Here is a 55,530-nt window from a genome sequence, read left to right on the forward strand (position 1 = left end):
CCATGATGGAGCGCACGGGCCTGTCTGCAGCCATGTGCAGGGCAACGCGCTGATACATGATCGCAGCCACCATGCCACCAAAGGTGGCTCTACCCTGGCCCCATTTTTCTGGGATTGTCACTGGCTCCAAGGTGTTTTCACTTATCGCCAGCATGGCATCATTGAAGTTCATAATTGCTCCTAGATTCTGGTTGGTTAGCTTCAGGCTAGAACGCTACTTTTGCCTGGCAGCTTGCTCGCTGTGCAGCAACTGTGTATCTAGAAAGGCCACCACTTTTTGCGCATAGTCCCGCGGCTGTGCAGCATAGGCATGGGTATGCTGTGCCCCTGGCACTTGCCAGAATTCTGCCTGGGTATGGCTGTTCAGGACGCGCCATAACAACTGGCCATCCGCGACTGGCGTGAACTCATCGGCATCGCCATAGATCATCAACATACTGGGGCGGCCGACCAGGCGTTGCGCGGCATCCAGGGGCCGCAAACTGCGCTCGCCGGCAGGGTATACAAGCCTGGAAAGCTGAATGCCCAGCCTGGGAATCGGATAGCGCGACCAGAAGTGCAACAGCGTAGGGAATGCTGACTCCAGCACCGCCGCCTTGAATGGATGCTCAGGCTGCGCCATGGCGCACACACTCATGGCTGCGCCCATCGACGCGCCCATTACCGCCACCGGTAGCTGCGGATACTGCGCTTGCAGGGCTTGGCCAGCGGCCAATACGTCCAGTGGGAAGTCCATAGTGGTCGAGGTGCTTTCGCCGAAACCATTCAGGTCGACAAGCAGAACGTGGTAACCGGCCTCACGTAGCATGTCGGCATGGCCGTATTTCATCCAGAAGCCTTTGGCGATGGCGCCCATTGGATGCACCATCAACACCGCACCCTTGGCTACCGCGCAGTGGGCTGGTGCTAAAAGCCCAGAGAGTTTCGCCCCGGACTGGCTGGCAATCGTCAGGCGTTGCCACTGCTGCTGATCGACTCCTTCTGGCCAATGCCAAGGCCTGACAAAGCGCCCAAAAAAGGGCTTCTTGAAAAGTCTGTATGCGCTGTTCTTCATTCCGGCAGGCCCTTTTTTACGTGGTAAAGCGTTGAGCACAAGTATTGGCGATTGACCCAGGCTGCAACCATGGGCAAAAATGACAAATAACATGCGATGTTTTACAGGGTGTATTGCTGGTGTGGGGAAGGAGGGCAACAGATGAAAATCACCCTGTTGATGGCAGACCAATGCTCAGCCACCAGCGTTGCTGCGACCCTGGATTTCTTTCAGACCGCCAATGTGCTGCACCACTACGCGGTCAAACAGAACGCACGTGAAGAGCGCAGCAACTCGGCGCTGTTTGATCTTGAAACCGCGTCGATTGATGGGCAGCCGATAACCTGCTCGGGCGGGTTGCGCCTGACCCCGGACAAGAAACTGGCAGACGTAAACAGCCCGAAACTGATTGTGGTGCCGGGCTTTATGTTCAATATCCTTGGGGTATTACCCAGCCTTGGTAAAATGGTTGAATGGCTGCAAGAGCAACACCAGCAAGGCTGCTACATTGCCAGCATGTGTACCGGCGCTTTTGTCACTGCGCAGGCCGGGTTGCTGGACGGTCGCTGTGCTACCACCCACTGGGTGTTCGGCGAACAGTTCGCGCGCAGTTTTCCCAAAGTGATATTGCAGATAGAGCGCACAGTCACGGATGATGGCCAGCTCCTATGCTCGGGTGGTTCCACCAGTGGCAGCGATCTGCTGCTGCATCTGGTGCGTAAATTCTCGTCGCCGCAATTGGCCGCCGAGTGCGCGAAAAAATTACTGGTCGACTTCTCTGAGCGCAGCCAAACGCCTTATTCGAGTACTACCTTCAAGAAGAATCACACTGACGCCGAGATCCTGAAAATCCAGATCTGGTTGGAGAATCGGATTGGCAGAACCATTGTGATGGAGCAGTTGGCCGAGGAGTTTGGCCTGAGCATGCGCAATTTCATTCGTCGCTTCAAGGAAGCTACTGACCAGAATCCCCTCGAGTACCTGCAGAACCTGCGCCTGGAAAAAGCCAAGTTCCTGTTAGAAAGTAGCCAGCAAGCTTTCGAGCAGATCACTCTGCAAGTGGGTTATGAAGACGGCAACTCATTCCGACGCTTGTTCAAGCAGAGAGTGGGGCTGACGCCCAGTGCTTACCGGAAGCGATTTGAAAACAGACGTAGCGTCCATTCCGGCTAGGGGGGGAATCTACACGTGTTGCCGCCACCCGAATCTCCCTTTCGGGTGGCGCGGTCTCAATCATTCAGTGTCGGCCATCAATCCCAGCTCAACGCCCCGCCAGTCTGATACTCGATCACGCGGGTTTCGAAGAAGTTCTTCTCTTTCTTCAGGTCCATGATCTCGCTCATCCACGGGAACGGGTTGCTGGTGCCTGGGTATTCTTCTTTCAGGCCGATCTGGGTCAGGCGGCGGTTGGCGATGAACTTGAGGTAGTCCTCCATCATCGCTGCGTTCATGCCCAGTACTCCGCGTGGCATGGTGTCGCGGGCGTATTCGATTTCCAGTTGGGTACCCTGCAGGATCATCTGGGTTGCCTCGTCCTTCATCTGGGCGTCCCACAGGTGCGGGTTTTCGATCTTGATCTGGTTGATCACGTCGATGCCGAAGTTCAGGTGCATGGACTCGTCGCGCAGGATGTACTGGAACTGCTCGGCGACGCCGGTCATCTTGTTGCGCCGGCCCATGGACAGGATCTGGGTAAAGCCGCAGTAGAAGAACACGCCTTCGAGTACGCAGTAGTAGGCGATCAGGTTGCGCAGCAGTTCCTTGTCGGTTTCCACGGTACCGGTGTTGAAGGTCGGGTCGGAGATGGCGCGGGTGTACTTGAGGCCCCAGGCGGCCTTTTTCGCGACGCTGGGGATCTCGTGGTACATGTTGAAGATTTCGCCTTCATCCATGCCCAGTGACTCGATGCAGTACTGGTAGGCGTGGGTGTGGATCGCTTCTTCGAAGGCCTGGCGCAGGATGTACTGGCGGCATTCGGGGTTGGTGATCAGGCGGTAGACGGCCAGTACCAGGTTGTTGGCGACCAGTGAGTCGGCGGTGGAGAAAAAGCCGAGGTTGCGCTTGACGATGCGGCGCTCGTCTTCGGTGAGGCCGTCGGCGCTTTTCCACAGGGCGATGTCGGCGGTCATGTTGACCTCTTGCGGCATCCAGTGGTTGGCGCAGCCGTCGAGGTATTTCTGCCAGGCCCAGTCGTATTTGAAGGGTACGAGCTGGTTGAGGTCGGCGCGGGCGTTGATCATTTGCTTGTCGCCAACCTGTACCCGTGCGGCAGCACCTTCAAGATCGTCGAGGCCTTCCTGGATGTCGAGCTGGTCAAGCGCGGCTTTGGCGCGCGCTACCGCGTCGGAGTCGTCGGCATTGACCTGGCGGGCATCTTCAACGGCGCTGCTGGCCTGGTCGTTGAGGGCGTTGTTGGCCTGGGCCGGTTGGGCGCTCTGGGCGGCCGCTGCCGGAGTGGCGGGTTGGTCTTCTTTGTCGAATTCGTCCCAGCTGAGCATGGTGGGGCTCCCTTTTTGAATTGGTTCGGTGTCTGCCTGGTTGTCGCTGAGCGAGTGAGCGCTAGGCGCCGTGGCTGCCGGACCCGGGAGCGTACTGGAGTACGTGACCGGGTTCGGCTGGCGCGGCAACAACGCGGGCGCCGCTCAGATACGTGCGTTTACTGACAAGCCTCGCAATCGGGGTCATCAATCGAACACGCCTGCGGCACCGGTGCCGGGCCGGCTGGTGCAGCGTTTGCCGCTGGCGCACTGCCGCTGGATACGGCGTTGAGCTTGCCCGTGTTGACTGTGGACTTCTCGGTGCTGGTGGCGGCCAGGGCGCGCAGGTAGTAGGTGGTTTTCAGACCACGGAACCAGGCCATGCGGTAGGTCACATCCAGCTTCTTGCCGCTGGCACCGGAGATGTACAGGTTCAGTGACTGGGCCTGGTCGATCCACTTCTGGCGGCGGCTGGCGGCTTCGACGATCCACTTGGTGTCGACTTCGAAGGCTGTCGCGTACAGGGCCTTGAGGTCATCGGGGATGCGGTCGATCTGCTGTACCGAGCCGTCGTAGAACTTGAGGTCGTTGACCATGACCGGATCCCACAGGTTGCGGGCCTTGAGGTCGCGTACCAGGTAGGGGTTGATCACGGTGAACTCACCGGACAGGTTCGATTTGACGTACAGGTTCTGGTAGGTCGGCTCGATCGACTGCGATACGCCGGTAATGTTGGCGATGGTCGCGGTCGGGGCGATGGCCATGATGTTGGAGTTGCGGATGCCTTTCTTGACCCGTTCGCGTACCGGTGCCCAGTCCAGAGTCTGGCTGCGGTCGACGTCGATGTACTGCTGGCCGCGCTGCTCGGTGAGGATGTCCAGCGAGTCGAGCGGCAGGACGCCCTGGCTCCACAACGAACCATCAAAGCTGGAGTAGGCGCCGCGCTCATCGGCCAGATCGCACGAGGCCTGGATGGCGAAGTAGCTGATCGCTTCCATCGACTGGTCAGCAAAGGCTACGGCAGCGTCCGAGCCATAGGCGATGTGTTGCAGGTACAGAGCGTCCTGGAAGCCCATCAGGCCGAGGCCGACCGGGCGGTGTTTGAGGTTGGAGTTCTTCGCCTGCGGCACGCTGTAATAGTTGATGTCGATGACGTTATCGAGCATGCGTACAGCGGTCTTGACGGTGCGCTCAAGCTTGGCAGTGTCCAGCTTGCCATCGACGATGTGCTGCGGCAGGTTGATTGAGCCCAGGTTACACACGGCGATTTCGTCGGCCGAGGTGTTCAGGGTGATCTCGGTGCACAGGTTGGAACTGTGGACTACACCGGCGTGCTGCTGCGGGCTGCGCAGGTTGCAGGCGTCCTTGAAGGTCAGCCAGGGATGACCGGTTTCGAACAGCATGCTGAGCATCTTGCGCCACAGGTCGCGGGCCTGGATGGTTTTGTACAGCTTGATCTTGCCGTACTCGATCAGGGCTTCGTAATACTCGTAACGCTCTTCGAAGGCCTTGCCGGTCAGGTCATGCAGGTCAGGCACGTCCGAGGGCGAGAACAGGGTCCACTGGCCGTCATCGAACACTCGCTTCATGAACAGGTCGGGAATCCAGTTGGCGGTGTTCATGTCGTGGGTACGGCGGCGGTCGTCACCGGTGTTCTTGCGCAGTTCGAGGAATTCCTCGATGTCCAGGTGCCAGGTTTCCAGGTAGGCACACACGGCGCCCTTGCGCTTGCCGCCCTGGTTGACGGCTACGGCGGTGTCGTTGACCACTTTCAGGAAGGGAACAACGCCCTGGGATTTGCCGTTGGTGCCCTTGATGTAGGAGCCCAGCGCGCGCACCGGGGTCCAGTCGTTACCCAGGCCGCCAGCGAATTTGGACAGCAGGGCGTTGTCGCGCAGGGCGTCGTAGATGCCGCCCAGGTCGTCGGGAACGGTGGTCAGGTAGCAGGACGACAGCTGTGAACGCAGGGTGCCGGCGTTGAACAGGGTCGGGGTCGAGGCCATGTAGTCGAAGCTCGACAGCAGTCGGTAGAACTCGATGGCGCGCTCGTTCTTCTGCGGCTCTTCGATGGCCAGGCCCATGGCCACGCGCATGAAGAAAATCTGCGGCAGTTCGAAGCGGGTGCCGTCCTTGTGAATGAAGTAGCGGTCGTACAGGGTCTGCAGGCCCAGGTAGGCGAACTGCTGGTCGCGCTCGTGGTCGATGGCGGCGCCCAGTTGCTCAAGATCGAACTCGGCCAGTTGCGGATCGAGCAGTTCGAACTCGACGCCTTTGGCAACGTAAGCTTTGAGTGCCGGGGCGTAGAGTTCGGCCATTTCATGGTGGGTGGCGCGTTCGGCTACGCCGAGGAAGCCCAGAGCTTCGGCACGCAGGGTATCGAGTAGCAGGCGGGCGGTGACCTGGCTGTAGTTCGGCTCGCGTTCGACCAGTGTGCGGGCGGTCATCACCAGTGCGGTGTTGACGTCCTTGAGGGTGACGCCGTCGTACAGGTTTTTCAGGGTGTCGCGTTCGATCAGGGCGGCATCGACTTCGGCCAGACCTTCGCAAGCTTCGCTGATCAGGGTGCGCAGGCGGCCCATGTCCAGTGGTGCCTGGCTACCGTCATCCAGGGTTACGCGGATGCTCGGGTGTGCCTCGACCGGCTGCTCGTGTTGACGGGCCTGACGCTGGCGGGCGTGCTCTTCACGGTACAGAACGTAGGCGCGAGCAACCTTTTGCTCGCCAGAGCGCATCAGCGCCAATTCAACCTGATCCTGAATTTCTTCGATGTGCAGGGTGCCGCCGGAAGGCATGCGGCGACGGAAAGTGGCACTGATAGCTTCGGAGAGTTCATCGACGGTAGCGCGGATGCGCGATGAAGCGGCGGCCTGGCCGCCCTCAACGGCGAGAAACGCCTTGGTCATGGCGATCTTGATCTTGTCGTCGGTATAGGCCACCAGGGTGCCGTTGCGCTTGATTACACGTAGTTGGCCGGGAGCCGTCAGAAGAACGTCTTCGCCGCTCTGCTGTTCGAGGCCTGGCTGACCGGGTGTCTGGCTGGTGGTCGAGGTCGAGGTGTGCATGGCGTCTCCTTGGCTTGGCCTGTAACACTATATCTGGTTTGGAGTAGCCCTACGGTTTTAGCCGGCGGGCTTGAAACGGGCGCGCTGAACGTATTGAAGAGATGTTGCTCCAGGCTATTGACAAGACCTGGTTTTTTAGGTTTTTGGTCAATATATGGGGCTGGTTGCGCGTTTCGACACAAGATAGTGTGTATTTTTACTCTGCGCAAGTCTGGGATTTGCGTCGGATTTATGGCATGTCCCGGGGGCTGTGGCAGGTTTGGTGGCGTGGCGGCAGTAAGTACGCGGGTTGTAGCCCTGGCCGGCTGTTCACTACATGTAGTGTTCCGGTTTTGGCAATGAACGTACCGCTTTCTGCCTGGTCGGGTTGTGGGTATTTGGCTACGGCGTTGCTACAATCGCCGCTCTTGTGGCGATGACGATGGCGTTGGATATGGGTATGGCGACTGATAGCGAACACATTCTGATTGTCGAAGATGACCACAAGCTGGCTGCGCTGATCGCCGAGTTTCTGCAGACCAATGGTTTGCAGGTGGCCATTGAGGCGGATGGGCGGCAGGCTGTGGGGCGTATTCAAACCAGCCCTCCGGCGCTGGTCGTACTGGATATCATGCTGCCAGGCATGGATGGCCTGGAGGTATGTCGGCAGGTTCGTGAAGGCGGCTATGCTGGTGCGATTCTGATGCTGACTGCGCGCAGTGAGGATGAGGACCACATCAAGGGGCTGGAGTTGGGGGCGGATGATTACGTCAACAAGCCCGTCCGCCCGCAGGTGTTGCTGGCTCGGATTCGGGCACTGCTGCGCCGCCGTCAGGACGCCGAACCTGCAGGGGCACCGAGTCGCCTGGAGTTTGGCAAGTTGGTGATCGATCATGTGCGCCGTGAGGCCTGGCTGGCTGGTGAACTGATCGACCTGACTGGTGCCGAGTTCGATCTGCTCTGGTTGCTGGCCAGCAACGCTGGTCGCATCCTCAGCCGCGAAGAAACCTTCATCGCCCTGCGTGGCATTGAGTATGACGGTCAGGACCGTTCCATCGATGTGCGCATTTCCCGCATCCGGCCAAAAATCGGTGATGACCCGGATATGCCGCGGATGATCAAGACTGTGCGCAGCAAGGGGTACCTGTTCGTCGTGCCCGAGTCCGGTCCCGCGTGAACTCGATCTTTCTGCGGATTTATGGCGGCATGCTGCTGGTACTGGTCGCCGTTTCGCTGCTGGCTTTGCTCAGTATTCGCATGATCAATGATGTGCGGGTTGAGGATTACCGTGAACGGATCGCCAGCGGTACCTTTCGGCTGATGGCGGACAACCTGGAGCCCATGGATACCGCCGAGCGGCTCAAGGCCCTGGCGGTCTGGACCCGGTTGATCGGGGTACCGCTTGAACTGAAGCCGTTGTCCGATCTGGGGTTGGAGTCGAGTGCCTGGGCCCGGTTGATCCGGGGGCAGGTGCTGGTAAGGCCAACCGGTCCCCAACAGGTGCGAGTCTATAGTCTGGTTGATTTGTCAGAAGAGGTGGTGTTGACCACCGATATTCAACGCATTTCCGAACAGTTGGGCCGGGCTACGTTATTTTTGATCGCCGATGAACTGGTCAGGCATCCGGAAGCCGATATGCCTGCGCGGCTGCAGCGGCTGCGCCGCGAGAAAGGGTTTGGTTACCCGCTACAGCTTACCCGGATGCACGAGGCGGATCTGGATCTGGATCAGATTCGCCGGCTCGATGAGAGTGATACCGTCATGGCCCTGGGGCCGGAAGGGGACTCGGTGCTGCTGTATCTGAAAATTCCTGATACCCAGTGGGTGCTTAGTCTGGGACCGCTGTACCAGATGCGTGACTACCCGCCAGAGATGCTGCTGATCACCGGGGTTCTGGTTCTAACCCTGAGCGGTCTGCTGATCTATCTGCTGGTGCGCCAACTTGAGCAGCGGCTGATGAGCCTGGAGGCGGCGGCTACCGATCTGGCTCGAGGCAAGCTTGAGGCGCGGGTGGAGCCGCGCGGCAACGATGCAGTGGGACAACTGGGTAAAACCTTTAATGATATGGCCAACCATCTACAGCGTCTGATGCGCATTCAGCGGGAAATGATCGGTGCCGTATCGCATGAGTTGCGGACCCCGGTGGCGCGTTTGCGCTTTGGTCTGGAAATGGTTGAAACCGCGGGTAGTGAAGCGGATTTGCAGCGTTATCTTGAGGGTATGGATGCTGATCTGACTGAACTGGACAAGCTGGTGGACGAGATTCTGACCTACGCCCGGCTGGAGCAGGGGGCTCCTGCGCTGGTGCTCGAGGCGACAGATCTGCCTGCCCTGGTTGACCGGGTGATAGCAGAGTTAGCGCCACTCAAGCCTGACATTCGACTTGAGCATCGGGATCTGACTCATGGGGCCGGATATGCAGTTGATGCCGAGCGACGCTACCTGCAGCGGGCGGTGATCAACCTGGCCAGCAATGCTCTCAGGCATGCGAGTACCCGGGTTCGAGTGACCACGCTGGTGCAGTCGGGACGCTGCCGGGTGATGGTCGAGGATGATGGCCCCGGGATTCCCGAAGCTTACCGCGAGCGTATTTTTACCCCGTTCCTGCGTCTGGATGACAGCCGTACACGCTCATCCGGTGGCTATGGGTTGGGGTTGTCGATTGTGCGGCGGGTCATCTACTGGCATCAGGGCCGAGCCCATGTGGAAAGCTCGGCTGATCTTGGGGGGGCCTGTTTCGTGCTGGACTGGCCGGCGACCAGGCCCGTGTAAGGTTCTGGCTTTAGTTGCTGTGGCCGTTTACCAGCAGACGAAAGGCCGTACTGGCTGGCCCTGGGTTGGGTTCGCGACCACAAACCAGGTCACAGTAGATCGCCCCTTCACCAATTTTGATGATGTAGAACGCCAGGCTTTCGGCATCCATTTCCGGTTTGATCAGGCCTGCGGCGATCTGCTGTTCGAACAGCTCAGTCCAGGTATCGATCAACCGTTGCTGCAGTCCGGAAATGTGCGAGGTGAGCAGTTGCAGCGCCCATTGCGGTTCGTTATGCAGGAAGTCGTGCAGCGGCTTGGCGTCGATCAGGGCGACATTGATGTCAGTATAGATCTGGGTCAGAAAATCGATGCCCTTGAGCTCGGGTGTGGCTTCGGCACGCTCAATGGCCTGATCGTAGATACCCTTATACAGAGACCAGAGGATTTCACCCATCAACAGATCCTTGTTGCCGACCCAGCGCATCAAGGTGGCACGTCCGATGCCCAGTTCTTCCGCCAGCAGCGACAGGTTCAGCCGCCGCCCCTCCAGCCACCAGCGCCGGGCCATGCGGAAGGCGGTAATGGGCGTTGCCCGTTCATCCGACTTTCGCTGGGACAGAGCAAGGGCTAGCGGGGTGGGGGAGGTGCTCATGATGTGGTGGCCTGTTCAAGTGTTCAGAGTGTATTGTCACTTTCTATGGTAGCAACAACGATACCATGAGTAAAAGTGTACCAGGTGTGATCCATGCCAGGTTTGATGCCTTCGGCATGATCTTGAGTCACACAATGAATGCACTTTTGGTCTTATTTGGTCGCTGAACGGAATTCGCTGTTGTCTCGGCAGGGTTCAACCGCGCCCGATAAAGGGCATTTTGGTAGCCATGATGGTCATGAACTGCACGTTGGTTGCCAGCGGCAGTTCGGCCATCTGCACTACTGCCTGGGCGACATGCTCGACATCCATCACCGGCTCGGCAGCAATTTCGCCATTGGCCTGCGGCACGCCGCGCTGCATCGGAATGGCCATGTCGGTAGCCGCGTTGCCGATATCGATCTGGCCGCAGGCGATGTTGTAGCGTCGGCCATCGAGTGAGGTCGATTTGGTCAGGCCGGTCATGGCGTGCTTGGTCGAGGTATAAGGGGCCGAGTTGGGTCGCGGTGCATGGGCGGAAATCGAGCCATTGTTGATGATCCGTCCACCCATGGGATCCTGGCTTTTCATCATTTTGAAGGCTTGCTGGGTACAGAGAAAGGCACCAGTCAGGTTGGTCTCGACGGTGGCCTGCCAGTGGGCGAATGACAGATCCTCCAAGGGCACGGGTGGGGCTCCGGTTCCGGCATTGTTGAATAGCAGGTCAAGCCGGCCGAAGCGCTCCCGAGTGGCGTTGAACAGGGCCTGGACTGACTCCGGGGCACGCACGTCGGTCACTTGGGCCAGGCCATTGGCGGCCAGTTCACCGGCGCTCTCGAGTACAGCGTCCAGTGTTTCCTGGCGGCGTCCTGCCAGGACAACACAATAACCGGCCCGCAGCAGGGCAAGGCTGGTGGCTTTGCCGATGCCGCTACCGGCTCCGGTGACAATGGCTACTTTGCTGGCTGAGTTCATGGCGGCTCCAATCGAGTGTCCGGGCAAATGGATAATGGTTCAAAAGGTAGCATGCCAGGTCAGGCAGGGGGCAGGGGACGGATTGTGGAAATGTCGCACTATAAGGGAAGTGCTGATTAAAGCTGATTAAATCAGTTTCGGACACTTTCAGGGGATTAGGGCGTTCCCACGCATAGCGTGGGAACGATCAAGCAACTCTCTTAGTTGATCCCTTTGCGCCGTACGGTCCAGCCACGGTCATTGCACAGACCGCAGTTGTTGCCGTAGAAGGTGCCCTCGGCGTTGTTGTCTTCCATCAGGTGATAGCGGAACCAGGCGGTTGATGGGCCACGATAGCCACCGGCGCTGCCAACCGGCTCGAAGTGCCCGGCCGAGTTCAGCTCACCCCAGAACACCGGAACATTGGCGCGGTTGTAGACCGGCAGGGCGTTGAGGGTGGGTGATGCAATGGTGTCGCGTCCACCGGTCATCAGGAACATCGGGCCGTTCTGGTTACTTTGCGATGAACTGCTATGGCCCAGACCCAGGGTGTAGGGCTGGAATGGCGCTGTGACGCTGATGCGGCTGTCCTGGCCGGCCATGATGGTACCGCCGCCACCCTGTGAGTGCCCGGCAGCGCCAACCCGGTTGATATCCAGGCGGCCGGCGTAGGTGCCGGTAGTGCGGTTATGTTGCTGGATGATGTAGCTCAGGCAGCTGAGCATGGCCTGGCCGGTGCCGGCATTGCTGGTGTTGGCGGCAACGACTACGAAGCCGTGGCTGGCCCAGTGATTGAGCAGGCTGCTGTAGGTGCTTGGCGAAGCACCGGTGCCATTGCCCCAGATGATGATCGGGTGTTGCACACCGTTTTGTCCCAGAGTGCGTGGCCGGTAGGCGGTACAACTGAGTCCGGCGCTTTCGCTGGTGGTGCTGAATGGGCCGCTGGCGGCGAAGTCGGAGACGCCGGGGAAGCCGGTGCCGGTATCGCCACCAGGGCCTGGGTCGGGGTTGGTAGCCCAGGCGCTGGAGGCCAGCGCCAGGCCCAGAGCGAGAGTGGAAAGCTTCAATGCAGGTGTTTTCATATCGGTTACCGTTCAACTGTTGTTATTCAAGGTTGTTGAGCGCTATGGCCGGGTCCGCACCAACTGCAGAGCTCGAGCGGCTGAACGGTAACACTGTCGGCGGCTGATGAAAGTCGCCTATTCGGGTTAATGGCAAGGTCGCGCCAGGCCGCGAACGGCCTGGCTTAGAGCTTGTTTGCGCGCTGTTCAATCCTGGCGCTGACGCCTTCCAGGGTGGCAAATGAGGTGTCTTTGGCGGTGAGCAGAAAGTCCTGCAGGTAGGACATCTCCAGCATATCTTCGCGTACAGCGGCGTAGAGCGTGCCGAACAGACCGTCTGGACCCAGCGGTCTGGCACTGACGTAACCGCGTTGCAGGTATTCGGCCAGGGCCCAGTTGGGCAGGCAACTGACACCGCGTCCAGAGGCCACCAGTTGCAGCATCATTACGGTCAGTTCGGCCGTGCGGATGGCCTGGGGGTCGATGCCGGCCGGGTCGAGAAATTGTTTGAAAATGTCTAGTCGATCACGGTCTACCGGGTAAGTGATCAGGGTCTCGTCCGCCAGGTCGGCGGGTTCAATATAGGCGCGGCTGGCCAGTGGATGCTGGTTGCTGACTGCCAGCAGGGCTTCATAGGTGAACAGCGGTACGTAACTCAGGCCCGGAATATCCTGAGGGTCGGAGGTCACCACCAGATCCAGGTCGCCGCGTGCCAGCGCTGGCAGCGGGGCGAAGAAGAAGCCCGAGGCGAAGTCGACTTCGACCTCCGGCCAGGCGTTGCGGAACTGGTCGATGGTTGGCATCAACCACTGGAAACAGCTGTGACATTCGATTGCCATGTGCAGGCGCCCGGCCTGGCCGCCAGCCAGTCGCTGCAGGTCGCGCTCGGCTTGGCGCAACTGCGGCAGCAGGCTGTCGGCCAGACGCAATAGTCGCAGACCGGCGCTGGTGAAACGCACCGGTTTGGTCTTGCGTACGAACAGTGGCAGGCCCAGGCGCTCTTCAAGATCCTTGAGTTGATGTGACAGCGCCGATTGGGTCAGGTGCAGGCGTTCGGCAGCTTCCACCAGGCTGTCGGCTTCGCGCAGGGTGGCCAGGGTACGCAGATGGCGGATTTCAAGCATGGTCGGGTTACTACTCATTATGAGGGAAATTTAAGTTTAGCATTGGTCTGATGAGTTTTATTCACGACTTGTTGCGACGAGCCATATCGACGAGGCGTGCTGGTCATCGCTGGCATCCAGCGGTAGAGTAGCCCCCCATTGATTTGACTGGGGTAACCCATGCAGGAATTGTTGTTGCACTGTCGTCCGGGGTTCGAGTCCGAGGCTGCAGCGGAAATGCAGGAGTTGGCCAATGCCTGTGGGTTGGCCGGTTATCCGGTCACCCGTGAGGGGGCGGCCATCGTGCGTTTTGTCTGCCCGGCTGAGGGCGATGCCGGACGGCTGATGCGCAAACTGGACTTCCAGAGTCTGATCTTTACCCGTCAATGGGCCCTGGGCGACTGGCTCGATGTCGACCCCGAGGACCGTATCACGCCAGTCATTCAGGCTTGCGCCAAGGGGCCGCTGGCCTCTTTGCTATGGTTGGAGACCGCCGATACCAACGATGGCAAGGCTTTGGCGGCACTGCTTAAGAAGCTGCGCAAGCCGCTCGAGAGTGCTTTAGGCAAAACCCGGTTCCTGCGTCCGAACAAGACAGAACTGCCGCGCCTGCATCTGGTATTCGAGAGTGGTGAGCGGCTGTTCGTCGGTTGGTCCTGGGCCAACAATGCCGCGCCCTGGCCGATGGGTATTCCGCGGTTGCGAGTGCCTCGTGAGGCGCCTAGCCGTTCGACGCTCAAGCTCGAAGAGGCCTGGCATCATTTTATTCCCCGCGAGCAATGGGATAGCCGTCTGGCCCCCGGTATGACAGCAGTGGATCTGGGTGCAGCGCCTGGTGGCTGGACCTGGCAACTGGTCAACCGGCACATGAAAGTGATTGCCGTAGACAATGGGCCGATGAATCGCAAGTTGATGGAGAGTGGACAGGTTGAGCATGTGCAGGCCGACGGCTATCTGTTTCGGCCCAAGCGCCCGGTCCATTGGATGGTCTGTGATATCGTCGACAAGCCTGCCCGCAGTAGTGCGCTGCTGGCAACCTGGCTGTCCCGGGGCTGGTGCCGGGAGGCGATCATCAACTTCAAACTGCCGATGAAACGGCGTTATCAGGAAGTCATGCAGTGCATGGCCCATGTCCAGGATGCTTTGGATGAGGCTGGGCTGGAAGCCACGCTGGCTTGCAAACAACTTTATACCGACCGCGAAGAGGTTACCTGCCACGCCCGGATTGTGCGTGGTCACAGGTAACCCGACGCAGACTAGCCTCCTACAGTGGCTCGAGCAGGGTGATTTTTTCCTGCTCCTGCAGCATGGCGGAGAACGGGCCGATGCTTTCCTGGCGCTCGGGCGAGTTTTCCCAGCGTTCCCAGGAATGGCGGTTCAGCCAGGTCACAACCACGACCCGGTGATTGGGGCGCTCCAGATCACGGTATGACTCACCGGAAATGAAGCCGGGGGATTGGATGGCTTTCTGCAGCACCTGGCGCGCCACTTCTTCGTAGGGTTGCTCGAGGCCTTCGGCAATGACACGTTCGATCATTACTTTGATCATGGAATTTCCTTAAAACAGGCAGATAAAACCGGAGCTTTTCAGACTCCTGTCTATAGTGTCGGTCGGCTTCGCTCGGCTGGCAAGTGGCGGGTATTTACCGGATAATCGGTCCGTACCCTGTGGATCAATGGCATGACTGATTTTGCGAACGAACACCGTCAACTCGATACCTGTGGTCTGACCTGCCCCGAGCCGGTCATGATGCTGCACAATGCCGTGCGCGACCTGGCTGCTGGCGAATTGCTGGAAGTGTTGGCGACTGACCCCTCGACCCAGCGTGATATCCCCAAGTTCTGCGGATTTCTTGGTCATGCCTTGCTTGAGCAGCGTGAAGAGGCGGGAATTTTCCATTACCTGATCCGCAAGGCGGGTTGACTCTCCGCATTACTCGTTGCGAGCAGCTTCCCAGCCAGGCTGGCCTGGCTGCAGCTGACAGCGTTCCAGTACCTGCAGCCAGGCCTGGTTATGGCGCTGGACGCTGGCCTGAAAACTTTCCCACAAAGCCTGTTCATGACCACTCAGGCGCTGCAGATAAGCCGCGGTTGCCGGTGGTATTTCGGGCACCTCGCGCAGGTGCGTCAACTGCTGCTGCCAGGGCTGGCCGAGCCGTTGGGCCTGGGCCAGCAGCGGCTGGATCTCGCCGGCATAATAGGTCACGAAGACGTTGAACAGAATTCGTGATTGCGGGGTAGGTTGGCCCAGCGGGCAGAGCCGGGCGGCTCTGGGGCTTTCCAGCATGGTGCTGGCTTGATTCAGCGTGTGGTTCAGACGGGCCAGGCTGTGGATCAGCTGGCCGCTGCGTGAGCTGCGCTGCAATGCTTGAAATAACGGGTCAAGCACCTCACGGCTGGGGGGTAATTGCTCGGGCAGCGCCTGGCCAATGCCGCTGAGCTCAGCCAGCGCCTGCAGAGCCAGGGTGTCAGAGATGCTCGGATCTGGCGGTAGTGGCTGGTCGGCAAAGCGCAGGTAGTATTCGAATTCGCTGCTGGCGTTCAGGGCATTCCAGAATACCGCTGGCAGGCTGGCCCGCTTGGCAGCACCGATGTCTTCGAGCTGGGTTTTCAATTCGCTGCGTCTGGGGTCGTCGGCAATCACCAGCAGGCACTCGTCGAGCGCCTGTAACAACTGCCCTTCATGCGCCAGTCGGTGGCTGGCCGGCATCAATCGGCCGAGGCTGCTGTTGCGTTCGCTGATGCGCTGCTGCAAGGCGTGGCAGTGTCGTGACTCCACCACCAGATCCAGCAGGCTCAAGCGTTGCTCGGCCACCGTCTGTACCCGTTCACGTCGCTCGGGCATTCGGTAATGACTCAAATGACGTGAGTCAAAGTGACTGACGGGCTGCTCAAGTACTCGGCCCAGACGAGTCAGATAGTTGTCCATCTGGCGGCTGGCCGGCGCACCAACGTCACAACCGGTCAGCAGCAGGGCAAGACTGAGCAGTGCGATGAGAGACTTCATCGTCGAACTCCAACAGGGCTGCTTTCAGTATGCCACGCGGTTAATAACTACTGCCAAATCGTAGATTACGGCGAGTGTCGGGGCTGCCTGCGTTTGGCCTCATGACGTTTGCGGCGGGCACCAACCCGTGCCAGGCGAATCGACAGAAACAACGCTGCGGCGCTCAGGCCGATGATCAGCCCCTGCCAGAAACCGGCCGGCCCGCGGGCTGGGCCGAGCAGATCGGTCAGCCCCAGTACATAACCGCATGGCATGCCGACCAGCCAGTAGGCGATGATGGTCAGCAGCATGGGCCGACGAGTGTCCTGATAGCCTCGCAGGGCGCCGGCACAGGCCACTTGCAGGGCATCGGAAAACTGATACAGCGCGGCGTAGAACAGCAGGCTGGCGGCCAGGGCGATGATTTGCTGATTGTTGGTGTAGATCAACGGAATGCGATCAGCCAGCCACAACACCAGCGCAGCGGAAAACAGTGCATAGAACAATGAACTGACGATACCGACCTTGGCGGCGAACAGCCCGGCCCGGGCGCCATGGGCGTTGAGGTTGTGGCTGACCCGCACGGTGATCGCCAGACCCAGGCTGAAGGGCACCATGAACAGCAGTGAGGTGAAGTTCAGGGCCAGTTGGTGGCTGGCGACCACAATCTCCCCCAGTGAGCCGATCAGTAGTGCGATAACCCCGAACATGCTGGTTTCAGCAAACAGCGCGATGCCGATCGGCAGGCCCAGCCCGAGCAACTGGCGCTGGGTGAGCCAGCTTGGCCAGTCAAAACGGGCGAACAGGCCGCTGGGAGCAAAGTGTGGTGAGCGCTTCAGATAGATCACCATGCACAACAGCATGAACCACATCACCAGGGCCGTCGCTATCCCGCAGCCCAGTGCGCCCAGGGCCGGAAAGCCCAGCTTGCCGTAGACCAGCACGTAGTTGGCAGGGATGTTGAGTAGCAGGCCGGCAAAGCCAATCAGCATGGTCGGCATGGTACGTGACATGCCATCGCTCAGAGCGCGCAGGGCCTGGAACAAGGCGACGGCCGGAAAGCCCATGGCGACGGCCCGCAGGTAGGCCATGGTCGGGTCGATCAGGCTCGGCTCCACCTCCATCAGGATCAGGACGGGCTCCATGGCGCTGAGAAACAATCCGCACAGACAGCCCAGGAGCAGGCCAAGCCATAGCCCCTGGCGTATCAGCGTACCGGTATCAGCCAGACGGCCAGCGCCGTGGCTGGCAGCGACCTTGGAGGTCAGGATCATCAGAGTGCCGGTCAGAAACAGAAAGGTTGGCACCCAGAAAGCGTTGCCCAGCGCCACGGCAGCCAGCGCCTGGGCGCTGAAGCGTCCGGCCATGGCGGTGTCGACAAAACCGAGCAGGGTATGGGCGGTTTGGGCGGCGATAATCGGCAAGGCAAGCCAGATCAGGCTACGCAATTCTGTTACACTGCGCCGCCACCGAGTGGGGTTGGTCTGTCCTGAAGTCATGGGGCAGGGATGGGCTCGACAAAAGCGGCTCATCGTATCAAGTTACTCACTATTGTCTAGGGAACCTATGAAAAACTACCTGCGTTGGCAATACTGCGTTAAAAACAGCCTCAAAATGCTCATTTACACCACGTAAACTGCGCTTTTTCGGCTGTTTTTTCCTTGTCTTGCCTGTCTCGCCTACGTTTTTCAGAGGTTCCCTCGCTCGCTGATGAACCACGACTACCAGGATCTTGTCCGTATTTTCTCCGAGTGCTTCGAAGCCGAGTACAACACGGTACTGGTGGCTGGTGCTGACGAGCCTGAGTATCTGCCGGCCGATGCCGAGCATCCGCGTCATCGGATTATTTTTGCCCATGGTTTCTTTCGCAGCGCCCTGCATGAGGTAGCCCATTGGTGCGTTGCTGGGCCGCAGCGGCGTTTGCTGGCCGATTTTGGCTATTGGTATGCTCCCGACGGGCGCAGCGCCGAGCAGCAGCAGGCGTTTGAGCAGGTTGAAGTCAAGCCGCAGGCCTACGAATGGCTGTTCTGTCAGGCTGCCGGTCACAAGTTCCGGGTCAGCCTGGACAATCTCAATGGTGAGCCTACCGATTCCAGCTTATTCAAGCAGCGGGTGCTGGAGCAGACTCTGCACTTTCTGAACGCCGGACTACCCGAGCGTCCAGCCCGATTTGTCCAGGCCCTGCTGGCGTTCTACCGCCCGGGAGTCCGGCTGCAAGCTGCGGACTTCAGCCTCGAGCAGTTGTAGCTAAGCCTGGAGCACCGGCCCGGCCGATATCAAACAGTGGTTCATCGCTGCTCAGCAGGCTGAAACGGGGCTGGCTGCTGCGGGTCGGTGCCAGACGCAGGAAACTCATGATTTCATCACGGGTCTGCTGCCAAGTGGCCTTGCTCTCCAGATCAAGGAAGTGTCCGGCGCCGCGTATCGTGGCAAATCGTGAACGTTCGATATAGCGACCAAAGCCATGGGCGTCATCGGGGGTGGTGTAGATGTCCTTGTCGCCGTTGATGAACAGTACCGGAACATCGATGCGCTCGGCGTTGGTCATATAGCAGTTGGTATCTTGCTTAAGCACCTGATTCACATGAAAAGCCATTTGCAGGTACTCATGGTCGTCCAGGCTACTGATGTGGCGGAAGTTGTAGCGTTTGTAGAGTGAGGGCAGGTGCTGGCCGATGGTCTCGTTGATCAGGTCGGCGACGCCTGTGCGGTCGCAGGCGATCAGGCGTTGCACGCCGGTTTCCAGGTAATCGCTCATGGCCGGGTTGATGACCGGGGAGAAGGCCATGATGACTGCCTTGCGGATGGCACGGGGACGTTGGGCCAGAGCCAGCAGGGTAGAAGCTCCGCCCCAGGAGAATGACAGCAGGTGATCGGCTTCGAAGTAGTCGATCAAATCGAGCAGAATCCGGGCTTCCTGCTCCTTGGTCACTGGTTGGCTGTGGTCGTTGTGGGGTTTGGATTGGCCGGCATAGGGCTCATCGAAACAGACCACGTTGAAGCAGGGCTGCAGATAGCGCACGGTCTGGGCAAACGAGGCGGTAGTCGCCAAGGAGCCGTTGACCAGAATAATGGTGCCTTGCGGGGCCGGGCTGGCGTAATAGGCGGTATGAACGCGGAACAGCCCTTGACTGCTGACCAGTGAGTGAGTTGCTTTCATTGTACATCTCCCGGCATGCCTGAATTGAAAGGCATACGACAAGCGCCGCATGCGATTGCATTGCTGGGCAGTTGGCAACAGGCCATGAAAAGCACAAGGTGGGCCCTTGGACGATCGGCAGGATCGAGGGGTTTGTTATTGGTGGGCTTGCGGGTGGGAAGGACAGCACCTGTGCTGGTAATGGGTCGTTACCGTGTATGCACAGGTGTTCAGGCAGGTCCTTCAACAAAAAAAGGTGGCGAGCACCCGGTCGTATCGTGGCGTCTTAGAGTGTTATCGAAACTTTCAGGTCACAAAAAGACTTTATGGGCTCAGTTAAGCAGTGTCTTGCTGATGATGCAAGCGGGCGCCTATTGACTCCGGATGAACGGCAATACTGGACGGGCCGGGTGGCAGCCGGGACAATCGCGATACGCCATGTTCACTCGGTTGCTGGTGGGCTGTTATGGACACGCTGTGAACCCATCCATGGGCGCTCGTAGATGCCATCCATGGCATCTAACGGTCCAGAGCAGCCCAACAGCAACCGAGCTACTGTGCCCAGGCTAATGGAGACGCTCAGATGCATATTGTTGCCGATGAAAACATCCCTCTGCTCGATGAGTTCTTTGCCGGGCTTGGAAGTATTACCCGCTTGCCTGGTCGGGCTATAGATCGTGCTGCCTTGCGTCAGGCTGATGCACTGTTGGTGCGCTCGGTGACCCGGGTCGATCAGGCGCTGCTCAGGGATACGCCGGTACGGTTTGTTGGCACTTGCACCATAGGCACCGACCACCTGGATCTTGATGGTCTGCGCGGGACCGGAGTCAGCCTGGCCAGTGCGCCGGGTTGCAATGCCCGGGGGGTGGTGGAGTATGTGCTCAGTTGCCTGCTGACGCTGGCCGAGCGCCGCGCTACCGACTGGCGCCAGCAGCGAGTCGGGATTGTCGGGGTGGGGGAGGTCGGTACCCGCTTGGTCCGGGTTTTGGCCACGCTGGGTGTTGAATGCCTGCTGTGTGATCCACCTCGGGCGGCGCGGGGCGAAACAGGTTTTGTCGGGCTGGATGAGCTGATCGCCCAGGCTGATGTGATCAGTCTGCATGTGCCGCTGAGTCGTGAGGGTGCTCACCCGACCTGGCATCTGTTCGATCAGGCTCGGCTGCAGGCTTTGCGTCCGAACGCCTGGCTGATCAACAGCAGTCGTGGCCCGGTGATCGACAATGCCGCGCTGGAACAGGTTATGACTGAGCGTCAGGATCTGGCGTTGGCGCTGGATGTCTGGGAGCACGAGCCCTGGGTTGCCCGTTCACTGGCGGCCCGCTGTGAGTTGGCCACTCCGCACATCGCTGGCTACAGCCTGGATGGCAAGTTGCGCGGCACCGAGCAGATCTATCAGGCGTTTTGCCGGTTTCTGGGTATTGATCCCGAGTTGTCGCTGGGGCAACTGGCGCCGCAGGATGGGTTGGCTGAGTTGCAGTTGAGCGCGGCAACGTCAACGGACTGGATGCTGAGCCGGGCGCTGCGCTGGGTCTATGATGTGCGCGATGACGATGCCCGGTTTCGCCGGATGTTGGTCGAGGCCGGGGATGATGCGGCTTTGCGCGCCGGCTTTGACCGGCTGCGCAAGGATTATCCGCTGCGGCGCGAATGCGCCCATCTGCGCCTGAGCGCGGATGCAGGGCTGCCGGCCGAGCAGGCGCGGCTGTTCAGTGAACTGGGGTTCAGCGTCTGATCTGAGCCTGGCGGGCGGCCATGCTGCTGCATTCAAGTGCACGGCAGGCTTGCTGAACCATCTGTTCGGTAATGGCGATTTCCCGTCCCTGCTCATCAATCAGCCAGCCACCGGTCGATTGCACCGAGGGCTGATGGGCAGCAGGGGTGTTGGCGATATTGTGCAGGGCGTTCAGGTTCACGGAATGCTCTCTCTTTTCAGTCATGGCTTGGTTGCCTGCTTTCGTGCTTACGGGCGCAGGATATGGCACCACAATGACGACTTTGTGACACATGGCACTGACAGGGGTTGTAATGCAAACACCGTTCCGACTTGGACTGATCATCAATCCGCTGGCGGGTCTGGGTGGGCAGGCGGGGCTCAAGGGGAGCGATGGCGTGGCCGAACAAGCTCTGGCTATGGGTATCGAGCCGCGAGCCCAGGCCCGTGTGCGGGTGGCTCTGGAGGCCTTGCTGCCGCTGCGTGAGCGAATCCAGATTCTGAGCGCACCCGGCCCGATGGGGGCGGACCTGCTTGGCGAGATGGGGTTCGACTTCGAGCAGATTGGTGAACTGGCTGGAGCACATACCAGTGCTGCGGATACCGAGCGCATTGCCGCCCAGATCCAGGCCCGGGGGGTTGATCTGCTGCTGTTTGCCGGCGGCGATGGCACGGCGCGCAATATCTGCCACAGCGCTCGCCCGGGGCAACTGGTATTGGGCGTACCTGCCGGGGTCAAGATCCACTCTGGGGTTTATGCGGTCAATCCGCGTGCGGCGGGTGAACTGGTCAGTCTGCTGGTGCAGGGGGATCTGGTGCGTCTGGCCGAGGCGGATGTCCGTGATATCGACGAGGAGGCCTTCCGTCAGGGCAATGTGCGCACCCGGCACTACGGCGAGTTGGCAGTGCCCCAGGAAGGGCGCTTCGTTCAGCAGGTCAAGCAAGGCGGGCGCGAGCTGGAAACCCTGGTGCTCGATGATATCGGCGCCTGGTTGCAGGAGGAGCAGGCCTCAGACCGGTTCTGGATCATGGGGCCGGGCTCGACCACGCTGGGCTTGCTCGAGACCATGGGGCTGGAGGGCACCTTGCTGGGTGTGGATGTGCTCTGTGATGGCGGACTGATCGCTACCGATGTCAGCGAGCCGCAGCTCTGGGAGTTGATGCAACGGGGTGGAGAGTGGCGCATCCTGGTGACCGCAATTGGTGGTCAGGGCCACATCCTCGGGCGCGGGAATCAGCAGATTTCACCCCGGGTGGTGCGTGCAGCCGGGCTCGATAATCTGTTGGTGGTGGCGACCAAGACCAAGCTCAAGACTCTGCATGGCCGGCCATTTCTGATTGATAGCGGTGACCCCGAACTGGATCAACAGTTAACCGGACTGCGCCGGGTGCTTAGTGGCTATCGCGAAGAGATGCTGTATCCAGCGAGCTGGAAGGCGGAGTAGCCTGAGCAGCGTTCCCACACGAAGCGTGGGAACGCTTATTAATTGCACGCAAGCTCAGCGCCAATTGGGTCAGCACCGAAACTGATTTAATCAGTGTTCCCTTAGCGGTAGTTGCCGGCCCGCAGCGCCGCAATCCGCTGCTCCAGCGGCGGGTGGCTCATCAGCAAGCCAGCCAGGCCGTGCTTGAGATTGGCGTTGATGCCGAAGGCAGTCAGTTCGCCAGGCATTTCCACCGGAATACCCTGCTCGGCACGCAGGCGCTCCAGCGCCGCGATCATGTTGCCGGCTCCGGCCAGTTGGGCACCGGCGGCATCAGCGCGGTATTCACGCTGGCGCGAGAACCACATGACGATGATGCTGGCGAGGATGCCTAGAATCACTTCGGCAAAAATGGTGGCGATGAAGTAGCCGATCCCCGGACGACCACTTTCGTTCTTGAATACCGCCCGGTCAACGAAGTTGCCGATGATGCGGGCGAAGAACATCACGAAGGTGTTGACCACGCCTTGAATCAGGCTAAGGGTGACCATGTCGCCATTGGCAACGTGACCGATCTCATGGGCCATGACCGCGCGTACTTCGTTGGGACTGAAGCGTTGCAGCATACCGTCGGATACCGCAACCAGCGAGTCGTTGCGGTTCCAGCCGGTAGCGAAGGCGTTGGCGGCGCGGGAGGGGAAAATGGCCACTTCAGGCATGCCGATGCCGGCTTCGCGGGCCAGTTCGGTGACAGTCTCGACCAGCCACTGCTCCTGGCGGGTTTGTGGCTGGGTGATGACCCGGGCTCCGGTGCTACGCTTGGCCATCCATTTGGACAGGAACAGCGAGATGAAGGAGCCGGCAAAACCGATGATGGCGCAGAAGACCAGCAGGCCGGTCAGGTCCATTCCGCCCTGACCATCATGGATGCCGAGCCCCAAGATGCTCAGGGTAATGCTGGCTACCAACACAATCGCCAGGTTGGTTGCCAGGAATAAAAGTATGCGCATCATACGGTTGTAGCTCCCATCGAAAGTAAAATCTACGGTCTGGCCAGCGCCTGCGCAGGCAAGCCATGGTCCTTTGTGTGGTTATATTGGGTGATTCTTGCTGGCTTTCAATTGTCAGTCTATTTCAAATCGTAAGTGCTGCCGGATTTGAAGCAGTGGCGTACCGCTTCGGCCAGGTGACTGGATGAGCCGCTATGCAGTGCTTCGCGCAGTTTCTGCGCCAGGGTTGCGCGCTGATGGGCGACACTGGCAGGCAGTTCAGGCTGTTGCCAGTCGAGGCGCGGAGTAGACAGCAGGACAAAGCCGCGTTCGCTCAGACAGCACTGATCCAGGCCTTCCTGGCGAATGCTGCCGGTATGGCGCAGGAAGCCTTCTTCGGCGAGCCAGAGCATGGCGCTGAAACAGGCCATGTGGCGAGGGGCGGGCACGCCGAAAGGGTCCGGTTCGTGCTCGCCGATCAGATCGACGACGAACAGCGTCGTCGGCCGGGGAAAACTGCTGTACAGACTCAGCAGTATGCCGGCGACGTCGCGGTAAAAGTCCTCGATGTGCAGGTCCGCCATGGCGCCGGTTACTGCCGGTAATCCTTGAGGAAGTTGGCGATCCGGCCGATGGCCATTTCCAGATCGTCCTTGCGTGGCAGCGAGACGATGCGGAAGTGGTCGGGCCACGGCCAGTTGAAGGCGGTACCTTGCACCACCAGGATTTTTTCCTGCAACAGCAGATCAAGGACCATCTTTTCATCGTTGTGAATCGAATAGACCTTGGGGTCCAGGCGCGGGAACAGATACAGGGCGCCCTTGGGCTTGGTGCAGGTTACACCGGGAATCTCGTTCAGCAGTTCCCAGGCGGTGTCACGTTGCTCCAGCAGGCGGCCACCCGGCAATACCAGATCGTTGATGCTCTGATAGCCGCCCAGCGCGGTCTGGATGGCGTGCTGCGACGGTACGTTGGCACACAGGCGCATGGAGGCAAGGATATCGATGCCTTCGATGTAGCTCTGGGCGCGCTGTTTAGGGCCGCTGATGATCATCCAGCCGGAGCGGAAACCGGCGACCCGATAGGACTTGGACAGTCCGTTGAAGGTCAGGCACAGCACATCCGGGGCAACGGCGGCCAGCGATTCGTGCTCAGCGCCGTCGTAGAGAATCTTGTCGTAGATTTCGTCGGCGAACAGAATCAGGTTGTGCTCACGAGCTACCTGAGCCAGTTGTTCGAGCATGTCACGCGAGTACACCGCGCCGGTCGGGTTGTTCGGGTTGATTACGACCATGGCCCGGGTGTTGGGGGTGATCTTGCTGCGAATATCTTCGATATCCGGATACCAGTCGGCCTGCTCGTCGCATAGGTAATGTACCGGTTTACCGCCGGACAGGCTCACGGCGGCAGTCCAAAGCGGGTAATCGGGGGCTGGAATCAGCACTTCATCACCGTTGTTGAGCAGCCCCTGCATGGCCATCACGATCAGTTCGGATACACCGTTGCCCAGGTAAATGTCTTCGATGGTGACGCCGGGAATGCCCTTGGTCTGGGTGTAATGCATGACCGCCTTGCGTGCCGAGAACAGGCCTTTGGAGTCGCTGTAACCCTGGGCAGTAGGCAGGTTGAGGATCACGTCCTGGAGGATTTCCTCCGGTGCTTCGAAGCCAAAGGGTGCAGGGTTGCCGATGTTCAGTTTGAGGATCCGATGACCCTCTTCCTCGAGGCGCTTGGCGTGGCGCAGAACCGGTCCGCGAATGTCATAACAAACGTTGGCCAGTTTATTTGATTTGCTAACCTGCATGGTGCTTACCTTGTGATCCCTGGGGGCTGTACCGGCGGAGTAAAACACGCATCATACGTTGTGCGACACTGACTGGGAAAGCCCGTTATCAACATCCCGAGGAGACCGGTATGGAGAAAGTGACCAAGTCCGAACAGGCCTGGCGAGATCAGCTTGATGAAGCGCAGTACCACGTGTGTCGGTTGAAGGGGACCGAGCGCCCGTTTACCGGGGCGTATTACCACAATACGGTTCCAGGGCGTTATCACTGCATCTGTTGCGATGCCGAGCTGTTCGATACCGAAACCCAGTTCGATGCCGGCTGTGGCTGGCCTAGTTACTACGCGCCGGTGAGTGAGCAGGCTATCGCCACTGCCGAGGATTTCAGTCATGGCATGCACCGGATTGAGGTGCTCTGTGCGCGCTGTGACGCACATCTGGGGCATGTGTTTCCCGATGGTCCGCCGCCGACCGGATTGCGCTATTGTATAAATTCGGTGGCATTGCGCCTTGAGCCGCGTTAGTCCCAAATCGTCACCCCTGAACCAGCCGAGCCCAATGGAGCCAGCATGACAACATACGATAATCCGCTGCATATCCCCTGTACCACCATCGACAACCGTGAGATCACCCTGGCGGAGTTGGGTGGCAAGGCTTATCTGGTGGTCAATACCGCCAGCAAGTGCGGCTTTACGCCGCAGTACAAGGGGCTGGAGGCCTTGGCTCAGGAGTATGGGGAGCAGGGCTTGCGGGTGGTGGGTTTTCCCTGCAACCAGTTTGGCGCCCAGGAGCCGGGTGATGAGGGACAGATCGCCGAGTTCTGTGAACTCAACTATGGGGTGAGTTTCCCCATGTTCAGCAAGGTTGAAGTCAACGGCGCCAATGCCCATCCGCTGTATGTGCAGCTGAAGAAAGCTGCACCGGGGCTGTTGGGCAGTGAGCGGATCAAGTGGAATTTCACCAAGTTTCTGCTCGATGCCAATGGTCGGGTGATCAAGCGCTACGCGCCGACTACCGCGCCGGAGCAGCTTAAGGGGGATATTGAGGCGCTGCTCAAACGTTAAGGAACCTACGTTTTCAGAGGCCCCTTAAAATATCCTTGGGGAGGCTAGTGCCTCCCCAGCCACTTCTCCAGCAACGCCTGTAGGTCTTCACGTTTGAACGGTTTGGCCAGATAGTCGTTCATGCCGGCGGCTTCACAGCGCTGACGGTCTTCCTGCAGGGCGTTGGCGGTCAGGGCGATCACCGGGATTTTTTGCCAGCGTGGGTCGGTACGCATCCGGCGGCTGGTTTCATAGCCATCCAGAACCGGCATGTTGCAGTCCATCAGTACCAGATCATAGCCCTGCTGTTCCAGACGGTTCAGTGCGGCTTCGCCATGCTCAGCGACATCGACCTGATAACCCAGCCGGCTCAGCATGCCGCGAGCGACCATCTGGTTAACCATGTTGTCTTCCACCAGCAGGATGTGCTGGCCGGTCTCTTGGGCCCGGTTGCGCTCCTGTTCGACTCCTGCGCGGGTGTTATCGAACAGTTCGTCAATGGCTCGAGCCAGGCGAGCGCGAGCAGGAGGGCTGGCGACCTGAAGCTGCACATTGAGCGATTTGGCTTCATCGCTGGGCAGCAGCAGCGGATAAGGGCAGATCAACATTCGCGGTATTTCGATGCTCATTTCCCCCAAGCGCCTGGCCAGTATCGGGCTGTCGAGCAACCAGACGTCGGCCTGCAGGCAGGGGTGTTGTGGTGGTTCATCATCGGGCGTGTAAGTCAGCAGTTCACAGTTCATGCCCCAGTGACACAGCAGCTCTTTGAGGATGCTGCCCTGGCGGCGTCCCTGCTGATTCCAGACCACTACCTTGCGCGCGGTGGGGTAGGCGTAGCTGGGCTCGTTCTGGGCGGTTTCCAGAGGCAGGCTGACGGTGAAGGTGCTGCCCTGTTCGGGGACCGAGATGACCTGCAGTCGCCCCCCCATGGCGTCGCTCAGGCTCTTGCACAGCGCCAGTCCAAGACCTGTGCCGCCGAACCGGCGCGATATGTGTACATCGGCCTGGGTGAAGGGGGAGAAAATGCTGTCCAGCGCATGTTCGGCAATGCCGATGCCGGTATCGGCCACGCTGATATGGACCCACTGCTGCCGGCTGTCACTGGTGTCCAGTCGCAACCTAAGGCTGACATGGCCGTTTTCGGTGAACTTCAACGCGTTGGACAGCAGGTTGCTGGCGATCTGGCGAATCCGGGTTGGGTCGCCATACATTTGGCCAGGCAATTGCGGGTCGATCTGGCAGGTCAGTTCTATATCCTGTTTGCCGGCGTTTTGCGACAGCAGGCTGGCGGTATCCTCAAGCAGGGCCCCGAGGTCGAAGGCGATATGCTCGAGTTGTAATTTGCCAGCCTCGAATTTGGACAGGTCGAGAATATCGTTGAGCAGTTCGACCAGTACCTTGCCTGAGTCGTAGGCTATCGAAAGTTGCTGGCGTTGTTCGTCATTGAGCGGGCTGTCCAGGGTCAGGCCGATCATTCCCAGCAGTCCGTTGATCGGTGTGCGAATCTCGTGGCTCATGTTGGCCAGAAACACCGAGCGGGCCCGGGCCATATCCAGCGCTTCTTCGCGCGACAGCTCCAGCTCCTGGTTGGATAGTCGCAGCTGGGCGTTGGTTTCCTGTAATTCGGTGGTGCGGGCCTCGACGATACTTTCCAGCTCCTCAAGGTACTGGCGCAGGCGTTCTTCGGCCCGTAGTTTCTGGCGCATGCTGACATCGATGCTCTGCAACTGGTGGTTGATTACTTCAACCAGGGCACCGATTTCGTCGCGCTCGTGGCCGTCGGGGCAGGGCAGGCGGCTGCGCTCTTCTTCGGCCTTCATGTTCAGCAGGTCGATGATCAGGCGGACCAACGGCTTGGTCAGCATGGCGTAGAACAGCACCATCAGGATAAGTGACAGCACCAGACTGAGGATGAATCCAGATAGCATGGTCAGTCCGGCGCGGCGCAGGAAGCTGGCGCCCTGGTGGAAGGTGTCGACTTCAATGACCAGATGGCCGAGTAATTCGTCGGTGACATGCTCGACGAACAGCGGCTGGGAGTAGTCGCGGCGGCGCTCGAATAGCGCGTCGCTGACCGCGCGATAACGGCTTGAGGCCATGGGCCGACTGACGCTGGCCAGGGCAACGCCGTTGCTGTCGATGATCTCGGCACGCACTACTGGGGGCGCCTGAAGCAGGCCGTTGACCAGTTCCAGAGCCAGTTCGGCGTCAATGTTGTAGGCAATCCGCGAGGCGGGTCCGAGGCTGACGTTGATCTGGGCCTGAACCTCGCGGTCGATGGCCGCATCCTCGGAGTGGTAGTCCACCAGCACCTGAATCAGCCCCAGCAGGATGCCCAGAATGAATGCGGCCAGAACCCCCAGGCGCGCCTGTTTGAACGAGAGTCGATCGGTAAAGCGTATGTTCATCAGTTTTGGGGAGCATCCTGCCGTCGTTATGCTGTTGAGCTTAGCTTAGTTTGTCTTTGGATCGCAGTCCGTGTTGTGGTGCCCAATGCGCGCGCATGGCATTCTTGGTCAGTTGTTACCTAGGAGATTTTGTCATGAGTGAAATCACCCAGACCCGCTTTATGCAACGGGTGGTGGATTTTCTGGAGCGTATGGAGCAGGGCATGCCGTCTCAGCCGCAAGCGGTGGACTGGCACACGGTGTTGGCGGCGCGCTGGGTGGCTGAAGGTGAGGGCGGGCGTTTGCGGGCGCTGGAGGTCAAGCTGGATACCGGGCTGGATGATCTGGTTGGGGTGGATCGCCAGAAACAGTTGCTGCAAGCCAATACCGAGCAGTTCGTGGCCGGGCTGCCAGCCAATAACGCCCTGCTCTGGGGCGCTCGCGGGACTGGTAAGTCATCGTTGGTAAGGGCCCTGTTGGCTGCCTATGCCGGGCAGGGGTTGCGCCTGATCGAGATCGACAAGGCCGATCTTTTGCATCTGCCTGCCCTGGTTGAGCATATTCGAGCGGAGCCGTGGCGGTTTCTGCTGTTCTGTGATGATCTGGCCTTCGAGTCAGACGATCAGGCCTACAAGAGCTTGAAAACCGTGCTGGATGGCAGTGTTGAAGCCAGTCCGGATAACTTGCTGCTCTATGCCACCTCCAACCGCCGGCACCTGTTGCCGGAGCACAACAGCGACAATCTGGGTTCCAGCATGGTCGATGGTGAATTGCATCCGGGCGAGGCGATCGAGGAAAAGATCGCGTTGTCGGATCGCTTTGGGCTGTGGGTTTCGTTCTACCCGTTCAGTCAGGAACATTACCTGAATGTGGTGCGCCATTGGTTGACGCAGTTGAGTAGACAGTATGGGCTGAACTGGAGCTGGTCCGAAGACTTGCAGCAGGAGGCGCTGCGCTGGGCCCTGGCGCGTGGCAATCGCAACGGGCGCTGCGCTTACCAGTTTGCCAGGGCCTGGGTGGGTAAGGCGTTACTGGGGCTGAGTGAGGCTACCTGAGGCCTTTTCCTTCATCTTGCCCACCAGTTGATGCTCGGCGGGCAAGAGGGCGCTGACAGTTGAGCGAGCGCTGACCTGACTCAGCAGGGATGACAGGTTGGGCCAGCGCAGCTCGTCGATCAACTCGCCGGCATGGGCGAGGTTGATCAACTGGCAGGTTACGGCGATATCAGCCAGTGTCAGGCGCTCGCCGACAAAGTAGCGGCGGCCATCGAGCAGCCCTTCCAGATAATCGAACAGCGGCGGCAGCCGATCGTCCAGTGCCTCACGGACCTGGGTCTCATCACAGTGCTGGCCTATCACCGGCTTGACGATACGGTTGCGAAATACTGCAAAGGTGGCCCAGGGGGCCAGTTCATAATCGGCGTATTTTTCCAGCCAGCGTACCTGGGCTGCCTGTTGTGGGTTGTCGCCGTACAGGCTGGTCTGGCCGTAGGTGTCCTCCAGGTACTGGGCAATCACGGCTGAATCGGCCAGGTTCAGTTCGCCGTCACGGATCGCCGGGATACGGCCAAGGGGGCTGATATCCCGATACCAGTCCGGTTGTTGGAAGGGCGGCACTGGGACGTGCTCGTGGGCGATGTCGTGTTCGGCCAGTACGATGCGGACTTTGCGGACAAACGGGGAGAGGATGGCACCGTAGAGTGTCAGGGGCATATGTGCGGGTTCCAATACGGGTTAGGGAAGTAGCGATTAAATCAGTTTCAGTGTTGGCCCAATTGTCGCTGACCTGTTCTGGACACGCCGTGAATACATCCATGTAGGCTCGTAGATGCCATCCCTGGCATCTAACGGTCCATAACAGGTCAGCGACAATAGGGCTACTCAGATTGTGTGCAATTAATCGCTGCTTTCTTAGTCAGTCGTCGTAAACGGCCTTTTTCTTCCAGGCTTCGTCGCTTTCTTCCATTGCCTTAAGGCCGGCAGCCAGCTCGGTATTGTCATCACTGCTGGTGTGCTCATGCTGGGCTGCCAGTTGCTCAGCCTGTTGATGTTGGTGTTTGAGTCGCTGCAAATGTTCGGTGTAGGCGGGATTGTTGTGCTTTTGCAGGTAACTGATGGCACGCTCGTACTGCAGTTTCGCCAGGCGTGGCTTGCCCTGGCGCATGGCCTGCTCGGCCAGGCTCTGGAACAGTTCCAAGGCGGTATTGATCAGGAACTGGCGGATCTGGGCGGACCAGCGTTGCAGGGCGGGCTTGTCGATCAGCCCGTCCTTGTGGGCCTGGGTCAATAGTTTGTGCAGGTTTTCAAGCATCAGGCGCACGTCTTTGGCCTGGGCTTCGCTGGTGACCTTAAGCGGAGGGTTGTTGATTTCCGGCTCTGCGCTGCTCAATTGTTGGCGGGTACTGTCCAGGCGTTTGCCAGGGCTGTCGTTTTTACGGTCAACCTTGACCAGTTGCTCGAGCAACTGAACTTCCAGACGCAGCAGCAGACTTTTCAGTTCGGGACTCATGAACTGCCCCGGCAACTGTATGCTGACGGTATCGCAAACGTTGAGTCGGGCATTGAGGTCGGCTACCTGGCGCGCGCGTTCAAGCCGGGCACGTTCCAGACTGTGATTGATGAAGCCGATGCTGATCAGAATCAGCAGACCACCTATGACCAATGCACCAATCAGTAATGGGGACACGGTTTATCTCTCTTATGTCGCTTGGAGCTTATGGCAAGCTTCCAACTTAATACTCTGACATGCAAGTGCCTTTTGCGTCGGGACGCAATTCCCCGAAAAATCAGGGGTTGGAAAAAAACCTGAAAAAATATTGAGTTGAGGGGTTGACGGTGTTGGAGGGGGTGCATAAAATGCGCGCCACTTGCAGCGAACACGGCAACGCGGAAGCAGCAAGTAGTCAAAGTCAAGGCTTTGGCAGGTGAAGACCGGATATGTGTCCCCTTCGTCTAGTGGCCTAGGACACCGCCCTTTCACGGCGGTAACAGGGGTTCGAGTCCCCTAGGGGACGCCACTTCGGCGTCAGATTTGCGGGAATAGCTCAGTTGGTAGAGCACGACCTTGCCAAGGTCGGGGTCGCGAGTTCGAGTCTCGTTTCCCGCTCCAAATTATCAAAAAAGCCGCCTTTCAGGCGGCTTTTTTGTGTCTGTTTTTCGGCCGGGCTGCCTGGGTCATGATTGCGATTCGTCGCAGGGGCGCTCCAGAATCCTGGGGCCGGAACCCTGCTCGGCAAGTACGTCATCAGGATTGCGTAGCGGGCAGTCAGCCAGTGACAAGCAGCCACAACCTATGCAGCTATCGAGTTCATCACGAAGACGGGTCAGTTTCTGGATTCGCTCGTTGAGGTTGGCTCTCCAGTCTGAAGAAAGTTTGCGCCATTGCTCTGCGTCCAGTTTGTTGCCTGCTGTGTAGTTGGCAAAGGCTGTTTTGATTTCTTCCAGGGAGATGCCGGTGCGTTGGGCCACCTTGATGATCGCGATATGCCGGAGTACGACGGCCTGGAACCGGCGCTGGTTACCGGCTGTGCGCAGACTTTTGATCAGTCCTTTGGATTCATAGAAGTGCAGTGTCGAAATGGCGACCCCGCTACGTTTGGCCAGTTCGCCGATGCTTAGCAGGCGTGTGGAGTCGGGCGTATTTTTTCTCATTACTGGTTATTGACCTCAAGTTTACTTGAGGTTTTATAGTGCGTCGCGCCAGGTTTGGCAACCGTTTAAATACTCTGGCTGCTGCGGCTTTTTTGCGGCTTTGTTGGGGCTGCAGCCCGAGTGACGATCATCCAGATTGGGAGTGACAATCTATGCAGAAGTTGGGGGAAGTGCTTGAAAGTGGGTGGCTGTGGTTGGTTGCGCGGCTGTTGCTGGTAGTAGTTTTTGCTTCATCCGGACTGGCGAAGATTATCGACTTTGATGCCGGTATGGCCGAGATGCGTGATGCCGGTCTGGAGCCGGCCTGGTTGTTCAATGTGGTGGTTGCCTCGACGCTCCTGCTTGGTTCTGTGCTGATTCTGTTGGATCGGGTGGTTTGGTTGGCTGCTGCGGCTTTGTCAGGTTTTTTACTGCTGGCGATCCTGATAGTGCACCGTTTCTGGGCTTTGCCAGCTTCTGATGCAGAGCTGGCACTGTTCTTTGCCCTTGAGCATGTGTCGGTGATGGGTGGGCTGATCGCCGTTGCAGTGGCAAGTCACGCCCGCCGGGAGCTACGCCTGATTGATGAGTGGAAGCCGCGGACTTGAGAGTCGCGAGTCCCTCTCGCGCGTGGATTCAGCTTTGCAGCAGTTGTTTGGCCTGGGCCCAGTCGAAGGTTTCGCCGCGGGCTTCGGCCTCCGCTCGGTGTTCGTCGAGAAGCTGATACTGGGCAATTTCCTCGTCGGGCATGAAATGCAGACAGTCGCCACCGAAGTACCACAGCAGGTCGCGGGGGATCAGGTGGGCAATCTGCGGGTAGCGGCTGATGATCTGGCAAAGCAGTTCCTGGCCCAGGTACTGGCTATCGTGCTCCTGGCGTTCCATGGCGTCTACCAGCTCAGCGAAGCGCTCGAGAAACAGCAGGTTGCTTTCCTCGGGAACCTGTTCCATCAGCACCGCTTGCGCACGCAGGGTATCGTATAGGCTGTGCAGCAGGGCCAGATGGTAGGTGTGGTAGCTCAATGGGGTAGACATCGGGGACTCCAGACAGGCTTGAACCGCGCGAGTGTAGCAAAATACTGCACTCGGCGGTCCAGTGAGCTGACACTGAGTTACTCAGTGGTAGCTTGAGTCTTGCTCTTGCGGGGCTTGGGTTTAACAGGGCTCATTTCTTCCTTGGTGAAGTCATCAACCTCGATTACCGCGCGCCGCGCATCGCGAGCGATACGCATCAGGTCAGCCTCTTCGGCACTGAAAAGGCCGCTGGTGACGGCTGCATCAAGCTGAGCCTCGGCGTCACCTGCAGGAATATCGCCGTTGGCCACGGCCCGGGCCAGTTTGGTTTCCAGCGGGTCGGCCGCGATGACCTTTTCCAGGGTGTAGTTGAGCAGCCCGGTGACGTCTTCTGGATCATTGCTGCGATAACAGCCGGCCAGTAACCGGTCGCGGGCGGCGCCTGGGGTCATTAGCCGGCGAGCGACTTCGGCTCCGGTCTTGTCGGCCGGTGGTTTGAGCCGGCGTCCGAGCGGGAAGATAATGGCCCGCAGGGCGATGCCCAGGCGGCGGTCGGGGAAGTTGAGCAGAATTTCATGCATGGCCTGCTCGGTCTTGGCCAGCAGGTCTTCAACACCCCACTGTACAAAGGGCAGGTCCTCTTCCGGCGAGCCCTGATCCTGATAGTGCTTGAGGGTGGCACTGGCCAGGTAGAGATTGCTGAGTACGTCGCCGAGGCGGGCGGACAGACGTTCACGACGTTTGAGTTCACCGCCGAGCATCAGCATGCTGATGTCGGTCAGGGTTGCGAAGGCCGCCGCCAGACGGTTGAGCTGGCGGTAGTAGGGGCGGGTTTCGGTGTTGCCGGGGGCTTTCCCGATACGTCCGCCGCTCAGGCCCAGTAGCAAGCTGCCTGCCGCATTGCCCAAGGCAAAGCCGATATGTTCGAACAGCAGGCTATCGAAGCGCTCTATGGCTTTGTGCTGGTCGCTTTCCTGGGTGGCGGCCATCTCCTTGAGCACGAAGGGGTGGCAGCGGATCGCGCCTTGACCAAAGATCATCATGTTGCGGGTCAGGATATTGGCGCCTTCGACAGTAATGGAAATCGGCACTGACTGATAGCCGCGACCCAGATAGTTCTTCGGTCCCATACAGATGCCTTTGCCGCCGTGTACATCCATGGCGTCGTTGAGGCATTGGCGCATACGTTCGGTCAGGTGGTATTTGACGACCGCCGAGAGAACCGAGGGCTTCTCGCCGAGATCGACTGCGCCAACGGTCATGGTGCGGGCGGCATCCATTACATAGGTGTTGCCGCCGATCCGGGCAAGAGCTTCCTGGATGCCTTCGAACTCGCCAATCGGCAGGTTGAACTGGCGGCGGATCCGGGCATAGGCGCCGGTGGTCATGCTGGCCATCTTGGTGGCACCGGTACTGCCGGCCGGTAGTGAAATAGAGCGACCGACCGACAGACAGTTCATCAGCATTTTCCAGCCTTGGCCGATCATGCCCTGCCCACCGATCAGGTAGTCCATGGGAATGAATACGTCCTTGCCGGAGTTCGGGCCGTTCATGAAGGCAGCGTTGAGCGGGAAGTGGCGGCGGCCGATCTCGACGCCGGGGGTGTCGGTTGGGATCAGGGCCAGGGTTATGCCAAGTTCATGTTGTTCGCCAAGTAATTGATCAGGGTCGTAGACCTTGAAGGCCAGGCCGAGCAGGGTGGCGACCGGGCCCAGGGTGATGTAGCGCTTCTCCCAGGTGAGTCTGAGCCCCAGTACTTCCTGGCCTTGCCACTGGCCCTTGCAGACGATGCCCTTATCCGGCATCGAGCCGGCATCTGAGCCGGCCTCGGGCGAGGTGAGGGCAAAGCAGGGAATATCTTCGCCACTGGCCAGGCGCGGCAGGTAGTGGTCCTTTTGGGCATCGGTGCCGTAGTGCATAAGCAGTTCGGCCGGCCCCAGCGAGTTTGGCACCATGACGGTGCTGCCCAGATCGCCGCTGCGGCTGGCCAGCTTCATGGCTATTTGGGAGTGGGCGTAGGCGGAAAAACCTTTGCCGCCGTACTGTTTGGGAATGATCAGGCCGAAAAAGCCGTTGCTTTTGATGAAGTCCCAGATTGTCGGGGGCAGGTCCTGACGATGGGTGGTGATGTCCCATTCGTCGGTCATGCGGCAAAGTTCTTCCACCGGGCCGTCAAGGAAGGCTTTTTCCTCGTCGCTCAGGGTCGGTTTGGGGAAGTTATGCAGCTTGTTCCAATCCGGCTTGCCGCTGAATAGCTCGCCGTCCCACCAGACGGTCCCTGCGTCGAGTGCTTCACGCTCGGTGTCGGATAACGGTGGGAGTACCTTGCGAAACCAGTTGAACAGTGGCGTGCTGATGCTGGTGCGGCGCCAGTCTGTCATGTTCAGAGGGATGGCGATACCCAGGAAGGCGGCCCAGAGCAGCAGGTCCAGCAGCCAGTGGACAGGTCCGAAAACGGTCATTATCAGCAGATATGCCGCGGTGGCGATGCAGCCATTGAGCAGGCCGCTGCGCATATAAGCCAATGCAGCGATCCAGAGTACCAGGCCGATCAGCCATAGCAGGGTCAACATTTAGCGCTCCTTTCCAGTTGCCTATGCCAGAACTCAGCATAGCCGGTTTGCCGGGTGATATCGAAAGGAAGGCTGTTGCAGGGTGTTGGCGGGCGTTGGAACGCCCGCCAACAAGAGCTTTCAATGCTCTACGCGGCTGAGATCGGCAGGCAGGGTGCGGCCGGCCAGATAGTAGTGGAAAGATGCCCAGATGTTGATGAAGGCGGCACCGAGCAGGGCATAACGCAGACTGTCGTTTTCAAACAGGGTGCGCATCAGGTCACTGGCTATGCCGATCAGTTGCGGACCAAAGCCGAGGCCGACCAGGTTCAGGATGAACAGCATGATGGCCGATGCCAGGGCCCGGCTGCGCAGCGGGGTCAGGCTCTGGATCATGGCGAAGCTGGGGCCTAGGTAGAAGGCGCCGAGGAATGCGGCCGGCATATAGATCACCAATGCCCAGAAGGTGCTGTCGACCAGATAGAAAGCCACGATGAAGGGGATGGCCAGGATTTTGGCCAGACCGACGATCCAGGCGTTCCAGCTCTGGTTGCGGGCCGCCAGACGGTCGGCCAGAAGGCCGCCGATGAAGGCACCCAGGCCGCCGACGATGCCCATGACCGGACCGAGAAACAGGCCTACCTGGCCGGGGGTAAGGCCGTGGCTGCGAATCAGAAAGGCCGGCCCCCAGACGATGCTGCCATAACCGACCAGTGCAGTAAGAGTCACGCCGATCACGACGTGCCGGGTAGTGCGCACCTGCCACAGTGAGGCAAACCCGGCGCGAACATTGACCTTGCCCAGAGCAGCTGGTTTGACACCGTCGGCATGGCCGCGCGGTGGTTCGATCAGGGTGTAGCGCACCAGCAGGGCAATCAGCAGGCCGGGTAGTCCGACGACGAAGAAGGCTGCTCGCCAGCCCCACCATTCAGCGACGAAGCCACCGACCATGAAGCCAATCATGATGCCGAAGTAAACACCCAGGGCGTAGATCGACATGGCGCTGGAGCGCTGTTCTTTGGGATACAGGTCGGAAATCATCGAGTGTGATGGCGGACTGGAGCCAGCCTCGCCAATCCCGACCCCAATCCGGGCTGCAGCCAGTTGCCAGAAGTTCTGGGCCAGTCCGCAGAGTGCGGTCATGGCGCTCCAGATGGCGATGGACCAGGCAATGATGTTGCGTCGGTTGGAGCGGTCGGCCCAGATGGCGATCGGAATGCCGAGTGTGGCGTAGAACAAGGCAAAGGCAATGCCGGACAGAAAACCGAGCTGGGTGTCTGACAGGAGCAGGTCGGCCTTGAGTGGTTCGATCAGAATGCCGACGATATTGCGGTCGACATGGCTGGAAGTGTAGGCCAGGACCAGAATGATCAGGGCGTAGCGACGATAGGCCGGAGTAATGCGACTGGCTGGGTCATCGTTGACCGTGGCCGGGGTATCGGGCACGAGTGCCATGGGGGTGTCTCCGCTGGGGGAATTGTTGTTGTCTAGTGCATCGAGCATAAGGTGGCGCGGGGGCGCCCCACAATCGACCGGCCGGTCACATTTGTAGAACTTTTGTAATCGCCGCACGGCAGAGACCCCATGTAGGGCAGGGTTGATTTTCCTGTTCCTGCCCCCATAGTGTGCGATTCGTCTAGACACTGGCAGGAATCAGCACATGACCGCAGCTATCAGCATTCGCGGGCTGGAGAAGACCTACGCTAATGGTCACCAGGCACTCCAGGGGATTGATCTGGAGGTGCGTGAGGGGGATTTTTTTGCGCTGCTGGGCCCCAATGGCGCCGGCAAATCAACCACCATCGGTATTCTCTCGTCACTGGTGAACAAGAGCGCCGGCAAGGTCGAGATTTTCGGTCACGATATCGATACCGATCTGATGGCCGCCAAGCGCTGCATCGGCGTGGTTCCTCAGGAATTCAACTTCAGCCAGTTTGAAAAGGTCATGGATATCCTGGTCAATCAGGCCGGTTACTACGGAATCCCGCTGGGTCAGGCCCGCGAGCGCGCGGAGGACTACCTCAAGCGCCTGAACCTGTGGGACAAGCGCGATGTGCCTTCGCGGATGCTGTCGGGGGGGATGAAGCGCCGGCTGATGATCGCCCGGGCCCTGATTCATGAGCCCCGGCTGCTGATTCTGGATGAGCCGACCGCCGGGGTGGATATCGAGATTCGACGTTCGATGTGGCAGTTTCTGCAGGACATCAACGCTCAGGGTGTGACCATTGTGCTGACCACCCACTACCTTGAGGAGGCCGAGCAGTTGTGTCGGCATATCGCGATCATCGACCGTGGCCGGATCATTCACAACACCAGCATGCGTCGGCTGCTCAAGGAGCTGCATGTAGAGACCTTCCTGCTTGATGTGCGCGAGACGCTGAGCGTCGCTCCGGTGCTGAGCGATTACCCATGCCTGCTGGTCGATGAGCACACGCTGGAGGTTCAGGTCGACAAGTCTCAGGGCATGAATGCGCTGTTTGCCGCCTTGGCCTCGGCGGGTATCGAAGTACTCAGCCTGCGCAACAAGAGCAACCGCCTGGAGGAATTGTTCCTGACTCTGGTGGATGAAAACGCCGAGAAAGGAGCCGCCTGATGCAGCATTGGCACACTAGCTGGATTGCCTTGGGTACCATCCTGACCAAGGAAATTCGCCGTTTTACCCGCATCTGGCCTCAGACCCTGCTGCCGCCGGCCATCACTATGGCGCTGTATTTCGTGATTTTCGGCAACCTGATCGGTAGTCGTATCGGTGAGATGGGTGGTTTGCGTTATATCGACTACATCGTGCCCGGGCTGATCATGATGTCGGTGATCACCAACAGCTACTCCAACGTGGTGTCGAGCTTCTTTAGCACTAAGTTTCAGCGCTCGATCGAGGAGTTGATGGTGGCGCCGGTCTCGCCGCATGTGATCCTGCTGGGTTATACCCTGGGTGGCGTGGCTCGGGGGCTGGCGGTGGGGCTGATCGTGACCCTGATGTCGCTGTTCTTCACCCGTCTGCAGGTCGAGCATGTGTGGCTGACCATCGCGGTGGTGTTTTTCACCTCGCTGGTGTTTTCTCTGGGCGGTTTCATCAATGCGGTATTTGCCCGCACCTTTGATGATATTTCGATCATCCCGACTTTTGTGCTGACACCGCTGACCTATCTGGGAGGGGTGTTTTACTCCATCCATCTGTTGCCGGAGTTCTGGCAGAAGGTCTCGCTGATCAATCCGATTCTGCATATGGTCAATGCGTTTCGCTATGGCATTTTGGGCGTTTCGGATATAGGTATTGGCACGGCCCTGGCATTGATGGCACTGTTTACCGTTATCCTGTATGGCTACAGTTACTGGTTGCTGGTGCGTGGCACCGGCCTGCGCCAGTAATCCCGTCTGATCCACGCGTCGGGCTGGCCTGTCCAGAGCCGCCCGACAATGCAACGAGAGAGTCTTCAGCATGAAGCAGCACCCGGCTGAACAGTCGCCGCTGGGCAAATCCAGCGCCTATGTCAGTGTCTACACCCCCTCGCTGTTGTTCCCCATTCCCCGGGCACCGAAATGGGAAGAGTTGGGGCTGCGCGCCGATGCATTGCCCTTTCATGGTGCCGATGTCTGGAACTGTTACGAGTTGTCCTGGTTGAATCCATCCGGCAAGCCCGAGGTAGCTGCCGCCGAGTTCGTGTTTCCAGTGAAGGCGGCGCGGATCGTTGAATCCAAGTCATTCAAGCTGTATCTGAACTCCTTCAATCAGACGGTGTTCAGTGATAGGGGGGAGGTGTTGCGGACCCTGGAGTCGGACCTGTCGGTGGCCGCTCAGGGGCCGGTCATGGTGCGCCTGATGGGGATGAACCAGCTTAACCAGTTCGGACTGTTCCAGATGCCTGGCGAGTGTCTGGATGACCTGGATGTGACTATTGATCGCTACGACTACGACGCCGGACTGCTGGCGTTGGCCGGAACTGCGGGGGAGGTCAGTGAGACCCTGCACAGCCATCTGCTCAAGTCCAACTGCCCGGTCACCGGGCAGCCTGACTGGGGCTCGGTCCTGATCAGTTACAGCGGTCGGGCACTCGATCGCGCTGCGTTACTGCGATACCTGGTGTCGTTCCGCCAGCACTCGGACTTCCACGAGCAGTGTGTGGAGCGGATCTTCGTCGATCTGCGTCGGCTGTTGGGGGAGCGTTCACAACTGACAGTCTACGCACGCTATGTGCGTCGTGGCGGGCTGGATATCAACCCCTATCGCTCGACCCAGGCGGGCTTGCCTGAGAACTGGCGCCTGGCGCGCCAGTAACGTCTAACGTCAGATCCCCATGTCTGACAGGCTCTGCGCTACGCTGCGCAGAGTGCCGACCAGTGTCGGATGACGGGCTTCAAGGCGCTCGATCAGCAGGTTGACGCCATCCACCAGGGTGGGGTCGGCCTCGGCCATAGCCTCTTCGGCCTCCATCAGGGTCAGCTTGGCTTCGATGTTGTCCGCCAGCGTCTGCAGCGCCTCGCGTTCTTCCTCGGATAGCGGTCCGTCGGCCTGGTTGAGGGTCTGCTGCAGTGACTCGAGTTGGGATTTCAGGCGCTTGGTGGGCATAGCGAAACAACTCCTTGAGGTTTACCTTTACCCCAACTATAACCCGGCTCGGGCGATTGCGTCAGGGGCGCTCGTTGCGTTCCAGCCTGGTCTGGATGTCGAGCAGGCATTCGTTCAGATCGGCAATGGTGTCTATCACATAGTGGGCGCCGGCATTCATCAGTCCCAGGGTGGCCTGCATGCGGACCCGGTCCTGGTCCGCCGGCTCCATGTCGCGCCACAGATTCAGCCCGACACTTGGCAGCGGACCGCTCATGGCCGTACCGATCGTCCACCAGCCGGCATTCAGCCCGGCCTGCACACCAGCCACGGTCCCGCTGACCAGAACTCCTCGACGCAATTGGTCGACTGCCAGGTGCGTGGCTGCCTTCAGCAGTGGGTCAGGCGCGGGGAAGCGCCGCTGTGGTAGTGCGGGCAGGCACAGCCAGGTTTCCGGGAGCAGGCGTGCGGTGGCGGGGAGTTCATCGTCGAACAGGACCGCCACGGGAATGCCTCGGCGGGCCAGGCAGTTTTCCAGCGCTTGGTGCCCCGGCAGCAGCTCGGGGTGCTCAGTGCAGCGGCTTTCGATCAGTGTGCCCGCATACTCGAAAACCAGGGCCTGAATTGGAGAAGCGAGCATGATGGGGATCCTGTGTCGGCTGTGGGCACCGGTCATGATCGCCTGATCCCATGACAGAGAGATGACAAGCGGATGTCAGGTCTGAGACTTCAGTGCTACGGTGGGCGGGGGCTGTAGCAACATCAAGATGCGCTTTAACGATGCGGTTTAGCACGAAAAACACTGAGTTGTGTGCCGGTTTGGATTAAACTGCGCGTTTTTCGGGGCGGTGCCAAGGATTCCGCTTCGCGTGATGAGTCGAAAAGGGAGAGCAACTCCATGAACCTGAACAAGTTGTCGGTTGGCTCCGTACTGGTGGCCGCATTGAGTTGGCTGGGGCTAACTCCGGCTTGGGCCGATTATGATTACGACGATGAGGCTGAATACCGCAATCCCGACCCTTGGGAGCCGGTTAACCGGGCCGTCTTTCGTTTCAATGACACGCTGGACACTTACACCCTGCGCCCGGTAGCCCGGACCTATGACCGACTGATGCCTAAGCCGCTGAATGACGGGGTCAGCAATGTCTTCAACAACCTGGGTGAGCCGAAGAACCTGGTCAACAACCTGCTGCAGGGCAAGTTCCATGACGCCGGGGTAGACACCGCGCGCTTTCTGCTCAATACCACCCTGGGGGTGGTCGGGGTGTTCGATGTCGCTACCCGTATGGGGTTGCAGCGCAATGACGAAGATTTCGGCCAGACGCTCGGGGTTTGGGGGGTGAACAGCGGGCCGTACGTCATGCTGCCGTTCCTGGGCCCGAGCACACTGCGTGACGCTCCTGCCCGTGGTGTGGAAGCCTACTCAGGCTACAACTATTACAACCACCTGGATCATATCCGCACGCGTAACAGTACGATGGCCACCGAAATGGTCGATACCCGCGCTGCCTTACTTGGTCAGGAGCGGCTGATCCGGGGTGATCGCTATACCTTCATTCGCAATGCCTATCTGCAGAATCGCGAGTTCAAGGTACGCGACGGAATGGTTGACGACGACTTCTGAGGTTTCCTAGCCGACACTGTCGAACTGAATACCTACCCGAAACCCCTGGGCTTCATCGGCACTGCAGCGGACCACCCGCCCCAGAGCCTCGAGTCCGGGGAGCCCAGGGGTTGGCGAGGCCAGGCTGAAACGCACGGCAACCCCTTCGGCCACCGCTCGGGGCAAGATCACCTGTGCTCCCTGGCTGGACAGGTCCTGACAGTGAACATGAAAGCTTTCGCCACTATCGGTCAGGGTCAGTTGCCCTTCGCTTTCGATTTGCATGCGAATGAAATCACGCTTTTCACTGTAGTGCTGGTCGTGAAACGACATGGCAGCTCCTTGGCCGATTGAGCGGTTTTTTCGTCATCCTAGTCGGCCCGGGGCTGGCGGACAAGGAGTTCGGTACGGCAAAGGTTGCCTGGGACGGCGGATAAGAGTAGTGTTTGCCCCTTGAAAGCGTCAGGTTACCCTGATCAGACAGATAAATACCCCTGTGGCCCCGCAACCTGACGGTTTCGGGGCATTGGCGTAGGGACTCTATGCAGCTTCCTGGCACGACATTGCTGGTAATCGATGATGACGATTCCGTGCGTCAGAACATCGGCAAACATCTGGAAACATGCGGTTTCGATGTGCTCCAGGCAGGCAACGCCCAGCAAGGGCTCGACCTGTTCACTAGCCAACGACCCGAACTGGTATTGTGCGATCTGCACATGTCCGATATCAGTGGCTTCGAGCTGGTCCGGCAGATCACTGACAGAGCACCGGAAACCCCGGTCATCGTCATCTCCGCCGACAGCGTCATGACCGATGTGGTCGAAGCGCTGCGAGTAGGTGCGAGTGATTACCTGATCAAACCCCTCAAAGATATGCGAGTGCTTGAGCACGCGGTACGCCGCTCGCTCGACCGGGCCCGTTTGCGGTTGGAGAACCAGCGCATCCGCGAGCGCCTTGAGCAGGCCAACCGTGAACTGGAAAACCACCTGAAAGTGCTCAAGGATGATCAGGCGGCAGGCCATCAGGTGCAGCTCAACATGCTGCCACCAAGCCCCTGGCAAAGTGGCGCCTATCTGTGCGAACACCGCATTTTTCCGTCCCTGTACCTTTCAGGGGATTTTGTTGACTACTTCCGCGTGTCTGACACTCAGGTGGCGTTCTATCTGGCCGATGTGTCCGGTCATGGCTCATCCTCGGCGTTTGTGACTGTGTTGCTCAAGTTCATGAGCACGCGGCTACTTTATGAGCAGCGCCGGCAGGAAAGTGAAGGACCTATTCACTTCAAGCCTTCGGATGTGCTGGGTCACATCAACCGTAGTCTGATCAGTTGCAAGCTGGGCAAGCATGTGACCATGCTGGGCGGTGTGATCGACGAAACCAGCGGAACATTGACTTACAGTATCGGCGGGCATCTGCCTTTGCCGGTGCTCTATAGTGAAGGAAAGGCCAGCTACCTGCCCGGCAAGGGCCGCCCGGTCGGTTTGTTCGAGGATGCTGAGTATGAGGATCATGAACTCAAGCTGCCGGAGTGTTTCACCCTGATGCTGTGCTCGGATGGGGTGCTCGACTGTATCGAGGGTACTACTCTGAGGGAGAAGGAAGCGCGGCTGCCGGAATTGATGGAGCAGGCTGACGGCGGAATGCAGAATCTGCTGAAACTGCTGGGCATGGACCGTAAAACGGCCATGCCGGACGATATATCTGTGTTGCTGTTGAGCAGGAATCCCTGATGATGACCACCGGCAAGATCCAGTTCGCCGAATGTGAGGGTGCCTTTGTCCTCAAGTTTATCGGGGATGTGCGCCTGACTCTGTGCGCGGCGCTGGATGCCTATATTGAAAAGATTTTTTGCGCTCTGAACTTTCAGTCGATCGTGATTGATCTGACTGAAACCGAGGGCATCGACAGTACCTCACTAGGATTGCTGGCCAAGCTGTCGATTCTGTCGAAAGAGAAGGTTGGTTTCCTGCCGACGCTGGTCTCCAATCACGACGACATGAATCGCCTGTTGCAAAGCATGGGGTTTGATCAGGTATTCAATATCGTCTCGGAAGCGACACCGAGTGAGACCGAACTGCAGGACCTGCCGGGGCAAACCTTGTCTGAAGAGATGGTCAAGGCCAAGGTGCTCGAGGCTCATCGGATCCTGATGAGCCTGAATGCGCATAACCGCGATGCGTTTCGTGATCTGGTTAGTGCGCTCGAGTCAGACCAGCAGCATCGCTGACTGGCAACCCCGTTCCGCCCTTTTTTGGATGGGCCCCGATCCGAGGCCCTGGTCTGCTGTCCCGAGTTTGGGCTCAGGCTGCTGAGGCGGCCCGGGCAGCCAGAAGGCGTTCCAGTTTGAGCTGGTCGGCTGCGAAAGCGCGGATGCCTTCGGCCAGCTTTTCGGTGGCCATGGCATCTTCGTTATGGCTCCAGCGGAATGCCCGTTCGTCCAGCACTGTTCGCGAGTCGGCCGTACCCCTTAGCGCAGGGGACAGCTCCAGTTCACCGGGTTCGCCGGCCAGTTGCTGGAGCAGGGCGGGGCTGATGGTCAGCCGGTCGCATCCGGTTAGGGCTTCGATCTGGCCAATATTGCGGAAGCTGGCGCCCATCACCACGGTGGCGTACAGATGTTCCTTGTAGTAGCGGAAAATCCGCGCAACTGATTGCACTCCTGGGTCGTCCAGACCGCTGAAATCCCGACCTTCCTGACGCTTGTACCAGTCGTAGATCCGCCCAACGAACGGGGAGATCAGAAAGACCCCTGCATCGGCACAGGCCTGGGCCTGGGCGAAGGAGAACAGCAGAGTCAGGTTGCACTGAATGCCTTCGCGCTCCAGCGCCGCAGCCGCCTGGATGCCTTCCCAGGTAGCGGCGATCTTGATCAGCACCCGGTCGCGGGTGATTCCGAGCTCTTCATAGCCTTCAATCAGCCGGTGGGCCTTGGCAATGGTGGCGTCGCGGTCAAACGACAGGCGCGCATCGACCTCGGTAGAGACGCGCCCGGGCACCAGTTTGACGATTTCACTGCCCAGGGCAATGGCAAACCGGTCACAGGCTTCGCTGATCGGGTCGAGACTGCCGGCGGCCTGGCGCAGGGCTTGGTCGAGCAGAGCGCGGTACTCCGGTTGCTCGGCGGCCTTGAGCAGCAGGGACGGGTTGGTCGTCGCATCGACCGGCTGCAGGGCACGAATGGCCTGAATGTCGCCGGTATCGGCGACGATGATGGTGTGTTGCTTGAGGCTGTCGAGTTTGCTGGTCATGGTCGGCCTTGAACGAAAACGTGAAGTCCTTGGTTGACCTTACCGCAAGCCTGTTACACCGGGCAATCCCGTGGCTGCATCCGCCGAGTCATGTCGCTCAGCAGCTCGTCATAAAGCGCCAGAGGATCTTCACAGCGGTGGATTTCACTGCTCAGTTGGCGGCGGAAGTGACGTGCGCCGGGTAGGCCCTGGAACAGCCCGAGAATGTGGCGGGTGACATGGTTCATCAGGCCGCCCTGTTCCAGGTGGGCGACGATGTAGGGACGTAGCGCCTCCAGCACCTCAATCCGGCTCCGGACCGGTTGCTCGTCGGCATAGAAACGGCGGTCGACCTCGGCCAGCAGGTAGGGGTTGTGGTAAGCCTCACGGCCCACCATGACGCCATCCAGACAGTCCAGTTGCGCCTGCATCTGATCCAGACTGGCAAGCCCGCCATTGAGGATAATTTCCAGCTGTGGGAAGTCAGCCTTCAATTGTCTGACCACCTCGTAGCGCAGCGGTGGAATCTCGCGGTTTTCCTTGGGTGACAGGCCTTCAAGAATGGCGATACGGGCATGCACGATGAAGGTGTCGCAACCGGCTTCATGCACCTGGCCGACGAAATCACATAGCTCGTCGTAGCTGTCGCGACCGTTGATGCCGATGCGGTGCTTGACTGTGACCGGTATGCTGCAGGCCTCGAGCATGGCCTTGACGCAATCGGCCACCAGGGCCGGATGGCCCATCAGACAGGCGCCGATCATGTTGTTCTGAACCCGGTCGCTGGGACAGCCTACATTCAGGTTGACCTCGGCATACCCGGCCTGTTCGGCCAGGGCTGCACAGGTGGCCAGCTCGGCCGGATTGCTGCCGCCCAGCTGCAATGCCAGAGGCTGCTCCTGCGGGCTGTGGCCGAGAAAACGTGTGCGGTCGCCATGAATAACCGCACCAGTGGTGACCATTTCGCTGTACAGCAGTGCCTGGCGGCTGATCAGGCGCAGAAAGAAGCGGCAGTGACGATCAGTCCAGTCCATCATCGGCGCAACGCAGAAGCGTCGGGATGGGCCGGGGCGGTGTAGTGTGGGGGGCTGTAGGCTCATGGCAACTGGTCAGGTTTTGATCAGGGGCGGCATTGTAGCAGAACCCGGGCCTGTGAATACCGATAAACCGCGACCTGTGCTCAGCTTCGGCCGAGCACACGGAACAAACGGCGAAGGACAGTTGGGCGCGGGGCGCTGAAGGCTGTCAGTAGCGTCTGGCAGTCGATGCGCTGCTGTTGCTCGAAAGCCAATGCACTGCGCAGGGCGGGCCAGCAATGGCTGGGCAGGTTGGGCGGGCGTTCCAGGGTTTTGTCCTGTTCCATGGCCTTGGCCTGGCGTGCGGTCAGCCGACTGAATGGGTGGTGGCCGCTGCACAGTTCGTAAAGAATGCAGGCCACAGCATAGACATCAGCGGGGCTACCGAGCGCTTCTCCGTTGAGCAACTCCAGCGCTGCATAACGTGGGGTCCAGGCGGCGATGCGGGCCCGGCTCAGGCGTGGCAGGCCGGGCAACAGCCCTTGACGGGCCTGGCCCAGGCCGTAATCGAACAGCCGTACGCCGTCGTCGGTGAGCATCACGTTACTGGGCTTGAGATCACCATGCAGTACGCCGCGCTGGTGCGAGTAGCTCAGGGCCTGGAGCAAGGGGATGGCGATACCGCGCAACTGCTCCCAGTCCATGCCGGCCGGGTGGGCTTCGATCAATTGGTCCAGGGTTGGCCCCTTGAGCAGTTCCATGGTAATAAACGCGCGTTGACAGTCACTGTCGACATCAAAGCCGTAGACCTGAATGACGTTGGCATGATGCAGTCGGCTGGTCAGGGCGAACTCGCTGTAGAGCAGGGCGTTGGCATCAGGATATTCGGCGAAGCTGTCGGTCAGGGTCTTGAGGGCGACAAAAGGTTCGGGGTCGCCGAACTGTTCGCGCAACAGATCACGGGCACGGTAGACCGCGCCCATGCCACCGACACCGAGCAGGCGCTCGATGTGATAGCGACCGTTGAGAATATCCGGTAACGGGCCGATGCTGATGGGCTCCGGTGCGGGAGCTTCTTCGCTCTGTCCGAAGGCGAAATGAGTCAGGTCGGACAGGTTGTCCTCGTCCTTGAGTGGGGCAGTCACGGGGACCTCCATTGAGTTCATCGGCGAATGACTACTGCGCTGATGTTGTCACGGGCGGGGCCGTCGAGTGCCAGTTCGAACATCCGTTCGAGTGCCAGCGAAGTCGAAGGCAGGCTCAGGGCATTGCCCAGCATGGTGCTGGACATGCTTTGGTACAGCCCGTCGCTGCACAGCAGCAGAGTGTCCCCGGGGTAGACGGTGAACTCCACTACTTCCAGAACCAGCGTTTCGCTGGCACCTACGGCCCGGGTCAGGGCGTGTGCGCCAGGTTGGCTGGCGGCCTGTTCGGCGCTCATCTGCTGTTCCTGCATCAGTTGCTGGAGCAGTGAGTGATCGCGCGACATCTGATACAGATTGCCGCTACGCCACAGGTAGCAGCGGCTGTCACCGGCCCAGACACAGACGGCGCGGTCGCCTTCGACCAGCAGGGCAACCACCGTGCTGCCGATTACCGGGTCGGGTTTGTCCGCGGTCAGGGTGAGCTCCTTGCCTAGCCGACGGTTGAGGTCATGCAGGGCCTGGCGCAGCTCCTTGACCCGCCGGTCAAGGTCACTGCCGCCCGGCAGTTCGGCCAGTCGTTCGACGATCATGCGGCTGGCCAGGGCGCCGTTCTGGTGCCCACCCATACCATCGGCGACGACCCACAGGCCACGTTCTGGCAGCGCCAGGAAAGCGTCTTCATTGCGCGCCCGTACCTTGCCTGTGTCGGTACGGGCGGAACTGCGCCAGGGAGTCAACAAATCCATCAGATCCTCGCTGGCAGGTTGAATCTGCGCAGCAGACTCAGGTCGAACGGGTTCGGCGAGCGTTGGCTGTGCAGCAGGTAATTGGCCCGCATGCCACCGAGATTGGCCTTGAGGATAAGCACATCCCGATCAGTGTGATGGTCAACCTCCAATTGATCGAGCAGACGGAACAGCGACCAGGCGCCGCTGTTCTGATCCAGACTCATGCGCCGACCACCCAGATCTTCGACCGTCAGGCTGCTGCGGCTGTTGTCATCGGCGGGCCAGCGGAATGCGGTCTGGATGATCGGGCCATGGCGGTACTCGAGACTCTGGTTGCCTAGCCTGAAATTGGCCCGGCCCAGGTTGGAGTCAAGCATGATGGGCTCCAGGCGGAACTGTACCAGTGGCTCATTGGGGTTCTCGGCAAAGAAGCTGCGACGAATAGTTTCGGCGCGGCCCATCTGGGCGAGAAACTCGCGTGATACCGGCAAACCTCGACCATCGACCTGGCGCAGGCGGTACTGGCCAGCGCTGCCGGTAACAAAGGGCTTGAGGTAACGATCGAAGAAGGTGTCAACCGTACCTTGTGGTTTGAAGAACTCACGGAAATCCGCCAGCGCCACTTCGCTCTCGGTCTCGGTGCTGAACGGGTAGCGTTGACCGACCGAGCGGCGGTAGGCAGCCAGCAGTTCGCTACGATAGCGCTGATTGATGTGTTGATAGGCATCATTCAAAACCAGCAACCAGGTATCGGCGGCCAGGGCGTTGAACCACTTGTCGACCGGTTGCGGCAGACGGGCGGCGCTGGCGCGGACCTGATTGATGGCGTCCTGCTGGCCGGCGACCCGGGCGCGAGCCATGTCGAAAGCCGCCTGCTCGGGAGCGCTGGCGTGCGCCAGGCTGTTGAGCTGTCCCTGCATGGCGTCCAGCGCCTGCAGGGCGTTGACCAGCTCTGGGCCTGGGTTGCCGTCCTGATTCAACAGTTGATGCAGGGCCTCGAAGCGGCGCTCCAATGCTCGTTGAGCCGCACTCGGGCTGCGAGTACTGGTGTCGTTGCTGTCGCTCAGGCTCAATTGGGTGTTCAGACGCACCTCTTCAAGCGCCTTGATGATCGGTGAGTTGGCTGAGGTCAGGCTGCTGAGCTGCTGCGCGCCCTCGCTGACACCAGCCATGGGGTCTACCGCCAGCAGGGCCAGTGCCTCGGTCCAGTAGTTGGCGTAATCGGCAAAGTACAGCTGCTCCATTTCTGCCATCAGGCGACGCAGGTCCTGGGCGCTGAGCGTATCGCTGTCACCCAGTACCCAGTTGTCGCGCAGCATGTTCTGCACCAGATCACCGCCCTGGGCAATGAACATCTGCTGATAGCCGTTGCGGGTGTAGAAGCCGGGAATGATGTTCTGAGCACTGGTCAGCAGGGCACCACGTGGTCCGAGTTGATTGATCATGCGGTACTCCGGCAGCCGTGCAGCCTGCTCACGAAGCATGCGATACAACACGCTGGCCAAAGATTCGCTGCGTAAGTACTGACGGGCTTCGGCAACCAGTTCCCGGTCAGTCTGGTAGGGCAGGAACGGGCCTTCGAGCAGCCGGGCGAAATGGGTGTTCAGCCCGGTCTGGACACGGGTGTTGCCGGTGTAGCGCTGAGACCAGTCGGCGGCCATCCATTCTTTCAGATACTCCGGGTCACGTCGCTCGGCATAGTGCAGCATCAGATAGGCGCGCAGGCTGCCGAACAGCTTTTCGCGATCATGGAGGCTGGACAGCATTTGTGCTTCCAGGCGCTGGCCAACCCGCTGCAGCAGCAGGTTTTCCAGGGCCTGACGATAATCGTCGTACAGCGCCGGGTTGACCTCGTCGCCCTGGAACAGTCCGTAACGCTCACGCCAGCGGGTATCGCTACGCGGGGCGAAGACCTGAGTAGCCTGATAGCGGGTATCAAGAGTCGCCAGTAACTGGTCGATATTGTCGCCTGCCGGTACTTGCCGTTGCTGGCGGTCCAGTTTCTGGGACAGGTCGCGCAGTTGTTCGAGTTTGCCATGGTTGTTGGAGAAGCTGCTGGCCCAACCCAGGCCAAACAGGACCAGGCAGGCGGCGGCACTGGCGTAGAGGATGCGCTGGCGCCAGTCGATGCGCTTGATTTCGCGCTGATCAAGACCGGCCAGGGCTGATTCGGGAAAGATCACCCGGCTCAACAGATGCTTGATGAAGCGCGGCCGGCCGCTGCGCACGGTTGGCAGTTCGCGGCCTGATGGACCGAGGTTGCGGCCAATGCTGGCGGTCATGGGATCGATGTCGCCCTGCAGTTGCGGCGCACTGGTCAGGTAGAACCCGCGCAACTGACTGGCCCGCTGGTAGCGGTTGCCGGAGAAGGCCAGTTCGATGAACAGGTTGAGTGACTCGCCAATCCGGCTGAGCTGGTGCGGAAAGTCAAGGATGCGGCCGCGACGCTGGGTGTCACGCTCCTGATGCATGCGCATGATTACCTGGCTGTTGAGCCTGCGCAGCAGTTCCTCGAACTCCTGGCGTACCACCTGAATGTCGGTGCCGTTTTGCTCCTGGCGGAAGGTAGCGCCCAGTACCTGGTCGCTTTCATCGCTGGACAGTTGGTCGAAGTACTCATCAAAACCAGGCAGGCGGTCGGCCTTGCTCAGCACCAGGTAGACCGGCACATCGACGCCGAGTTTCTGGTTGACATCGAGCAGCCGCTGGCGGGTCTGGCGGGCCAGATTCTCCAGCTCCAGTTCGTTGTCACTGAGCAGTTGTTCTACCGGCAGGTTCACCACTACACCATTGAGTGGGCGAGGGCGGCGATTGCGCAGCAGCCCGATCAGGGTCTGCCAGCCGATATTGTCAACCTGCGGGTCGGGCTGGTTCAGGTAACGGCCGGTGGTATCGATCAGTACCGCATGCTCGGCAAAGTACCAGTCGGCGTAGCGGGTGCCGGTGATCTCCCGGTTGGGGCGTTGCTCACCCTTGTTGAGTGGAAACTCCAGGCCGGAGAAGTCCAGCAGACTGGTCTTTCCGCTGGCCTGGGGGCCGATCAGCAGGTACCACGGCAACTCCTTGCGCCAGCGCTCGCTGCGGCCTTTGTACAGACTGGAGCGGCTGAGAGTACGCATGGCCTGCTTGAAGCGGCTGTGCAGTTCGAGCTGCTCTTCGACGATCAGGCTTTCACGGCGAATGCGCTCCTGGGCATCGGCATCATCCTCTTCGGCCTGTTTGCGCTTGTTGGCCTTCCAACTGATGAACACCAGGCTCAGGCCCCAGATCAGAAACAGCGTGCTGATGGTCAGCAGTCGACTGACCGCCGAGCCCCAGGGCTCGCGACCATTGATCGCCAGCGCTGGGCCGGCAAACCAGACCAGGCTGGCCAGGGCCAGGACCAGTACCAGGCTCCATACCCAGTCACGCCTGAACAGGCCCATGCCTTTGAGAAGAAGGGTTTTGACGTTCATTGCAAATCATCCCTGAAGGTACTGTCAGTGGGGCTGGTGTGCAGGCTCTCATAGCTCTGCATGATGCTTTGGCGCTGCTCGCTGAGCACCCAGCTGAAGCCGCCATACATGATGGCCAGACACAGCAGGGTGAACAGGGTAATGGCCCACCAGGGCACGACCCGGACAAAGTGGCCGCGGGCATCCTTGAGGCCTTGCCAGTGTGGCGAGATATCGCGGGGGATGTCGCCCCGTAACTGGCGAATCTGCCGATACAGGCTGTCGCGGATCACCTCCAGTTCCAGGGTTCCGCGTGGCATGACGCGGTACTTGCCCTCGAAACCAAGCGACAGGCACAGGTACATCAGTTCCAGTAGGTGCAGGTGCTTGACCGGATTGCGCGACAGACGCTCCAGCAGTTGGAAAAATTTCTCGCCTCCGAAGGTTTCATTGTGAAAGCTGCTGAGCAGGCTCATTTGCGACCAGGCGCTTTCGTTGCCCCAGGGAGTGGTCACCACAGCTTCGTCAATCGCAGTACAGAGCACGTAGCGGGCGGCCATGACTTCACTGCTGTCGCCGCCGTCCTGCAGGGCCCGGTGCTCGAACAGCTTGATTTCAGCGACCAGTCGGTCCTTGAGGGCGTGCAGGTCTTCGGCCTGGTAGCTGTTCTTCAGTCGTACCACTTCCGATAGCAGTGCCGCAGCGACAGCAATCAGCGGGTTGAGGCTCAGATTGACGCCTTCACTGGCGCGCCGGCGGGTGGCGTAAATCATCCGCTGGTCGATCTTTTCCAGCTTCGGCGGTGCGGAGAAGTCGGTCAGAGGCGTCTTCGCCGGCAGGTCGCCGTTGCGGTTGAGGATGACCGTCTGGTCGTCCTGGCTGTAATCCATTTCCTTGATCATGATCTCAGTTCCTGATGGCCCAGAATTTCAGCTCCAGTTCGGGGAAGTCGCCGGAAACGTGGAAGGCGAAGCCGCCCGAGCGCTCCAGTTGCGCCAGTTCCTCGGAGTTGAGTTCCAGCGCGAAATAGGTTTTGCCCGAATGGAAAGGGATCTGCCGTGGCGCCACCGGCAGCGGTTTGACCCGGATGCCGGGCAGGTGCAGGTTGACCAGTTGGCGGATACGCTCGACCGGGCCAATCTTCAGGTGCGCCGGCAAGCGCTGGCGCAGTTCCTCGGAGTCGCACTGGGCGCTGGCGGCCAGGACGAACGAGGAGGTGCCCAGCAGCTTGTGATCCTTGAGCGGCGAGACCTGGATGCCGTACTGGCGTTGCTGCAGGTCCAGCTCCACGGCATGCTGTTCGAGCACCATCGACAGCACCTGGCGGATTGCGTCCATCAGCTTGCGGAAGCTGTTGCCCTGGTCGCTGTGCAGGTAGCGGCTGTCGAGCTTGGGGCGCTTGCTCTCGCTGGAGAAGGTCGACAGTTCACCGAGCAGGCCGAGCAGCTCGCGGTACAGCAGCTCCGGATGCAGTTGTTCGGCGGCCAGATGATGGCGCAGGATCGGTTCGTGGCGATTGATTAGTTGCAGCATCATGAAGTCGCCAACCTCAGCTCCGCTGACCTTGCCACTGGCGCGGATACGCTCGGCGAGGATGTCGCCCCGGTGGGTGAGCATGCTGATGACTTCCTTCAGGCACGACAACAGAAAACTGTTGGCATGCAGGTGCAGGAACGTTGGTACGAAGTCGGCGTCCAGACTGACCACGCCATCGGGGGTGGTATCGAGGATGTGACACAGCTTGATCTTGACGAAAGCCGGGTCGTCCACCTCGTTGCCCATCAGCAGGCGGAAGTCCTGCAGGGCGCAACTGATCTGGCTGACGGTGTTGTCGCCGGCGTTGGAGTCGGTGACTGACTCTTCGCTGGCCAGGTAGCGGGCCAGCACATCCTTCTGCTCCGCACGCCGGGCCTCGACATGATTGCCGGTAACCAGGGGCAAGGCCAGGTACACCGCGCTGTTGCTGGTGTTCGCAGGCACATCAAGGGCTAGCGGCTCGCGCTCGGCGCCCAGTTCGAACAGGCTGCCATCAGGCAGAATGCCGCTGGCCTGGCTGACTACCAGCTTGCCCATGGCCAGGAACTGGCGATCAATCTCCAGCCCGAAAAACCCCCAGGCCGCTGTATGCAACTGCTGAGTGCGGGTCTTGAACTGGTGGTCGTAATACCGGTCGTTTTGCTGGAAATGCTGCGGGCGCAGCAGCATGCCTTCGTGCCAGACTACTTTCTGTGTTGTCATGGCTCAGTTCCCGTTACCGCGACCGCCAGCCTGGGGGCGGATGCTCAGTTCATCGAGATACAGCGTGACCTGATTGCGGTTGCCCTGGCGCAGAGGAATCACGGTGCGCCAGTCGGCTTCCGGCAGATTGCGGTAGGCTGCCAGAACGCCAATGTAGCGCCCCTGGTCCGTTGTGGTCAGTTTCAGGGTTTGCTGCTCGCCGGGACGCAGTTCCAGCTCTTCATGAGCCACCAGATCCAGCGCCATCACTTCCTGCGGTTGCTGGTAGAGGGCGAAGAACTCGGCGTGCTCGAACGCCACCGGGTTCTTCAACTCGTACAGACGGATCACGATCGGCGATGGGCGACCATGCAGATCGGGATTCAGTGTGCGGCTACCTTCCAGGGTCAGGTCGATCCGGGTGTTTGGGCCCGAGCCCAGCGAAGCACAACCGGTCAGAGCGAGCAGGGGCAGCAGTAGCGAAATTACGGCAATACGCAACATGGTGATCATCCTTGGATATCGGTATTGAGGGTGGCGATTAGACGAATCTGTTCTTCGTAGGCAGTGGCAAAGTCACGAGCGAACAGACGCTTGCTCCAGTCGTCGTTGCTCTGCATCGCCAGGTACAGCTTGGTGTAGGCACGCCAGCGGCCGCCGGCGGTATTGAGCAGGGATTTGCTCTCGCGCTCAAAACGCAAGGTCAGCTGTTCGGGTGACAGGTGCTCGAACATGGCCTTGACCGCGCTGCGGCTGGCGGCGCTGAGTGCTACCTGATGGGCCTGCAGATCCCGGAAGGCGCGACTTACGGCATGGGCGGCGGGCATCTTGCCTGGCTCTTGTTGGCGCAGCAGGGCGGTCAGGGCCTCGCTGCTGTCAGCCGTGTGCTTGATCGGGTTATTGCCAGAGGTTTGCACCGTGGTTTGTGCCAGGCGCATTTCCGCCTTCAGTTCGCTGCGGGTCTTGAGCGTCTGTTGCAGGTTGCCAATGCTTTGCTTGAGCAAGCCGGCAGCAGCTATTGCCAGGGCTTCTCGCTGGTCTTCGCTTAGGCCATCGAGGCTGACTCCCAGAGCCTGTTCATATTTGGCCCAGAAGGTCGACGGCAAGGCTTCACGCACTACTGGCGCGGGCTCTGCTGGGGGCGGTGGCGGGGGTACCAATTCCGGTACCGGCAGTGTTTCGGTATCGATCCTGGCATAGTCGTGTGGTTGCAACGGCACTGCTTCTGGCTGAGGCGCGAGCAGCGACAGTTCGTCCTCTGGCTGATAATGCCGTTGTTCCTGCTGATCCAGGGCATTGAGCGGATCCAGATCCAGAAACGCATCGTCGGGGATGATGCTGCCGGTTGGCTGGCTGTGGTGCAGGCCGGTTTCGAACTCTGCCGGATTCTGGATCAGGCGGGCGCGAATCTCAAAGTCACCTAAGCAAAAAACGTTGCCATGCTCGACCCGCACAGGCTGTCCCTTGGCCAGAGGCATGCCGCTGTCCTTGAGATGAATGCCATTGCTGCTGGTGTCGGTCAGGAAGAAGGCGCCATTGTCATAGCTGACCAGAGCATGTTTGCCGGAAATGACCCGGTTGCGGTCGGGAATAACCCAGTCACAGCTCTCCGAACGGCCGATGATGCCGCCGGCATGCTTGAAGGTCTTGGTGGCGGCCATGCCTGGAATTTGCTGCGGGGCGCTGACCATATCGAAAACCAGTTCCATGGAATATTGCTCCTGTGTGAATCAGTTGCCGCGAGTGGCCTGCGGCTCGCCCAGCGGGCGGTAGTCCTTGTGGTTGCCTGTACAGCCGGTCCCAGCCAGCAGGGCCAGAGACAGCAGAACGATGGACCAGATGGATTTTCTCATGAGGTGACTTCCTTATTTACGTGCTTGCTGGGTAATGGTTCACAAATTGG

54 protein-coding genes and 2 tRNA genes (1 of these 56 only partly in view) are annotated in these 55,530 nt (G+C 59.7%); 20 read left to right on the top strand and 36 right to left on the bottom strand.

Annotation, left to right across the window (positions count from 1 at the left end; translation table 11 throughout):
• Window positions 1-172, bottom strand: the 5' end (the start) of a protein-coding gene (locus tag BVH74_RS11405; RefSeq protein WP_080050189.1) for an acyl-CoA thioesterase. The gene continues 623 nt to the left of window position 1, outside the view; 172 of the gene's 795 nt are visible here — the first part of the coding sequence; it begins with the start codon at window positions 170-172; its stop codon lies beyond the left edge, outside the window.
• 42 nt (window positions 173-214) lie between these two features.
• Window positions 215-1,225, bottom strand: a complete 1,011-nt coding sequence (locus BVH74_RS11410) for an alpha/beta hydrolase family protein (RefSeq protein ID WP_231705506.1) — start codon at window positions 1,223-1,225, stop codon at window positions 215-217.
• Between BVH74_RS11410 and BVH74_RS11415 the strand changes: the two genes are divergently transcribed.
• A complete protein-coding gene (locus BVH74_RS11415; protein WP_080050191.1) occupies window positions 1,196-2,206 on the top strand; it encodes a GlxA family transcriptional regulator in 1,011 nt (336 codons plus the stop codon). The genes BVH74_RS11410 and BVH74_RS11415 overlap by 30 nt on opposite strands.
• A gap of 77 nt (window positions 2,207-2,283) precedes the next feature.
• Here BVH74_RS11415 and BVH74_RS11420 read toward each other — a convergent pair whose 3' ends face one another.
• Both BVH74_RS11420 and BVH74_RS11425 read right to left on the bottom strand, forming a co-directional pair.
• Window positions 2,284-3,531 carry a ribonucleotide-diphosphate reductase subunit beta gene (locus tag BVH74_RS11420; RefSeq protein WP_080050192.1) on the bottom strand — a complete coding sequence of 416 codons (1,248 nt, stop codon included), beginning with the start codon at window positions 3,529-3,531 and terminating at the stop codon, window positions 2,284-2,286.
• Between the two features lie 158 nt (window positions 3,532-3,689).
• Complete coding sequence (locus tag BVH74_RS11425; protein WP_080050193.1) at window positions 3,690-6,572, bottom strand: ribonucleoside-diphosphate reductase subunit alpha; 2,883 nt, start codon at window positions 6,570-6,572, stop codon at window positions 3,690-3,692.
• Between the two features lie 421 nt (window positions 6,573-6,993).
• Between BVH74_RS11425 and BVH74_RS11430 the strand changes: the two genes are divergently transcribed.
• On the top strand, window positions 6,994-7,728 hold the full coding sequence (locus tag BVH74_RS11430; RefSeq protein WP_373279447.1) for a response regulator: 735 nt from the start codon (window positions 6,994-6,996) through the stop codon (window positions 7,726-7,728).
• A complete protein-coding gene (locus BVH74_RS11435; protein ID WP_080050194.1) occupies window positions 7,725-9,323 on the top strand; it encodes an ATP-binding protein in 1,599 nt (532 codons plus the stop codon). The genes BVH74_RS11430 and BVH74_RS11435 overlap by 4 nt, the downstream gene beginning before the upstream one ends.
• Before the next feature lie 10 nt (window positions 9,324-9,333).
• Here the strand turns inward: BVH74_RS11435 and BVH74_RS11440 are convergent, their stop codons facing one another.
• From BVH74_RS11440 to BVH74_RS11455, 4 genes are all read right to left on the bottom strand, one after another.
• Complete coding sequence (locus tag BVH74_RS11440; protein ID WP_155121713.1) at window positions 9,334-9,957, bottom strand: QsdR family transcriptional regulator; 624 nt, start codon at window positions 9,955-9,957, stop codon at window positions 9,334-9,336.
• A gap of 195 nt (window positions 9,958-10,152) precedes the next feature.
• A complete protein-coding gene (locus BVH74_RS11445) occupies window positions 10,153-10,911 on the bottom strand; it encodes an SDR family oxidoreductase (protein ID WP_080050196.1) in 759 nt (252 codons plus the stop codon).
• A gap of 200 nt (window positions 10,912-11,111) precedes the next feature.
• On the bottom strand, window positions 11,112-11,972 hold the full coding sequence (locus BVH74_RS11450) for a poly(ethylene terephthalate) hydrolase family protein (protein WP_080050197.1): 861 nt from the start codon (window positions 11,970-11,972) through the stop codon (window positions 11,112-11,114).
• A gap of 164 nt (window positions 11,973-12,136) precedes the next feature.
• Window positions 12,137-13,075, bottom strand: coding sequence for a LysR family transcriptional regulator (locus BVH74_RS11455; RefSeq protein ID WP_080050198.1), 939 nt, complete (start codon window positions 13,073-13,075; stop codon window positions 12,137-12,139).
• Window positions 13,076-13,234: 159 nt separating this feature from the next.
• Here BVH74_RS11455 and rlmM point away from each other — a divergent pair, with 159 nt between their 5' ends.
• On the top strand, window positions 13,235-14,299 hold the full coding sequence (gene rlmM, locus BVH74_RS11460; RefSeq protein ID WP_080050199.1) for a 23S rRNA (cytidine(2498)-2'-O)-methyltransferase RlmM: 1,065 nt from the start codon (window positions 13,235-13,237) through the stop codon (window positions 14,297-14,299).
• Between the two features lie 19 nt (window positions 14,300-14,318).
• Here rlmM and BVH74_RS11465 read toward each other — a convergent pair whose 3' ends face one another.
• Window positions 14,319-14,603, bottom strand: a complete 285-nt coding sequence (locus BVH74_RS11465) for an antibiotic biosynthesis monooxygenase family protein (protein ID WP_080050200.1) — start codon at window positions 14,601-14,603, stop codon at window positions 14,319-14,321.
• Between the two features lie 132 nt (window positions 14,604-14,735).
• Between BVH74_RS11465 and tusA the strand changes: the two genes are divergently transcribed.
• A complete protein-coding gene (gene tusA / locus BVH74_RS11470) occupies window positions 14,736-14,978 on the top strand; it encodes a sulfurtransferase TusA (RefSeq protein ID WP_080050201.1) in 243 nt (80 codons plus the stop codon).
• A 9-nt stretch (window positions 14,979-14,987) separates the two neighbouring features.
• Here the strand turns inward: tusA and BVH74_RS11475 are convergent, their stop codons facing one another.
• Together BVH74_RS11475 and BVH74_RS11480 are read right to left on the bottom strand one after the other, a co-directional pair.
• Window positions 14,988-16,061, bottom strand: coding sequence for a DUF3080 family protein (locus BVH74_RS11475; RefSeq protein WP_080050202.1), 1,074 nt, complete (start codon window positions 16,059-16,061; stop codon window positions 14,988-14,990).
• Window positions 16,062-16,126: 65 nt separating this feature from the next.
• The gene (locus tag BVH74_RS11480; RefSeq protein WP_080050203.1) at window positions 16,127-17,539 is read right to left on the bottom strand and encodes an MATE family efflux transporter; all 1,413 of its coding nucleotides are present in this window, start codon (window positions 17,537-17,539) and stop codon (window positions 16,127-16,129) included.
• A 211-nt stretch (window positions 17,540-17,750) separates the two neighbouring features.
• Here BVH74_RS11480 and BVH74_RS11485 point away from each other — a divergent pair, with 211 nt between their 5' ends.
• On the top strand, window positions 17,751-18,287 hold the full coding sequence (locus BVH74_RS11485; protein ID WP_080050204.1) for an elongation factor P hydroxylase: 537 nt from the start codon (window positions 17,751-17,753) through the stop codon (window positions 18,285-18,287).
• Here BVH74_RS11485 and BVH74_RS11490 read toward each other — a convergent pair.
• Window positions 18,268-19,200, bottom strand: a complete 933-nt coding sequence (locus tag BVH74_RS11490; RefSeq protein ID WP_080050205.1) for an alpha/beta fold hydrolase — start codon at window positions 19,198-19,200, stop codon at window positions 18,268-18,270. The two genes, BVH74_RS11485 and BVH74_RS11490, sit on opposite strands and share 20 nt — an antisense overlap.
• A 562-nt stretch (window positions 19,201-19,762) precedes the next feature.
• Here BVH74_RS11490 and pdxB point away from each other — a divergent pair.
• On the top strand, window positions 19,763-20,911 hold the full coding sequence (gene pdxB, locus BVH74_RS11495; RefSeq protein WP_080050206.1) for a 4-phosphoerythronate dehydrogenase PdxB: 1,149 nt from the start codon (window positions 19,763-19,765) through the stop codon (window positions 20,909-20,911).
• On the opposite strand, the gene BVH74_RS11500 is transcribed toward pdxB, so the two are convergent.
• Complete coding sequence (locus tag BVH74_RS11500) at window positions 20,901-21,116, bottom strand: PA1571 family protein (protein WP_131038227.1); 216 nt, start codon at window positions 21,114-21,116, stop codon at window positions 20,901-20,903. The two genes, pdxB and BVH74_RS11500, sit on opposite strands and share 11 nt — an antisense overlap.
• Window positions 21,117-21,204: 88 nt before the next feature.
• Here BVH74_RS11500 and BVH74_RS11505 point away from each other — a divergent pair, with 88 nt between their 5' ends.
• Complete coding sequence (locus BVH74_RS11505) at window positions 21,205-22,335, top strand: ATP-NAD kinase family protein (protein WP_080051709.1); 1,131 nt, start codon at window positions 21,205-21,207, stop codon at window positions 22,333-22,335.
• 101 nt (window positions 22,336-22,436) lie between these two features.
• Here BVH74_RS11505 and htpX read toward each other — a convergent pair whose 3' ends face one another.
• The 3 genes from htpX to BVH74_RS11520 all read right to left on the bottom strand — a co-directional run bounded on the left by htpX (window position 22,437) and on the right by BVH74_RS11520 (window position 25,107).
• A complete protein-coding gene (gene htpX / locus BVH74_RS11510; protein WP_080050208.1) occupies window positions 22,437-23,327 on the bottom strand; it encodes a protease HtpX in 891 nt (296 codons plus the stop codon).
• Between the two features lie 116 nt (window positions 23,328-23,443).
• Entirely contained in the window at window positions 23,444-23,887 is a 444-nt protein-coding gene (locus BVH74_RS11515) for a hypothetical protein (RefSeq protein WP_080050209.1), read from the bottom strand.
• 8 nt (window positions 23,888-23,895) lie between these two features.
• Window positions 23,896-25,107 (bottom strand): pyridoxal phosphate-dependent aminotransferase, encoded by a 1,212-nt coding sequence (locus BVH74_RS11520; protein ID WP_080050210.1) that lies wholly within the window; start codon window positions 25,105-25,107, stop codon window positions 23,896-23,898.
• A 110-nt stretch (window positions 25,108-25,217) separates the two neighbouring features.
• Here BVH74_RS11520 and msrB point away from each other — a divergent pair, with 110 nt between their 5' ends.
• Together msrB and BVH74_RS11530 are read left to right on the top strand one after the other, a co-directional pair.
• Window positions 25,218-25,610 carry a peptide-methionine (R)-S-oxide reductase MsrB gene (gene msrB, locus BVH74_RS11525; protein ID WP_080050211.1) on the top strand — a complete coding sequence of 131 codons (393 nt, stop codon included), beginning with the start codon at window positions 25,218-25,220 and terminating at the stop codon, window positions 25,608-25,610.
• Between the two features lie 45 nt (window positions 25,611-25,655).
• Window positions 25,656-26,150: a glutathione peroxidase gene (locus tag BVH74_RS11530; RefSeq protein WP_080050212.1), complete on the top strand. Its 495-nt coding sequence runs from the start codon at window positions 25,656-25,658 to the stop codon at window positions 26,148-26,150.
• A 44-nt stretch (window positions 26,151-26,194) separates the two neighbouring features.
• On the opposite strand, the gene BVH74_RS11535 is transcribed toward BVH74_RS11530, so the two are convergent.
• The gene (locus BVH74_RS11535; protein WP_080050213.1) at window positions 26,195-28,537 is read right to left on the bottom strand and encodes an ATP-binding protein; all 2,343 of its coding nucleotides are present in this window, start codon (window positions 28,535-28,537) and stop codon (window positions 26,195-26,197) included.
• Between the two features lie 134 nt (window positions 28,538-28,671).
• Here BVH74_RS11535 and BVH74_RS11540 point away from each other — a divergent pair, with 134 nt between their 5' ends.
• A complete protein-coding gene (locus tag BVH74_RS11540; RefSeq protein ID WP_080050214.1) occupies window positions 28,672-29,571 on the top strand; it encodes an ATP-binding protein in 900 nt (299 codons plus the stop codon).
• Here the strand turns inward: BVH74_RS11540 and BVH74_RS11545 are convergent.
• Together BVH74_RS11545 and BVH74_RS11550 are read right to left on the bottom strand one after the other, a co-directional pair.
• Window positions 29,545-30,228, bottom strand: coding sequence for a glutathione S-transferase family protein (locus BVH74_RS11545; protein ID WP_080050215.1), 684 nt, complete (start codon window positions 30,226-30,228; stop codon window positions 29,545-29,547). The genes BVH74_RS11540 and BVH74_RS11545 overlap by 27 nt on opposite strands.
• Window positions 30,229-30,430: 202 nt before the next feature.
• The gene (locus tag BVH74_RS11550) at window positions 30,431-31,201 is read right to left on the bottom strand and encodes a hypothetical protein (RefSeq protein WP_155121714.1); all 771 of its coding nucleotides are present in this window, start codon (window positions 31,199-31,201) and stop codon (window positions 30,431-30,433) included.
• A 255-nt stretch (window positions 31,202-31,456) separates the two neighbouring features.
• On the opposite strand from BVH74_RS11550, the gene BVH74_RS11555 reads away from it, so the two are divergent.
• Window positions 31,457-31,532 (top strand) — tRNA-Glu (locus BVH74_RS11555).
• Window positions 31,533-31,548: 16 nt separating this feature from the next.
• Window positions 31,549-31,624, top strand: a tRNA-Gly gene (locus tag BVH74_RS11560).
• A gap of 65 nt (window positions 31,625-31,689) precedes the next feature.
• Here BVH74_RS11560 and soxR read toward each other — a convergent pair.
• A complete protein-coding gene (gene soxR, locus BVH74_RS11565; RefSeq protein WP_080050217.1) occupies window positions 31,690-32,166 on the bottom strand; it encodes a redox-sensitive transcriptional activator SoxR in 477 nt (158 codons plus the stop codon).
• A 152-nt stretch (window positions 32,167-32,318) separates the two neighbouring features.
• Between soxR and BVH74_RS11570 the strand changes: the two genes are divergently transcribed.
• A complete protein-coding gene (locus BVH74_RS11570) occupies window positions 32,319-32,753 on the top strand; it encodes a DoxX family protein (protein ID WP_080050218.1) in 435 nt (144 codons plus the stop codon).
• A 28-nt stretch (window positions 32,754-32,781) separates the two neighbouring features.
• Here the strand turns inward: BVH74_RS11570 and BVH74_RS11575 are convergent, their stop codons facing one another.
• From BVH74_RS11575 to BVH74_RS11585, 3 genes are all read right to left on the bottom strand, one after another.
• Window positions 32,782-33,180 (bottom strand): PA2817 family protein, encoded by a 399-nt coding sequence (locus BVH74_RS11575; protein ID WP_080050219.1) that lies wholly within the window; start codon window positions 33,178-33,180, stop codon window positions 32,782-32,784.
• Between the two features lie 77 nt (window positions 33,181-33,257).
• Complete coding sequence (locus BVH74_RS11580; RefSeq protein WP_080051710.1) at window positions 33,258-35,729, bottom strand: acyl-CoA dehydrogenase; 2,472 nt, start codon at window positions 35,727-35,729, stop codon at window positions 33,258-33,260.
• 123 nt (window positions 35,730-35,852) lie between these two features.
• The gene (locus tag BVH74_RS11585; RefSeq protein WP_080050220.1) at window positions 35,853-37,166 is read right to left on the bottom strand and encodes a spinster family MFS transporter; all 1,314 of its coding nucleotides are present in this window, start codon (window positions 37,164-37,166) and stop codon (window positions 35,853-35,855) included.
• Window positions 37,167-37,371: 205 nt separating this feature from the next.
• On the opposite strand from BVH74_RS11585, the gene BVH74_RS11590 reads away from it, so the two are divergent.
• From BVH74_RS11590 to queF, 3 genes are all read left to right on the top strand, one after another.
• The gene (locus BVH74_RS11590; RefSeq protein ID WP_080050221.1) at window positions 37,372-38,304 is read left to right on the top strand and encodes an ABC transporter ATP-binding protein; all 933 of its coding nucleotides are present in this window, start codon (window positions 37,372-37,374) and stop codon (window positions 38,302-38,304) included.
• Window positions 38,304-39,080: an ABC transporter permease gene (locus BVH74_RS11595; RefSeq protein WP_080050222.1), complete on the top strand. Its 777-nt coding sequence runs from the start codon at window positions 38,304-38,306 to the stop codon at window positions 39,078-39,080. Before BVH74_RS11590 ends, BVH74_RS11595 begins: the two co-directional genes overlap by 1 nt.
• A gap of 70 nt (window positions 39,081-39,150) precedes the next feature.
• Entirely contained in the window at window positions 39,151-39,987 is an 837-nt protein-coding gene (gene queF, locus BVH74_RS11600) for an NADPH-dependent 7-cyano-7-deazaguanine reductase QueF (protein ID WP_080050223.1), read from the top strand.
• A 9-nt stretch (window positions 39,988-39,996) separates the two neighbouring features.
• Here queF and BVH74_RS11605 read toward each other — a convergent pair whose 3' ends face one another.
• Window positions 39,997-40,278 (bottom strand): DUF4404 family protein, encoded by a 282-nt coding sequence (locus tag BVH74_RS11605; RefSeq protein WP_080050224.1) that lies wholly within the window; start codon window positions 40,276-40,278, stop codon window positions 39,997-39,999.
• A gap of 61 nt (window positions 40,279-40,339) precedes the next feature.
• Window positions 40,340-40,897, bottom strand: a complete 558-nt coding sequence (locus BVH74_RS11610; RefSeq protein WP_080050225.1) for a hypothetical protein — start codon at window positions 40,895-40,897, stop codon at window positions 40,340-40,342.
• A 258-nt stretch (window positions 40,898-41,155) separates the two neighbouring features.
• Between BVH74_RS11610 and BVH74_RS11615 the strand changes: the two genes are divergently transcribed.
• Window positions 41,156-41,881, top strand: coding sequence for an MlaA family lipoprotein (locus tag BVH74_RS11615; protein ID WP_080050226.1), 726 nt, complete (start codon window positions 41,156-41,158; stop codon window positions 41,879-41,881).
• 6 nt (window positions 41,882-41,887) lie between these two features.
• On the opposite strand, the gene BVH74_RS11620 is transcribed toward BVH74_RS11615, so the two are convergent.
• Window positions 41,888-42,193 carry a PilZ domain-containing protein gene (locus BVH74_RS11620; RefSeq protein ID WP_080050227.1) on the bottom strand — a complete coding sequence of 102 codons (306 nt, stop codon included), beginning with the start codon at window positions 42,191-42,193 and terminating at the stop codon, window positions 41,888-41,890.
• 209 nt (window positions 42,194-42,402) lie between these two features.
• Between BVH74_RS11620 and BVH74_RS11625 the strand changes: the two genes are divergently transcribed.
• Both BVH74_RS11625 and rssC read left to right on the top strand, forming a co-directional pair.
• Complete coding sequence (locus BVH74_RS11625) at window positions 42,403-43,590, top strand: SpoIIE family protein phosphatase (protein WP_080050228.1); 1,188 nt, start codon at window positions 42,403-42,405, stop codon at window positions 43,588-43,590.
• Window positions 43,591-43,592: 2 nt separating this feature from the next.
• Window positions 43,593-44,087 (top strand): anti-sigma factor antagonist RssC, encoded by a 495-nt coding sequence (gene rssC / locus BVH74_RS11630; RefSeq protein WP_080051711.1) that lies wholly within the window; start codon window positions 43,593-43,595, stop codon window positions 44,085-44,087.
• Between the two features lie 73 nt (window positions 44,088-44,160).
• On the opposite strand, the gene tal is transcribed toward rssC, so the two are convergent.
• The 10 genes from tal to BVH74_RS18780 all read right to left on the bottom strand — a co-directional run bounded on the left by tal (window position 44,161) and on the right by BVH74_RS18780 (window position 55,480).
• Window positions 44,161-45,108 carry a transaldolase gene (gene tal, locus BVH74_RS11635; protein ID WP_080050229.1) on the bottom strand — a complete coding sequence of 316 codons (948 nt, stop codon included), beginning with the start codon at window positions 45,106-45,108 and terminating at the stop codon, window positions 44,161-44,163.
• A gap of 53 nt (window positions 45,109-45,161) precedes the next feature.
• Window positions 45,162-46,187, bottom strand: coding sequence for a tRNA dihydrouridine(20/20a) synthase DusA (gene dusA, locus BVH74_RS11640; protein WP_080050230.1), 1,026 nt, complete (start codon window positions 46,185-46,187; stop codon window positions 45,162-45,164).
• An 80-nt stretch (window positions 46,188-46,267) separates the two neighbouring features.
• On the bottom strand, window positions 46,268-47,269 hold the full coding sequence (locus BVH74_RS11645) for a serine/threonine-protein kinase (protein ID WP_080050231.1): 1,002 nt from the start codon (window positions 47,267-47,269) through the stop codon (window positions 46,268-46,270).
• A complete protein-coding gene (locus BVH74_RS11650; RefSeq protein WP_080050232.1) occupies window positions 47,266-47,994 on the bottom strand; it encodes a PP2C family protein-serine/threonine phosphatase in 729 nt (242 codons plus the stop codon). Before BVH74_RS11650 ends, BVH74_RS11645 begins: the two co-directional genes overlap by 4 nt.
• Window positions 47,994-51,431 (bottom strand): type VI secretion system membrane subunit TssM, encoded by a 3,438-nt coding sequence (gene tssM / locus BVH74_RS11655; RefSeq protein ID WP_080050233.1) that lies wholly within the window; start codon window positions 51,429-51,431, stop codon window positions 47,994-47,996. The genes BVH74_RS11650 and tssM overlap by 1 nt, the downstream gene beginning before the upstream one ends.
• Window positions 51,428-52,312 (bottom strand): type IVB secretion system protein IcmH/DotU, encoded by an 885-nt coding sequence (gene icmH, locus BVH74_RS11660; protein WP_080050234.1) that lies wholly within the window; start codon window positions 52,310-52,312, stop codon window positions 51,428-51,430. The genes tssM and icmH overlap by 4 nt, the downstream gene beginning before the upstream one ends.
• A 4-nt stretch (window positions 52,313-52,316) precedes the next feature.
• On the bottom strand, window positions 52,317-53,648 hold the full coding sequence (gene tssK, locus BVH74_RS11665) for a type VI secretion system baseplate subunit TssK (RefSeq protein WP_080050235.1): 1,332 nt from the start codon (window positions 53,646-53,648) through the stop codon (window positions 52,317-52,319).
• Window positions 53,649-53,651: 3 nt separating this feature from the next.
• Window positions 53,652-54,131 (bottom strand): type VI secretion system lipoprotein TssJ, encoded by a 480-nt coding sequence (gene tssJ / locus BVH74_RS11670; protein WP_080050236.1) that lies wholly within the window; start codon window positions 54,129-54,131, stop codon window positions 53,652-53,654.
• Between the two features lie 5 nt (window positions 54,132-54,136).
• Window positions 54,137-55,336: a type VI secretion system-associated FHA domain protein TagH gene (tagH, locus tag BVH74_RS11675; protein WP_080050237.1), complete on the bottom strand. Its 1,200-nt coding sequence runs from the start codon at window positions 55,334-55,336 to the stop codon at window positions 54,137-54,139.
• A 21-nt stretch (window positions 55,337-55,357) separates the two neighbouring features.
• Entirely contained in the window at window positions 55,358-55,480 is a 123-nt protein-coding gene (locus tag BVH74_RS18780) for a type VI secretion protein (protein ID WP_095625696.1), read from the bottom strand.
• Window positions 55,481-55,530 lie beyond the last annotated feature (50 nt).

This window comes from Halopseudomonas phragmitis (assembly GCF_002056295.1).
Taxonomy (GTDB): domain Bacteria; phylum Pseudomonadota; class Gammaproteobacteria; order Pseudomonadales; family Pseudomonadaceae; genus Halopseudomonas; species Halopseudomonas phragmitis.

Coding starts and splice junctions, on each gene's coding strand:
- queF (WP_080050223.1), top strand. CDS start 39,151: ATGAAGCAGCACCCGGCTGAACAGTCGCCGCTGGGCAAATCCAGCGCC.
- soxR (WP_080050217.1), bottom strand. CDS start 32,166: ATGAGAAAAAATACGCCCGACTCCACACGCCTGCTAAGCATCGGCGAA.
- BVH74_RS11540 (WP_080050214.1), top strand. CDS start 28,672: ATGAGTGAAATCACCCAGACCCGCTTTATGCAACGGGTGGTGGATTTT.
- BVH74_RS11585 (WP_080050220.1), bottom strand. CDS start 37,166: ATGGCACTCGTGCCCGATACCCCGGCCACGGTCAACGATGACCCAGCC.
- BVH74_RS11625 (WP_080050228.1), top strand. CDS start 42,403: ATGCAGCTTCCTGGCACGACATTGCTGGTAATCGATGATGACGATTCC.
- BVH74_RS11515 (WP_080050209.1), bottom strand. CDS start 23,887: ATGGCGGACCTGCACATCGAGGACTTTTACCGCGACGTCGCCGGCATA.
- BVH74_RS11490 (WP_080050205.1), bottom strand. CDS start 19,200: ATGAAAGCAACTCACTCACTGGTCAGCAGTCAAGGGCTGTTCCGCGTT.
- BVH74_RS11615 (WP_080050226.1), top strand. CDS start 41,156: ATGAACCTGAACAAGTTGTCGGTTGGCTCCGTACTGGTGGCCGCATTG.
- BVH74_RS11595 (WP_080050222.1), top strand. CDS start 38,304: ATGCAGCATTGGCACACTAGCTGGATTGCCTTGGGTACCATCCTGACC.
- BVH74_RS11445 (WP_080050196.1), bottom strand. CDS start 10,911: ATGAACTCAGCCAGCAAAGTAGCCATTGTCACCGGAGCCGGTAGCGGC.
- BVH74_RS11610 (WP_080050225.1), bottom strand. CDS start 40,897: ATGCTCGCTTCTCCAATTCAGGCCCTGGTTTTCGAGTATGCGGGCACA.
- BVH74_RS11475 (WP_080050202.1), bottom strand. CDS start 16,061: ATGAAGTCTCTCATCGCACTGCTCAGTCTTGCCCTGCTGCTGACCGGT.
- pdxB (WP_080050206.1), top strand. CDS start 19,763: ATGCATATTGTTGCCGATGAAAACATCCCTCTGCTCGATGAGTTCTTT.
- BVH74_RS11440 (WP_155121713.1), bottom strand. CDS start 9,957: ATGAGCACCTCCCCCACCCCGCTAGCCCTTGCTCTGTCCCAGCGAAAG.
- tssK (WP_080050235.1), bottom strand. CDS start 53,648: ATGACAACACAGAAAGTAGTCTGGCACGAAGGCATGCTGCTGCGCCCG.
- icmH (WP_080050234.1), bottom strand. CDS start 52,312: ATGATCAAGGAAATGGATTACAGCCAGGACGACCAGACGGTCATCCTC.
- tusA (WP_080050201.1), top strand. CDS start 14,736: ATGACTGATTTTGCGAACGAACACCGTCAACTCGATACCTGTGGTCTG.
- BVH74_RS11430 (WP_373279447.1), top strand. CDS start 6,994: ATGGCGTTGGATATGGGTATGGCGACTGATAGCGAACACATTCTGATT.
- BVH74_RS11645 (WP_080050231.1), bottom strand. CDS start 47,269: ATGAACTCAATGGAGGTCCCCGTGACTGCCCCACTCAAGGACGAGGAC.
- BVH74_RS11530 (WP_080050212.1), top strand. CDS start 25,656: ATGACAACATACGATAATCCGCTGCATATCCCCTGTACCACCATCGAC.
- BVH74_RS11465 (WP_080050200.1), bottom strand. CDS start 14,603: ATGATCAAAGTAATGATCGAACGTGTCATTGCCGAAGGCCTCGAGCAA.
- dusA (WP_080050230.1), bottom strand. CDS start 46,187: ATGAGCCTACAGCCCCCCACACTACACCGCCCCGGCCCATCCCGACGC.
- rssC (WP_080051711.1), top strand. CDS start 43,593: ATGACCACCGGCAAGATCCAGTTCGCCGAATGTGAGGGTGCCTTTGTC.
- tagH (WP_080050237.1), bottom strand. CDS start 55,336: ATGGAACTGGTTTTCGATATGGTCAGCGCCCCGCAGCAAATTCCAGGC.
- BVH74_RS11535 (WP_080050213.1), bottom strand. CDS start 28,537: ATGAACATACGCTTTACCGATCGACTCTCGTTCAAACAGGCGCGCCTG.
- tssJ (WP_080050236.1), bottom strand. CDS start 54,131: ATGTTGCGTATTGCCGTAATTTCGCTACTGCTGCCCCTGCTCGCTCTG.
- tal (WP_080050229.1), bottom strand. CDS start 45,108: ATGACCAGCAAACTCGACAGCCTCAAGCAACACACCATCATCGTCGCC.
- BVH74_RS11415 (WP_080050191.1), top strand. CDS start 1,196: ATGAAAATCACCCTGTTGATGGCAGACCAATGCTCAGCCACCAGCGTT.
- htpX (WP_080050208.1), bottom strand. CDS start 23,327: ATGATGCGCATACTTTTATTCCTGGCAACCAACCTGGCGATTGTGTTG.
- BVH74_RS11590 (WP_080050221.1), top strand. CDS start 37,372: ATGACCGCAGCTATCAGCATTCGCGGGCTGGAGAAGACCTACGCTAAT.
- BVH74_RS11500 (WP_131038227.1), bottom strand. CDS start 21,116: ATGACTGAAAAGAGAGAGCATTCCGTGAACCTGAACGCCCTGCACAAT.
- BVH74_RS11485 (WP_080050204.1), top strand. CDS start 17,751: ATGAACCACGACTACCAGGATCTTGTCCGTATTTTCTCCGAGTGCTTC.
- BVH74_RS11425 (WP_080050193.1), bottom strand. CDS start 6,572: ATGCACACCTCGACCTCGACCACCAGCCAGACACCCGGTCAGCCAGGC.
- BVH74_RS11455 (WP_080050198.1), bottom strand. CDS start 13,075: ATGCTTGAAATCCGCCATCTGCGTACCCTGGCCACCCTGCGCGAAGCC.
- BVH74_RS11620 (WP_080050227.1), bottom strand. CDS start 42,193: ATGTCGTTTCACGACCAGCACTACAGTGAAAAGCGTGATTTCATTCGC.
- msrB (WP_080050211.1), top strand. CDS start 25,218: ATGGAGAAAGTGACCAAGTCCGAACAGGCCTGGCGAGATCAGCTTGAT.
- BVH74_RS11450 (WP_080050197.1), bottom strand. CDS start 11,972: ATGAAAACACCTGCATTGAAGCTTTCCACTCTCGCTCTGGGCCTGGCG.
- BVH74_RS11570 (WP_080050218.1), top strand. CDS start 32,319: ATGCAGAAGTTGGGGGAAGTGCTTGAAAGTGGGTGGCTGTGGTTGGTT.
- BVH74_RS11480 (WP_080050203.1), bottom strand. CDS start 17,539: ATGACTTCAGGACAGACCAACCCCACTCGGTGGCGGCGCAGTGTAACA.
- rlmM (WP_080050199.1), top strand. CDS start 13,235: ATGCAGGAATTGTTGTTGCACTGTCGTCCGGGGTTCGAGTCCGAGGCT.
- BVH74_RS11575 (WP_080050219.1), bottom strand. CDS start 33,180: ATGTCTACCCCATTGAGCTACCACACCTACCATCTGGCCCTGCTGCAC.
- BVH74_RS11420 (WP_080050192.1), bottom strand. CDS start 3,531: ATGCTCAGCTGGGACGAATTCGACAAAGAAGACCAACCCGCCACTCCG.
- tssM (WP_080050233.1), bottom strand. CDS start 51,431: ATGAACGTCAAAACCCTTCTTCTCAAAGGCATGGGCCTGTTCAGGCGT.
- BVH74_RS11605 (WP_080050224.1), bottom strand. CDS start 40,278: ATGCCCACCAAGCGCCTGAAATCCCAACTCGAGTCACTGCAGCAGACC.
- BVH74_RS11650 (WP_080050232.1), bottom strand. CDS start 47,994: ATGGATTTGTTGACTCCCTGGCGCAGTTCCGCCCGTACCGACACAGGC.
- BVH74_RS11520 (WP_080050210.1), bottom strand. CDS start 25,107: ATGCAGGTTAGCAAATCAAATAAACTGGCCAACGTTTGTTATGACATT.
- BVH74_RS11505 (WP_080051709.1), top strand. CDS start 21,205: ATGCAAACACCGTTCCGACTTGGACTGATCATCAATCCGCTGGCGGGT.
- BVH74_RS18780 (WP_095625696.1), bottom strand. CDS start 55,480: ATGAGAAAATCCATCTGGTCCATCGTTCTGCTGTCTCTGGCCCTGCTG.
- BVH74_RS11545 (WP_080050215.1), bottom strand. CDS start 30,228: ATGCCCCTGACACTCTACGGTGCCATCCTCTCCCCGTTTGTCCGCAAA.